A 54964-nucleotide genomic window follows, 5' to 3' on the forward strand; every position below is an offset into this window, starting at 1 on the left:
CGCTCGATGCGGCGCTCGCCGCCGGCCTGCAGCAGCGCGCGCTCGGCGTTGGGCGCGCGGTACTCGCCCCCGGTGTCGACGGCCAGGGCATCCTTGACGTGGATGTGCTGCACGCGGGCGTGGAAGCGGCGGTACCAGGCGGTCACGTCGTGGCCGGCGATGGTCAGCTCGGCGGTGTCCATGCACAGGCCGACCGTGGCCGGGTCCAGTCGCTCCAGCCAGGCGGCGAGCTCGTCGGCATCGCGCAGCGGCGCCAGCGCGTCCAGATGCAGCACGGTCTTGACGCCCAGCGCCGCCGTCATCGCGCCGACCGCATTCCAGCAGTCGGCGGCGGCGGCCTGGCGCTCGGCGTCCAGCCCGCCGTGGCGGCCATGGGGCGGCAGTGCGCGCACCACCAGCACCTCGCCGCCCACCTCGGCCAGGAAGCGCGCGAACACGCCGGCCTGCTGCAGCAGCAGTGCATGCTGGCCGCGGTCGCTGCAGTCCAGGCCGTGGTGCAGCTCCTCGAAGCTCATCTGCAGCGGGTCGAAGAACAGGCTGGCGACGCGCTGGATGCCCCAGTCGCGCAGGCGCAGCTTGAAGTGATCGACGGAGCCGAAGTTCTGCACGATGTTTTCGGGCCGGCCCATCGGGTCCCAGCGGCCGGTGCCGGCGGCGAGCTCGATGGCGTCGAAGCCGCAGGCGGCCGTCACCTTGAGCGCCCGCTCCTGCTGCTCCATGCGGGCGAAACCGGTGAAGCCCGCCTTCCACTGGTTGGTGGCATAGCCCCACTTAGTCATGAATCGGCCTCAACACGTTGCGGATGGTCCACGCGGCAATCGCCGTGCTCTCGGGGTAGTTGCCGCCGCCGACGTCGGCCTTGTCGTGCTCGACGCCGACCCAGCCCTGCCAGCCGACTTCCTTCATCGCGCCGTACAGCGCCGGGAAGTCCACCAGGCCGCCCTCGGTGCCGATCTCGTAGAACCAGCGCGCCGTCGTCGGCGCCATCACCTCGGCGTCGGGCCTGCGGCGGTAGTCGCCATTCGTGTCGACATCGTGCGTGTCCTTCAGGTGGAAGGCGGCGCAGCGGTCGTGCAGCTTCACGAACAGATCCACCGGGTCCACCCCGGCGATGACGTGCTGGGCCGTGTCCAGGCACAGGAAGACATAGCGCGGATCGGTCCAGTCGTAGAACTTCTGCAGCTGCTCGGCAGTGCGGATGCCGCAGAAGAACTCGTGATGGCAGCAGGTCTTGACGCCATAGCCTTCCAGCGTCATCTGGCCGACGCGGTTCCACAGCTCGGCGCAGGCGCGGATCTTGTCGTCGGTGACCGGCTCCACGTCGAAGTACAGGCCCGCCGGCATGACGATGAAGTTCTGCACGCCGAGGCCGGCGCTGGACTTCATGATGTATTCCGCGTAGCGCACGATGTGATCGTGCGTGGCGCGCACATGCGGCGTGCTCTGGCGCGCGTCGTACATGACGGCGTGGAACAGGCTCAGCACGCGGTCGATGCCGCGCGACTGCATGAACTCGCGCGCGGCCGGCAGGCTGCCGAACAGGTCGCGCAGCGCGCCGAGGTGGAAGTCGAAGGTCTCGATGGCTTCATAGCCGACACCCGAGACCTGCTTGAGAAAAGCGTCGAAGCGCTCCACGGAGCTGTACTGCGAGATCTGGCCTTGGGCCGTGTCCACGCGCCAGTGATCCATGTAGGCGTAGCGCAAGTTGCGCCCGCCCAGCGGCGTTCCGACAGTGTTCATGCAGCTTGTCCCGTGTGCTTGGCGAGGATGCGGCGCGCCAGCGCCTGGTGCTTGGCGACCATGTCGAAGGCGTCCACGCCTCGCATGTAGAGGTGGCCCTCCCACTCGCTGGACATGAAGCCCGTGAAGCCGCCGTCGTGGAAGACCGGCAGGATCTTGTCGTAGGCGATGCTGGTCTCGTTGCCGTCGGCGTCGAAGTCGTAGAACTTGCCATGCACATGGATGACCTGGCCCATGATGTCCTTCCACATGTCGGCCTCGCCGGGGCTCAGGATGTTGAACATCACCGACAGCGCGCTGACGTCGGCCGGGTCAGCCTTCAGCGGCTCGACGCGGCGGGCGAATTCCTGGCGCTTCCAGCCGGCGTCCTTCGGCAGATGCCAGACCTCCAGCGCGAGCTGGATCAGGTGCTCGGGCAGCTCCTGGCGGCGCAGGTTGGCGATGTAGGTGGCGGGCAGGTCGAAGGCGCAGCAGCCGAAGTCGGGCACGAAGCCCAGCAGCGGCGAGTTGGCCTTGGCATAGGCCTCGCGATAGGCCATGACCGGCGGCGAGTTGGGGTTCAGCGGCGCATGCACCTCCGGGCCCATCTTGATGCCGTACTTCTCGGCCACCGGCAGCAGCTTGACCAGCACCTCGGCGGGTGCCGCGAACTGGCAGCGCACGACCGGGAAGCCCATCTTGGCGGCGGCCTCGATCTGCGGCACGTGGTAGGCCACGGCCTCGTCCACGCTCATCATGGTGCCGCGCTTCAGGGCCATGTCGGCATTGATGGACAGGCAGCTGGGCGTGAGGCCGTGCTGGGCCATCAGGTCCTTGAAGCGGGCGGCGAAGTCGTCGCTGACCTTGGGAAATCCGCGGATGCTGGAGAAGCCGATGATCTCCAGGCCCGGGCCGAGCTTGCGGCGCGCAACCTCGGCGATCAGGTCCTCGAAGCCGTAGCGGCGCTCATGCCACTCGTTGGTGAAGCTGTACAGCGTGGAGCCAAGCTTGAAGCCCTTGGCGGCGGGCGTCTGGGTTGCGTTCATGTCGTGAAGCTCAGGCGGCCTGCAGGACCGCGTCGCCGCGGGTCACCCAGGTCAGCATCGGGATGTAGGGCGGGAAGAGATGCAGCGTCAGCACGACCCGGTGCGGGCCGGCGGGCAGCGGCTGCGGCGTGGGCACGTGCAGCGTCACGGAGTCCTGGACGAACCACCACGCGTTGATCTGCTCGGGCAGGTCGGCCAGCGTGTAGCGGCGGCCTTCGTGCTCGACGGTGGCACCTGCCAGCGAGACGAGCTGGTCGTCGACCAGCAGCTCACTGGGCATCACCACCGACAGCGGCAGCGATCGGTACCAGGGCAGGCGGATGTCCAGGGCCAGGCCCTCGGGCGTGATGCGTGAGTCCTGCGGCGTGATCAGGACATCGCTGAAGTTGTTCTTGAAGAAGCGGGCCATGGGGGGCTTTCGGGAAGATTCAGGCGGCGATGCTGAGGACCTTGCTGTCCTGCGTGGTCGGGACGAACGGCAGGTAGGAGATGCGCAGTCGCTCGGCCAGGCCGATGCGGTGCTCGCCCGGCGTCAGGCCGCCGGGGCGGGCCACGACGACGCGGGCCTTCTCGCCGAAGTTCCACTTCTCGTCGAAGCAGCGCTCCATCTCGTCCAGGCTCCAGCTGCGGCCGCGCAGTTCCAGGCGAATGGCCTCGCGCGGCACGGGCTCGCCGTCCACGCTGACGGCGATGTCCTCGACCATGGACAGGCCGAGGCCGCGGTAATACGGCAGGCGCGCCAGCAGCGCGAAGCCGGTGACCTGGCCGTTCGCGGCGACGTTCTCGAAGCCGTCGCTGCAGAGCATGTGTTTGTCCATCATGGTGTGGATCTCCTTGTTGGTCGCGTCAGGCCTGCAGCGCGGCCGGGATGGGTTCGTCGAGCAGGCGGCACAGCATGCGGTGCTGGCGCTTGACCTGTTCCACCGATTGCACGGGGTGGGCGTCCTCGACCCAGCGGTTGCCCTCGTACTCCGAGCAGATGTGGCCCTTGAAGCCGCCTTGCTTGAGCACGGCCACGATCTCGTCGTAGGGGATGGAGTACTCGACGTCGTCCTCGGTCATCTCGTAGAACTTGCCGTGGATGTTGTGGATGCGCGGCATGAAGTCCAGCATGCGCTTGGGCTCGAAGGCGGCGTTGTGGCGCAGCGTCTCGGCCATGGCCAGCGCCGGGCCCGTGCCGCCCATCTCGCGCACGTCGTTCAGCACGTACTCGCTGAGCGTGCGGTCCTCGTAGGCTTTCTCGATGTAGTCGGCGATGTTCTGCGGCACGCCGTTGCGGATGAAGCGCTCCTTCCAGATGCGCGGGAAGCGGTGCAGGAACATGCCCATGTCGGGCAGGAAGCCCAGCGCCTGGGAGCCCGACTTCTCGTAGGCCTCGGCGTGGCGCACGATCCAGGGGTGGTCGAAGTGCAGCGGTGCGTGGATCTCGATGAGGATCTTGATGCCCTTGTCTTCGGCGTAGCTGGCGCACGCCACCAGCACCTCCGGCGCGATGGAGACCAGCGCGCGGATGTACGGCGCACCCAGGGCGGCGCCGAAGTCGATGTCGCGCTTGACGCTGGCCACCTGCTCGGCGAAAGGCATCACCTGGCCCTTGGTGCGCTTGTAGTCCAGCATGAAGTCGTGGCAGACCGGGTAGGTGCCGTAGCGCTCCATCAGTTGGTGCCAGTGGGCGATCTCCTGCGTCGGCATGCCGACCTCGGGCCAGCCCGTGAAGGTCTGCTCGCCGACGACCTCGATGCCCTTGGCGCCGATCTCGGCGCAGGTGCGGATGCAGTCCTCCAGCGACATGGTGCGCAGGAAGGTCTCGTTCTGGAAGCTGTAGAGGCTGACGCCTCGCTTGATGTCGTGACTCATGGTCGTTCTCTCTCTTGTGTGGCGTTCACGCCGCCGCAGCCGGCAGCTTGACCCAGCGCCCGCCCTGGCGGGAGGAGCGCTGCACGGCCTCGATGAACTGCACACCGCGCAGCCCATCGGCAATGGTGGGGAAATGGCAGGCCTTGTCGGCCTTGGCCGCCTTGCCGCCGCTGCGGCGAGCGGCGCGCAGGTATTGCGCGATCTCGGCGTAGAGCGATGCGAAGGCCTCCAGATAGCCCTCGGGATGGCCGCCGGGGATGCGGGCCACGCGCGCACCGGCGGCATCGAATCCCGGCCCGGCGCGCTCCAGGATCTGCGTGGGCTGGCCCAGCAGCGTGAAGCGCAGCTGGTTGGGCTGCTCCTGACGCCATTCGATGCCGCCCTTGCTGCCGTAGACGCGCAGGCGCAGGTCGTTCAGATGGCCGGGTGCCACCTGGCTGGCCCAGATCATGCCGCGCGCGCCGTTGGCGTAGCGCAGCATCACCTGGGCGTTGTCGTCGATGGCGCGGCCGGGCACGAAGCTGTTCAGCTCGGCGCAGACCTGGAACAGCGGCTCGCCGGTCACGTAGTCGGCCAGATGCCAGGCATGCGAGCCGATGTCGCCGATGGCACCGCCACCGGCCTGGGCCGGGTCGGTGCGCCAGGCGGCCTGCTTGTTGCCGCCCTGCTCCAGCGGCTCGGCCAGCCAGTCCTGCGGGTACTCGGCCTGCACGACGCGCAGCTCGCCCAGGCAGCCGGACTGCACCATCTTGCGCGCCACGCGCACCATCGGGTAGGCGCTGTAGTTGTGCGTCACCGCGAAGATCAGGTTCTGCTTGCGCGCCAGCGCCAGCAGGGCCTTGGCGTCGGCGCTGCGCGTCGTGACCGGCTTGTCGCAGATGACGTGGATGCCGGCCTTCAGGAAGGCGGTGGCCACCGGCGCGTGCAGGTGGTTGGGCGTGACGATGGCGACGGCCTCGATGCCGTCGGCACGCGCGGCCTCGGCCCGGGCCATGGCCTCGTAGCTGTCGTAGCAGCGCTCGGGCGCCAGGCCCAGGGCCAGGCCGGAGCGCAGCGCCTTGTCGGCCGATGACGACAGCGCGCCGGCCACCAGCTCGTAGTCATCGTCCAGGCGGGCGGCGATGCGGTGCACCGCGCCGATGAAGGCGCCCTCGCCGCCCCCGACCATGCCGAGGCGGATGCGTGCGGGCCTGGCAGTCGTGGCCATCATGCGATCCCCAGCATGCGGCGCAGCTGCGCCGGATCGGTCTCGGCGCCCGCAAAGTCGTCGAAGGCCTTCTCGGTGACCCGGATGATGTGATCGCGGATGAAGGGCGCGCCCTCGGCGGCGCCCTGCTCCGGATGCTTCAGGCAGCATTCCCATTCCAGCACGGCCCAACCCTTGAAGTCGTACTGCGCCATCTTGGAGAACACGGCCTTGAAGTCAACCTGGCCGTCGCCCAGCGAGCGGAAGCGGCCGGCCCGGTTCACCCAGGACTGGAAGCCGCCGTAGACGCCCTGGCGGCCGTCGGGCCGGAACTCGGCGTCCTTGACGTGGAAGACCTTGATGCGCTCGTGGTACAGGTCGATGAACTGCAAGTAGTCGAGCTGCTGCAGCACGAAGTGCGAGGGGTCGTAGGCGATGTTGAGGCGGCGGTGGCCGTCCAGGCGCTCCAGCAGCATGTCGAAGCTGACGCCGTCGTGCAGGTCCTCGCCCGGGTGCAGCTCGAAGGCGATGTCCACGCCGGCCGCGTCGTAGGCGTCCAGGATGGGCTTCCAGCGCTTGGCCAGTTCGTCGAAGGCCGTCTCGACCAGGCCCGCCGGGCGCTGCGGCCAGGGGTAGAGATAGGGCCAGGCCAGCGCGCCGGGGAAGCTGATGCTGGCGTTCAGGCCCAGGTGCTTCGAAGCCTGAGCCGTCTTCAGCACCTGGTCCACCGCCCAGGCCTGGCGCTCGGCCGGCTTGCCGCGCAGCGCCTCGGGGGCGAAGGCGTCGAAGGCCTCGTCGTAGGCCGGGTGCACGGCCACCAGCTGGCCCTGCAGATGGGTGCTCAGCTCGGTGATCGCGATGCCGTTCTCGCGGGCCACGCCGGCGAAGTCGTCGCAGTACTGCTGTGAGGATGCTGCGGCGTCCAGGTCGAACAGGCGCGCGTCCCAGGTGGGCACCTGCACGCCGCGGTAGCCGAGCGAGGCAGCCCATTTCGTGATCGCGGGCCAGGAGTTGAACGGGGCCTGGTCGCCGGCGAACTGGGCCAGGAAGATGGCCGGCCCCTTGATCGTGGTGCTCATGATGGTCTTGGAGGTTCGGGCCGGTGGCGGCGGCAGGCGCCGCCACCAGCGGGCGCAGGATCAGAAGTCGTAGCTGGCGCGGATGCCGAAGGTGCGCGGGTCGCCGACGAAGAAGGAGCCAGGCACGCGGCTCTCGATCGTGACCTTGTCCTCGAGGTTCTTGACGAAGAGCTGCACGAACAGCTTGCCGCTGTCGTTGGACCAGCCCAGGCTGGCGTCGCTCTTGTGGAACATCGGCTGCACGTAGCGGATGCCGACGGACGGATCGCTGATCGTGTAGCTGCTGGACAGGCGCTGGCCGATGGCCGCCGAGATCTCCCCGCCCGAGGCGAGCGGGAAGCGATGGGTGTAGCCCAGGCTCAGCACCGCCTTGGGCGCGCGGTCGAGCTGCTGGCCGGACCAGTCCGCCGTGGTGTTCGGCTTGTAGTGGTCGAACTCCGCCTTGGTATAGGACAGCGCACCGCGCCACTGGCCGAAGTCGCTGACCAGCCAGCGCGCCTCGAGCTCGACGCCGCGCACCGTGGCGCTGGACGCATTGGTCGTCAGCGAGCCGCAGCTGCTGGGGTCGGCGGTCAGGCAGACCACCGCGTTCATCTGCATGTCCTTGTAGTCGTAGTTGAACAGGCTGGCCGTCAGTTGCAGGCGGTCGGCCAGCAGCTTGGACTTGATGCCCCCCTCGATGGAACGCAGATGCTCGGGCCTGTAGCTCCCCGCGCTGGCCTTGTCGTTGAAGCCGCCGGCCTTGTAGCCCGTGGCCATCGACGCGTAGACCATGGTGCCGGGCATCAGGTCATGGTCCAGCCCCAGGCGCCAGCTGGTGTCGTTGAAGCTGACCGACTTGTCGTAGGCCGCCGTGCTGACCGTGGCGGGCGCCACGGCCGGCGTGCCTGCCAGCGTGTCCACGCCGGCCTTCTCGTCGCGGGTCTTGCGCAGGCCCAGCGTCACGCGGGTGTCGGGCAGCAGCGAGTAGGTCGCCTGGCCGAACGCCGCCTTGGACTTGTTGCGCACATCGATGTTGAAGGGGACGTTGACCGTGAAGGAGCCGAAGGGCGCGGTGATGAAGGTCTGGTACAGAGTGTCGCGGTGGATCTTCTCGTCGAAGGAATACAGGCCCGCCACCCAGCGCAGCGCGCCCTGGCCCGCCGAGTTCAGACGCAGCTCGTGCGAGGTCGAGCGGCTCGTGCCCTTGATGCCGCCGCGGAAGGGGAAGCCGAAGTAGACGCCGTTCTGCACGTCGTCGAGGTCGCCGCTGGCATGGGCCAGCTGGTAGGTCAGGTCGGCGAAACCCAGGCTGGTCTTGAACTCGCCGCGCAGCGACTCATTGCTGTTGTCGCGGCGCGCATCGGTGTTGGTGAAGCGCAGGCCGGCCGTGCGCTGGGCCGCCGAGCCGCGGTCGACATAGACGGGGTTCTGGATGTTGTTGCCCGTGTTGGGCGGCGAGAACGGCAGGTTGTCGATGTAGGTGCCGGTGAAGAAGTTGCCCATGGGCACCGGCGTCGCGCCGCCGCCGCCCTGGTGGCTGGCCTCGGCCGTCAGCAGCAGCGAGGTGTCCTTGCTGAAATTGGCCAGCAAGTGCACGCGGCCGGCGTAGTCGTCCTTGCTCTCCAGCGGGATGCCGGCATTGGGGCCAGGCTTGAAGAAGCTGTCGCGCTTGGCCGAGGACACGGCGGCACGCAGCAGCAGCATGTCGTTGATCGGCGCGTTGATCATGCCCTCGACGCGGCGGGCGCCGTAGTTGCCCACCTCGGCCTCCACCCGCGCGCCGAAAACGCGCTTGGGCTTGTTGGTGATCAGGTTGATGGCACCGGCCGTGGCGTTGCGGCCGTACAGCGTGCCCTGCGGGCCGCGCAGCACTTCGATGCGGTCCAGGTCCAGGAAGGCGCCGGTCTGGGCCTCGAAGCGGGCGATGTAGGCACCGTCCACGTTGAAGGCGGCGGAAGGGTCACCCTTCTCCGTCATGTCCAGGCTGACGACGCCGCGGATGGCGATCTGCAGCTTGCCGCTTTCCTGCCCGATGACGACGTTGGGCACCGCCTCGGTCAGCGCGCGCGGGTCGCCGATGCCGGCTTCCTTCAGGTCCTCGCCGCCGAGCACCGACAGCGCCACCGGCGCCTTGGAGGCCGGCTGGGCGACCTTCTGCGCCGTCACCACCACCTCGGGCAGGGTCTTGGGGCCCGCCTTGGCCTCGGCGGCCTCGGGTGCGGCCGTCTCGGGTGCAGCGGCGGGGGCAGCCTGAGCGAACAGCTGGCCGGCCGCCAGGGCCAGGGTCGTGACGGCCAGGGTACGAACGCCGATGCGGAAGGATTGATCCATGCTTTGTCTCCTCTAGGGGTTGTGATGAGCGCTCTTGCGGAGCGCTCTCGGGGCACTGCCGCGCCCACTGATCTGATGGAAGAGAAGGTAAGCGGTTTCCCAAATTTCCCCACTCAGGGTTTACGCGAAACATCGGTGCTTCGCATCAATGCCACCCATCAATCCCGTGAATGCCGGGTTCGTGAAAGAGAACATCAACACACAGAACTCCCACTGTTTATTGATCAAAGTCGATGTTTCTTCCGTCGACGATGGACAAGAAGCATCGGCTTGGGCCACGCTGGCACCCCGGCTGCGACCGGCGTTCCCGCGGAAGCCCGGGCCAGTGACTCGCCGGACACCCTGATTTTCATGTAAAGCGTTTCCCGCTATGCTCGACGCATGCCCAGGAAGCCGTCCCTCCCCTCGCCCGCCGCCAGTTCTTCGCCGCTCCCCGAGCCCTCGGGGAGCAACGCCTCCATCGCCGCGGTGGCGGCGCTGGCAGGCGTGTCGACGGCGACCGTCTCGCGGGTGCTTAACCAGAGCAAGCCGGTGAATGCCCAGACCCGGGAGCGGGTGGAGGCGGCCGTGGCGCAACTGGGCTACCGCGCCAATCCGTTCGCGCGCAGCCTCACCAGCGGCGAGAGCCGGCTCATCCTCATCGTGGTCCCCGGCCTGGCCAATCCCTTTTTCGCCGAGATCATCCAAGGCATCGAGTCCGTGATGCGGCAGCACGGCTACAACATCATGCTGTCCATCACCTCCGGCGATGGCCCGCTCGATCCGATCTACGAGCGCCTGACCGATGGCGTGATCAGCATGGCGCATGCGCGGCGCCCGCACCCCCGGGTCGAAGGCGCAGGTGGCCGCGAGGTGCCCTGGGTCGCCTGCTCCGAGTTCGTGGCCGACACCCCCATCCCTTACGTCAGCATCGACCACCGGCAGGCCGCGATGGACGCCGTGCAATACCTGCTGAACCGCGGGCATCGCCGCATCGCGCTGCTGACCGCGGACGAGGACTACGCCTGGGCGCAGCAGCGCCGCGCCGGCTACATGATGGCCATGGAACGTGCGGGCTTGACCGTCGACCCCAGCTACATCCGCGTGGCGCGCGGCACCGATTACGAAGACGGCCGCGAGGCGGCCATTGGTCTGTTGACACTGGCCGAGCCGCCCACGGCCGTGTTTGCCGGCGCCGACACCTTGGCCATCGGCGCCATCAAGGCCTTCCGGCGCGGCGGGCGACGCGTACCCGAAGACATCGCCGTCGTCGGCTTCGACAACGTGCCGCTGGCCCAGGTCTTCGAGCCGGGCCTGACCACCATCGCCCAGCCGATGCGCGAGCTGGGCGCTGCGGCGGCGGAACTGCTGCTCGAGCTGCTGGCGGGCCGCAATCCGGCACCCCGCATCCTGCCGCACGCGCTGGTCATGCGCGACTCCGCCTGAAAGCCGGCGGGTATGCGCTTCAAGAAGCTGGACCTGAACCTGCTCGTGGCGCTGGACGCGCTGCTGGTGGAGAGCAGCATCAGCCGCGCGGCCGAGCGCGTGCACCTGAGCCAGGGGGCCATGAGCAATGCGCTGGCGCGGCTGCGCGAGCATTTCGACGACGAGCTGCTGGTGGCCGTGGGCCGGCGCATGGAGGCCACCCCGCGGGCCGAGGCTCTGAAGCCTCTGGTGCGCGACCTGCTGGTGCGCATCGACACGACGCTGCAGGTGCAGCCGCGCTTCGACCCGACGACGACGGACCGCAGCTTTCGCATCGTCGTGTCCGACTATTCGCTGTGGGTCTTCGTGCCGCATCTGCTGCGCCATGCCGCCAGCCTGGGCGCCAGCGCGCGCTTCGAGTTCCTGCCCCAGGTCGGCGAGCCGACCCAGGCGCTGGAACGCGGCGAGGCCGACGTGCTCATCATCCCCAAGCGCTTCGTATCGCCGGAGCATCCGGCGGCGCCGCTGTTCCAGGACCAGTTCACCTGCCTGATGGCCGCCGACCACCCGCTGGCCGGCCAGCCGCTGACCCGCGCGGCCTACGAGGCGGCCGGCCATGTGGTCATGCAGCCCGCCTCCGTTTCGGGCACCGCCATCGACGCACTGCACCTGCAGCAGCTCGGCATCCAGCGCCGCGCCGAGGTCACCTCCTACAGCTTCTCGTCCCTGCCGGGCATGCTGCTGGGCACGCAACGCCTGGCCACGGTGCAGCGCCACATCGCCGCCCAGGCCTGCCGCCACCTGCCGCTGGTGATGGCCGACCCCGAGTTCGAGCTGCCCCAGGTGGACCAGCGCCTGCAATGGCATCGCCACCGCAGCGAGGACCCCGGCCTGCTGTGGCTGCGCGAGACGCTGCTCGCCGCCGCCCGGCAGATGGACGGCGCCTCAGCCTGAGTGCGCCTCCCGCGCCAGCGCCTCGCCGGCCTGCCTGAACAGCCCGCGCAGCCAGGCGATGCCCTGGTCCTGCGAGCGGTACTTGTGCCACTGGATGGCCTGCTCCATCGGCGGGATGGCGATGGGACAGGGCAGCACGGCCAGCGGCCACACCGGCAGCATCAGCCGCGCCAGCCGTTCGTGCAGCGTGGCCACCAGCTCGGTGCCCACCACCAGCCCCGGCATGGCCGCGAAGCCGTAGCTGGTGGCGACCACCTTGCGGGCCACGCCCATGCGTCGCACGAACGCGTCCTCGAAGGCCGCCGCGCGCGCCGCCTGCGGCCGCATGATGACGTGGCCGGCCTCGAGGTAGCGCTCCAGCGTCAGCTCGCCCCGGGCCAGCGCGCTGCCCGCCCACACCACGCAGACGAAGGACTCCCGGTACAGCACCTCGTGCGGGTGCTCGGCCGACATCAGCGGCTGCGGCAGCACCAGCAGGTCGGCCTCGCCGCGCTCCAGGTCGCGCTGCGGGTTGTCGACCTGGGGCAGGAAGTCGAACTTCACCGTGCTGCCCTGGGCCGCCGCGGCCGCCATCACGCGCGGGCCGACCACCAGTTGCGTGTAGTCCGACGTGAAGATCTTGAAGCTGCGATCGCTCTGCGTCGGGTCGAAGCTGGGCTGCATGGCGATGGTGCTGTCCACGCGCACGAGCACGTCGCGCACCGCCTGCTGCAGCGCCTCGGCGCGCGGCGTGGGCTCCATGCGCCGGCCGACCTGCACGAGCAGGTCGTCGCCGAAATAGTCCCGCAGCCGGGACAGCGCATCGCTGGTGGCCGACGGGCTGAGGTTCAGCCGCACCGCGGCCCGCGTCACGCTGCGCTCGGTGAGCAGCGCGTCCAGCGCCACGAGGAGATTCAGGTCCAGTCGGTTGAAGCGCATCGCCCCGCCAATGATTCGGTTTCATCGAATTATGGAATGGACGGAATCCGCTTTTCCGAACGATCGGCCATCGATAGCCTGCGGCCCATGTTCAAGTATTTCCCTACCAACTACGTCTGGAACCTCTCGGTCGACCTGGCCCTGGAGATGGGCGCGCGCATCGGCGAGATCGAGGCCATGTGCGCGCCGCTGCAGGAGGCCGCCAAGGCGCCCGACGCGGCCGGCACGCGCGCCTTCCGCGAGACCTGGGTGCGCATGGCCGACCAGCTCTGCGAACTGGCCGCCGAGGACGAGGCCCGTGGCCGCCTGCTGTCGGCCGGTGAGAAGCTGCGCCGCGCCGCCAGCTACCTGATCACCGCCGAACGCCTGCAGGCCCACGACGCCCCGGGCCGCATCCCCCTGTACCAGCGCGAGCTGGCGCTGTTCCAGCAAGGCTCGGCGCTGATGGGCGACCGCGTGCAGCGCGTCGAGATCCCCTACGAAGGCCAGGTCCTGTCGGCGCTGTACCTGCCGGCCGAAGGGCTCAAGCCCGGCGAGCGCGCGCCGCTGCTGCTGCAGCTCAACGGCCTCGATTCGACCAAGGAGCTGAAGTACCTCGTCGGCATGCCCGCCTGGCTGGCCAAGCGCGGCGTGTCGTCGCTGGTGCTGGACCAGCCCGGCACCGGCGAAGCCCTGCGCCTGCACGGCCTCACCGCGCGCTTCGACACCGAGCACTGGGCCAGCCGCGTCGTCGACTGGCTGGCGCAGCACCCCGAGGTCGATGCGAAGCGCATCGGCTGCGAGGGCGTGTCGCTGGGCGGCTACTACTGCCCGCGCGCGGTGGCCTTCGAGCCGCGCTTCGCCTGCGGCGTCGTCTGGGGCGCCAACCACGACTGGCGCGAGGTGCAGAAGCGCCGCCTCGAGAAGGAAGGCGACTTCCCCGTGCCGCATTACTGGGCCCATGTCTGCTGGGTCTGGGGCGCCAAGGACATCCCCGACTTCATGCGCATCGCCGAGGACGTGCACCTGGACGGCGTGCTCGACCGCATCCGCGTGCCCTTCCTCGTGACCCACGGCGCGCGCGACTCGCAGATCCCGCTGAAGTGGGCCGAGCGCACCTACGAGCAGCTCGTCAACAGCCCGGCACGCGAACTCAAGGTCTTCACCGACCGCGAGGGCGGCAGCCAGCACGCCAGCTTCGACAACAGCATCAACGCCGGCCACTACATCGCCGATTGGGTGGCCGAAACCCTGGGGGCGCGCACCGCCCTCCAAGCCTGAAGAAAGTCAGAACGACATGCAGATCATCGGACCCGATGCGCTGGTCTTCGGCGTCGACGACGTCGCCGCCTGCGCGCAATTCCTGACCGACTACGGCCTCACGCCCGTGGGCGTCACCGACGCCGGCGGCCGCTTCGAGGCCGAGGACGGCACGGCCGTCGTCATCGCCCGTGCCGACGACGCCACGCTGCCGCCGCCGCTGGGCACGGCCAGCCTGCTGCGCAAGACCGTCTACGGCGTGAAGGACGTGGCCACACTGGCCGCCATCGCCGAGGAACTGGGCCGCGACCGCGAGATCAAGCGCCTGCCCGACGGCTCCCTCGAAGCACTGGACGACATGGGCTTCATGCTGGGCTTCCAGGTCAGCGTGCGCCGCCCGCTGCAGCAGCGCGGCGAAGCCGCCAACCTGCCGGGCGCACCGGCACGCGCCGTCAACGCGGTGGCCGTCACCGAGGACACGCCGCACCGTCCGCTGACGCTGTCCCACGTCGTCTACTTCGTACCCGACGAGGCCAGGGCCACGGCCTTCTACACCGAGCGCCTGGGCTTCCGCTGCACCGACCGGCTGCTCGGCGCAGGCCCCTTCCTGCGCCCCGCCGGCACGGACGACCACCACACGCTGTTTCTGATCCAGACGCCGCCGTTCATGAAGGGCGTCGAGCACTTCACCTTCCACATGAGCGGGCCCACCGCCGTGCTGCAGTCGGGCTACCGCCTGGTGGCCAAGGGCTACCAGTCCTTCTGGGGCCCGGGCCGCCACAAGATGGGCTCCAACTGGTTCTGGTACTTCAACAGCCCGCTGGCCACGCACATCGAGTACGACGCCGACATGGACCAGCACGACGATGCCTGGACCGCCCGCAGCGTGCCGATGAGCGCCGACGCCTCGCAGGCCTTCCTGTTCCAGTCGCGCGACAAGTGGGCGCCCGGCGGCCCGCCTCCGGGCGGCAAGCCGCCCGCGCACTGAGGCCAGCCCCATGACGCGCCTGTGCCATCAGCACGAGCTGGCCGAAGGCCAGGCGCGCGGCTTCGACCCCGAGCGCCGCGGCCAGGACAGCCTGCTGCTGGTGCGCCATCAGGGCCGGCTGCACGCCTGGCGCAACGCCTGCCCGCATGTGGACGGCGCGCCCCTCGCTTGGCGCCGCGACGCCTACCTCAGCGCCGACCGGCAGCAAATCGTCTGCTACGCGCATGGCGCACGCTTCGACATCGCCACCGGCCGCTGCGTCAGCGGCCCGGCACTGGGGCAGGCGCTGAGCCGCGTGCCCCTGCACATCCAGAACAACGGCGAGGTGCACCTCGCCACGCCCCATCCACAGGAGACAAACCCATGAGCCTCGCAGCCTCCCGCGTCCTCATCATCGGCGGCGGTTTTTCCGGCATGGCCGCCGCCATCGAACTGCGCAAGCACGGTGCCGAGGTCGAGCTGGTCGAGATCGACCCCGACTGGCGCAACTACGGCGCCGGCATCAGCCTGGGCGGGGCCACGCTGCGCGCCTTCAAGCAGCTGGGCGTACTGGACGCTTTCCTGCAGCACGGCGCGGCCAGCGACGGCGTGCAGCTGCGCCTGCCGCACGGCCAGCCCATCGGCGAGCTGCCCACGCCGCGCCTGGCCGGCCCCGACGTGCCCGGCGGCGGCGCCATCATGCGGCCCGTGCTGGCCAAGATCCTGGCCGACGCCACGCGCGCCAGCGGCGCCACGGTGCGGCTGGGCTGCACCTTCACCGCCATCGAGCAGGACGCCGACGGCGTGGACGTGACCTTCACCGACGGGCAGCGCCGGCGCTACGACCTGGTCATCGGCGCCGACGGCCTCTACTCCAAGGTGCGCGAGGCCCTGCTGCCCGATGCACCCCGCCCGCAGTACAGCGGCCAGGCCGTCTGGCGCGCCGTGCTGCCGCGGCCCGACGAGCTCAAGACCATCACGATGTGGATGGGCGGCGCCGTCAAGCCGGGCGTGAACCCGGTGTCGGCCGACCAGCTCTACGTCTTCATCACCGAGCACCGTCCCAGCAACGACTTCGTCGACCCGGCCACCTTTGCCGACACGATGAAGGCCCTGCTGGCGCCCTTCCCCGACCCGCTGCTGCAGGGCCTGCGCGCACAGATCACGCCCGCCTCGCAGATCGTCTTCCGCCCGCTGGAAGGCCTGCTGGTGCGCGGCGACTGGTACCGCGGCCGCGTCGTACTGATTGGCGACACGGTGCACGCGACGACGCCTCACATGGCCTCCGGCGCCTGCATCGGCATCGAGGACGCCCTCGTGCTGGCCGACGAACTCGCCAGCAAGAACACGGTCGATGCGGCCCTGGCGGCCTTCCAGGCGCGACGCTTCGAGCGCTGCCGCCTCGTCGTCGACAACTCGGCACGGCTGGGCCAGATCGAGATGGAAGGCGGCTCCAAGGAGGAGCACGGCCAGATCATGCGCGCGACCCTGATGGCCCTGGGCCAGCCCATCTGATGCCCGCCGCCCTGCGCCCGCCCCGCCGCACCCGCCGCCTGGTGGACCTGTCGATCTACCTCGAGAACGACGTGCTGTCCGACCCGCCGCCGCTGGCGCCCAAGATCACCTACCAGAAGCACCAGGACACGCTGCACGAGTTCATGGCCATGATCCCCGGCACGAAGCCCGAGGACTACCCCGACGGCGAGGCCGCGGCGGCCGAGTGGGTCACGCTGACCACGCACAACGGCACCCACCTCGACGCGCCCTGGCACTTCCACTCCACGCAGGACGCCAAGAACGGCGGAGCCCGCCCCAGCATCACCATCGACGAGGTGCCGCTGGACTGGTGCCTGCAGCCCGGCGTCAAGCTGGACTTCCGCCACCTGCCGGACGGCCATGTCGCCACGGCCGCCGAGGTCGAGGCGGAACTGGCCCGCATCGGCTGGGATCTGCAGCCGCTGGACATCGTGCTCGTCAACACCCGCGCCGGCTCGCGCTACGGCCACCCGGACTACCTCGGCGCCGGCTGCGGCATGGGCTACGAGGCCACCATGTATCTGCTGGAGCGCGGCGTGCGCCTGACCGGCACCGACGCCTGGAGCTGGGACGCACCCTTCTCGTACACCGCCAAGAAGGTGGCCGCCACCGGCGACACCTCGCTGATCTGGGAAGGCCACAAGGCCGGCCGCGACATCGGCTACTGCCACCTGGAGAAGCTGCACAACCTGGAGGCCCTGCCCGCGCACGGCTTCCAGGTCAGCTGCTTCCCGCACAAGATCCGCGGCGCCTCCGCCGGCTGGACGCGTGCGGTCGCCATCTTCGAGGACTGACGCCGTGAGACTCGCCACCCTCAACGACGGCAGCCTGGACGGCCGCCTCATCCTCGTGTCGCGCGACGGACGCCACGCCACCACCGCGCCAGCGCCGACGCTGATCGGCGCGCTGCAGAACTGGGCGAAGGTCGAGCCCGCGCTGCGCGCCTGCGCGGCCGCCCTCGAAGCCGGCCGGGCCGCCACCTTCGACTTCGACCCGCAACGCTGCGGAGCGCCCTTGCCGCGCAGCCCGCAATGGCTGGACGGCTCGGCCTTCTTGAACCATGGCCGGCTGATGGAGACGGCCTTCGGCACGCCGCCCATTCCCGACTTCGACACCGTGCCGGTGATGTACCAGGGCGCCAGCGACGACTTCCTCGGCCCGCACGCCGACGTGCCGCTGCCTGCCGAGGCTGACGGCATCGACTTCGAGGGCGAGTTCGGCGTCATCGTCGACGAGGTGCCCCTGGGCGCCAGCCCCGAACAGGCCTTGGCCGCCGTGCGCATCGTGGTGCAGCTCAACGACTGGAGCCTGCGCGCGCTGGGCCAGCGCGAGGTGCGCACCGGCTTCGGCTTTCTGCAGGCCAAGCCGTCCACCGCCTTCGCGCCGCTGGCGGTCACGCCCGACGAACTCGGCGACGCCTGGGAGGGTGGCCGCCTGCGCCTGCGCCTGCACATCGAATGGAACGGCGAGCGCTTCGGCGAACCCTCGGCCGCGCCCATGAGCTTCCACTTCGGCCAGCTCGTCGCGCATGCCGCGCGCACGCGCCGGCTCAAGGCCGGCACCGTCGTCGGCTCGGGCACGGTCTCCAATGTCGAACGCGCCGCGGGCTCGGCCTGCATCGCCGAGCGCCGCATGATCGAGAAGATCGACCTCGGCGAGATCCGCACCGGCTTCATGCGCTTCGGCGACCGTGTGCGCATGGAGGCCCGTTGCGAGGCCGGCGGCACCGCGCCCTTCGGCGTGCTGGACCAGCGGGTGGTGCGCGCATGACCCGCCTCATCAGCCTGGGCGGCGCGCTGGCCGCCGTTTCGACTGCTCTCGATGGCGGGCCCTGTCTGGTGCTGGACGAGCCCCAACGGCAACGCCCAGTGTCCGGCACCCCCAAGCACGGCCCCGATGTGGCGCCGGCCAACGCGGCCGTCCCCGTGCCACCACCAGCGATGCCGAGGAACTCGTCGTGACGCTGCCGCCCATCCACCGCGTCGTCACCGGCCACGACGCCGACGGCCGCGCCGTCGTCACCAGCGACGGCCCGCTGCCGACGGTCGTCGAGCTGCAGGCCATCCCCGGCACCGTCTTCCACGAGGTCTGGGCCACCAGCGGCACGCCGGTGCGTGTCGACAACGGCCCCGACCCCACCCTGGGCCCGCTGATGCTGCCACCGCCCGCGCAGGGCACGCGGCTGCGCTTCGTCGACATCCCGCCCGACACCGCCGACTTCCTCGCCGACGGCGCCGCGCGCATGCAGGCGGCCTTCGGTCAGATCGGCGATGCCGGCGCGTCCACCGTCACCGCCAACTCGCCCCACCCGCTGATGCACCGCACCGAATCGGTGGACTACGGCGTCGTCATCGATGGCGAGATGACGCTGGTGCTGGACGAAGGCGAGGTGCTGCTGCGGCCCGGCAGCGTCGTCGTGCAGCGCGGCAGCAACCACGCCTGGGCCAACCGCTCGGGCCGCGTCTGCCGCATGTTGTTCGTGCTGGTGGACGGCCGCTACGAGCCCGACCTCGCGGCGGCTCTGGCGCGGCGCGCATGACGGCCGGGCTGTTCGACCTCGGCGGGCGCAGCGCCCTCGTCACCGGCGCCGCCCAGGGCCTGGGCCTGGCGATCGCTGGCGCGCTGGCAGCGCACGGCGCCCGCGTCATCGTCTCGGACCGCGACGCCCGGGCCTGTGAGCGAACCGCCACCGCACTGCGCACCCACGGTCATGAAGTGCAAGGGCTGGCGGCCGACCTCGGCGCACCCGACCAGATCGACGCGCTGTGTCGCGCGGCGGGCGATGTCGATGTGCTGGTCTGCAACGCCGGCATTCAGGGACCGGCAGGCCCGCTGGCCACGGCCAGCGACGACGACTGGCAGCAGGTGCTGGACATCAACCTGCGCGCGTCAGCCCGGCTGTGCTCGGCCCTGCTGCCCGGCATGGCCCGGCGCGGCGGGGGCAGCGCCATCCTGATGTCCAGCATTGCGGGTCTGCGTGGCAATCGCTCCATCGGCCTCTACGGCCTGTCCAAGGCCGCCCTGGCCCAACTGGCGCGCAACCTCGCCGTCGAATGGGGGCCGCAAGGCGTGCGCGTCAACGCCGTGTCGCCCGGCCTGATCCGCACGCCGCTGGCCACCGGCCTGCTACAGGAAGCGGACTTCATGGCGCGCCGCCTTCAGGCGACGCCGCTGCGCCGGATCGGCGAACCCGACGAGGTGGCGGGCGTCGTCGTCATGCTGGCCAGCGCTGCGGGCGCATTCATCACCGGGCAGAACCTGGTGGTGGACGGCGGCACCATGATTTCGGATGGCAGCTGACGCGATGACCGCCGGCATGCGTCTGCTGATCACGGGAGCCAACGGCTTCATCGGTCGTGCGCTGCTGGAGCGCCTGCTTTCCGACGGCCTGGGCGGCCGCCCCGTCAGCAGCATCGTCGCTTCAGATCTGGCATTGGACGGCTTGCCCATTGATGCCCGCATCCGGCCCGTGGCTGGATCGATCGCCGACGCAGGTGTGCTGGAGCGTGCGTTGGCCGCGCCCGTCGATGCCGTCTTCCATCTCGCCAGCGTCCCGGGCGGCGCCGCAGAGCGGGCACCCAACCCGGCCCGCTGCGTCAACCTCGACGCCACCTTGCGGCTCGTCGACCTGCTGCGCGCGCAGGGGGGAGCGCCGCGTCTCGTCTTCGCCAGCACCGTGGCGGTCTATGGCGACCCCTTGCCAGCCTGGGTCGACGACGGCACGCCGGTTCAGCCCGCCCTGAGCTATGGCGCCCACAAGCTGGCCGCCGAAGTGCTGCTGGCCGACGCAGATCGGCGCGGCTGGGTGCAGGCCTGCTCGCTGCGCCTGCCGGGCATCGTCGCGCGCCCCGGCGATGGCGCCGGCCTGATGTCGGCCTTCATGAGCCAGTTGTTCTGGAAGCTGCGGGACGGCGAGCCTTTGGTTCTGCCGGTGAGCGCCGATGGCACCGCCTGGTGGCTGTCGGTGCAGGCCTGCGTCGACGACTTGCTGCTGGCCGCTTGCATCGAAACAGCCCGCATCGGCCCTCGCCGCGTGGTGCAGGTGCCCGCCCTGCACTTGTCGATGCAGCAGGTCATCGACGCACTGACACAGGTATGTGGCCCAGGGCGTGACGCACTGGTCAGCTTTGTTCCGCAGGCAGAGGTGCAGCAGCTCTTCGCCAGCTACCCACCACTGCGGACACCGGCAGCCGATTCGCTGGGGTTCAAGCACGACGGCAATGCCGTTGAACTGGCCAGAAGAGCCTTGGGTACGGGGTAGGTCAGGACGTGGCTCGCGACCGACGGCATTCCAGCCGGCACGGTGCGACATGGGGCAGGGCCAGCATGAAGCGGCGGCGGGGGGAAGCCGCCCTTGCGAACACACCCGCCGCCACAGTGCGTCAGCGAAGCGTGTAGCTCAGGCTGACGAAATAGCTGCGGCCTCGCGGATCGCCGTACGTCGGATCCCAGGTGACCTGGAAGTAGCGCGACTGATTGGTGAAGGGTGGCGCCGTGTCAGCAAGGTTCAGCACGCCCGCTCGCAGCCGCAGTTCAGGCGTGAAGCGATAGCTTCCCGTCAGGTCCCACAGCGCATAGGCCTTCACGTCGCGGTCGTTCCACTCCGGCGCGGCCAGGCCGGGTGTGTTCTGGTCACGGTAGCCGGACAGGTAGGTGTTCGCCACCGTCAATCCGAAGGCGCCGAGGTCCCAGTCCACGTTGAGCTTGTGGCGCCACCGCTGCACGGCCTTGTCGTCGCGAAAGCGTGCCAGGCCGTCGACCATGGGCGAGCGCGGGTCAGTGTTGAACTTGTACTCGGTGATCAACGTGCCCGCCACGCTGGCGCCAAAGCGCCCGTAGGCGGTGTTCTCGCCGCGCCAGATTAGCGCCACGTCGACGCCCGAGGTGTTGAGCTTGCCCCGGTTCTCCTTCCTGACCGTGACCGTGTCGACGAAGCCGTCGGAGAAGCGCTTCACGATGGTCGGGTCGTTGTAGTAAACCGGGTTGGTGAAGATGGTCTCCTCCCCGATTTCCGAAATGATGTCGGTCTTTCGGATGGCCCAGTAGTCGACGCTGCCGTTCCAGTTGCGAGAGGGCTCGAACACCACGCCCAGGTTGAACTGCCTGGACTTCTCCGGCTTGAGGCCGGCGTTGGAGTAGCGGTCCACCGCCATCTGCGCCACCTCACCGGACACCGGGTCCTTCACGAAGCTGGCCGTGATGCCGTTGCGCACCGGGCGGAACAGTTCCGAGACCGTGGGAGCGCGGAATCCGGTGCCGAAGGAGGCGCGCGTCAGCAACGTTCGGTCGGGGCGGAAGCTCAAGCCGATCTTGGGATTGGTGGTGCTTAGCCTGGGCGAGGTGGACTTTGTCGCCTCGTCGTCGATGCCGTCGTAGCGGTCGTGCCGAATGGCGAACTGACCTTCCCACTGCTTGGTGAAGGGCGCACTCAGTTCGGCGAACGCTCCCATCACGTTTCGGTGGTGGTGGGTGTCGGCCAGCAAGGGACCCGAGCTGGAGCGGTCGTTGTTGACGTCGTTGCTCTTCAACGCGTCGGTGGCGCGGAACTTCAGCGTCTCGCGGCGCAGCTCGGCGCCCACGGCCAGCATCAGATCGCCCCCCTCCAGGGCCGCCAGCACGCGGGTCAGCTTGCCATCGAGGCTGGTGCTGCTGCCCTCGGCCACGCGGGCGGCACCGTCGATGCGGACGGAGTTCATGAAGGCGCGGCCCGCGCCCGGATCGGTGGCGCGCTGGAAGGGGTTGTACTGCCCGGCCTTGATGCCGGCTTCCAGCTTGCTGATCGAGACCCAGCCGTCCAGGTTGGTGTCGGTGGCCTTGTTGACGCTGTGGTTCAGGGCGGCGTCGTAGTCCCACTCGCCGAACCGGCCCACGGCACCGGCGACGACGCGTGTAGCTTCGCTCTCGACACGGCTGACGCGCTTGCCGGCGTCCTCCAGCCGGAAGCGGAAGTCGACGGGGCCGGTGACGCCGGTCACGGCCTGCAGCGCGGCCGGCAGCGTGATGCCCGCCGAGGCGCGGAAACGGGCGGTGGCCGGCGAGGCGGAGTAGTCGGTGTCCGTCCTGGCGAACAGGGCTTCGAGGAACACCTGGTGCTCGTCGGCGACCTGGAAGGTGGCGCGGCCGATGACACTGGCCTTGTCCGACTTCGGGTAGATCTCGGAGCCGGCCACATAGTCGTAGGAGCAGCCCTCACGTCCTCCCAGGCCCAGCGGCTGGACCGAATTCGGGTTGAGACCACCGGTGCAGGAGGCCTTCCCGAAGTTCACGCGACGCGAGCCGGAGTTGACCCCGCCCGGGTTCCAGGTGCCGTTGGCATTGGAGCCCTTGAGTGCCGTGTTGGGGTTGGCCAGCACAAAGGCGTTCAAAGCGCTCAGCTGGGCCGAGCTGAGGTCGACGTTGGCCGGAAAGCTGTTGCTCGAGGTCTGCGGCGGCAGTCGCGTGGGCAGGCTGTACTCCTGGATGAAAGCACGCTGGCTGGCGTCAAGAGATTCCAGTTGCTGCACATCCAGCGCCGCGAACACGTTGAAGCGGTCCTTGACCATGTCGCCGAAGCCGCCGGAGGCACTGAACGTGGTCTTGCCGGCACCGCCCTCGTGCGTACGCAACGCGTAAGCGGTCAGATCGGCACCCCGGTAGTCCTTGCGGGTGATGAAGTTGATGACACCGCCCATGGCATCGGTGCCGTAGATGGCCGAGGCACCGTCCTTGAGCACCTCCACGCGCTGGATCGCGCCGGCCGGGATGTTGTTGAGGTCCACGCCCGCGTTGTCACCAGGGCTGGCGAAGTTGGCCAGCCGACGACCGTTCAGCAGGACCAGCGTGCTGGACACGCCCAGGCCGCGCAAGTTGGCCCCGTTGAAGCCGCGCTGGGCGCCGGACTGGTCGGAGATGCTGGCGCCGTCGGTCAGGCCGCCAACGTTGGCCGTGATCTTCTGCAGCAGCTCGGCGGCCGTCGTCACACCGGCCTTGTCGATGTCGCCCCGCTTGATGACGTCCACCGGCAGCACGGCCTCGCCGTCGATGCGCTTGATGCTTGAGCCGGTGATCTCCACCCGCTCAAGCGTCTGTGCCTGGACAGTGGTGGAAACCGCTGTGACGGTGAGCAGCGCGGCGTGGGCCAGCGTGTGCAGGGAGAAGGAGCGGGCTGGGGTCATGGAGGCCTCGGTTGGATGGCGGTGAGTGAATGCCAGTCAGGTTAGGGAGCCAGCTCGCGACTTGCCTATGGGGTTTCAGCGCGCCGGTCGCTTCGGCGCAAATGCGCGTCGCTTCTCGGCAAGCACGTTGCGCGGCTTCACCACGCGCTTGCGTCGAAGCGACATGCAATTGCGTCCGAGGTGCACGGCACACCGATGCGGAGCCCAACCCTGTGGCCGCCGCGCGAGGCCGCTGCCAACATGGCTGCATGAGTTTTGCGAAACCCCTCTTGCTCGCAGCGCTGTGCTGCGCCGTTGCGGCCCACGCGGGTACCGCCATCGTCATTGGTGGCGCGCTGAAGACGGACAACGACACCGTCTGGCAGCGCGTCGTCGACGAGGCCGGAGGCCCGGGCGCACGCATCGCCGTGTTCGCCACGGCAGCAGCCAACCCCGAGCGCAGTGGCGCGCAGATCGTGGCGGCGCTGAACCGGCGCGGCGCCCGCGCCCAGGCGATTCCGATCGCCCCGAAGCTCAAGGAGGTCGACCTCGCGGCCAACTTGGCCGATACGTCGCTCATTGCCCAGGTTGCGGCCTCGCAGGCCGTTTTCTTCTCGGGCGGGGCCCAGGAGCTCATCGTCGACACGCTGCAGCCCGACGGCCAGCCCACGGCGATGCTGAACGCCATTCGCCAAGTATTCGACCGCGGCGGCGTGGTGGCCGGCACCAGCGCCGGCGCGGCCGTCATGAGCCGCCAGATGTTCCGTGACGCGCAGGACAACCATGCCATTCTGAAAGGCCGCTGGCGCGAGCGCCACGAGTACGACCGTGGTCTGGGCTTTGTAGGCCCCGACCTCTTCATCGACCAGCATTTCCTCAAGCGCGGCCGCATCGGTCGCATGCTGCCGGCCATGCGGGCCCTCGGTTACCACCTGGGCCTGGGTGTGGAGGAGGACTCCGCCATCGTCGTGAAGAGCAACAGCGTCGAGGTCATCGGCGCACGCGGCGCGCTGCTGGTGGACTTGCGCGAAGCCAGCAGCGATGCGCGCGTGCCGCATTTCAACCTGCGAGGCGCCAAGCTGAGCTACTTGGACCGTGGCGACCGCCACGACCTGAAGACCGGCGTCACCACACCGGCCACGCACAAGCTGCGCGAGTCACCCATCGACCCCGCTGCCAGCGACTACAAACCCTACCTCCCGGCCGGCGGCTACTTCCTCGACATGCTGGGTGACGGCGCGATCGTCACGGCCATGGCCCAGTTGCTGGACGGCCCTGCGCCCGAGGTGCGTGGGCTGGCGTACCAGATGCAGCCGCAAGCCGGCGATCCCGCCCCTGACGTCGGCTTTGAGTTCCGGCTCTACAAGGGGCTCGGCCTGATCGGCTGGTTCAGCGGCGCCTTGGGCGGCGAGGACTACACCGTGCTGAACGCCCGCCTCGACGTCCAGCCGGTTCGCATCGCCGCACCGCTGCTGACGCCCCTGTCCACCCCCTGACGCCAGACCGCCCCGCCACCATCTCGATGCGAACCCACCTCCACGACCTGCCGGCCGCCAGCGCCGGCACCCGGCGCCAACTGCGCAGCCTGCACTTCGGCCACGGCGAATCCGGCCGCAAGGCCTACCTCCAGGCCTCGCTGCACGCCGATGAAGTGCCGCCCATGCTCGTCGCGCAGGCGCTCATGCAGCGTCTGCAAGCGCTGGAGGCGGCAGGCGCGATTGCCGGCGAGATCGTCCTCGTGCCCATGGCCAATCCGATCGGGCTCTCCCAGGAGCTGCAAGGAGCGGCCTTCGGTCGCTTCGATCTCGCGACCGGCCTCAACTTCAACCGGCAGTTCAGGCACCTGACCGCAGCGTTGCTGCCGGCTGTCGAGTCGCAGCTGAGCGCCGACGCGTTCACCAATACCCGTGTCATCCGTGCCGCCAGCGCCGCGCTGCTGGCCGACTGGCAGCCCGCCAGCGAGGCGCAAGCGCTGAAGCGTCTGCTGCAGACGCTGGCGATGGAGGCCGACCTCGTGCTGGACCTGCATTGCGACAACCAGGCCGTCATTCACGTCTACACGGGCACGCCACAGGCCGCCGCCTGCGCGCCGCTGGCCGGCTACCTGGGTGCACAGGCGCTGCTGTTCGCCGACGTGGCCGGAGACAACCCTTTCGACGAAGCGGTCTCGCGCATCTGGTGGGAGCTCGCCACGCACTTCGAAGGGCGTTTTCCCATCAACCCCTTGGGCTGTCTGGCCGCAACGGTCGAGCTACGCGGGGAGACCGAGGTGTCGCACGCGCTGGCCGCGCAGGACGCAGATGCACTGGTGGCCTTCCTGCAACACGCCGGCCACATCGCAGGCACGCCGCCGCCGGTGCCGCCATGCTGCGACGCCACACCGTTGCAGGGCGTTGAGCCCGTGACGGCGCCGACCCATGGCGTCATCGTCTTTGCCAAGGCGCCCGGCGACTGGGTGGAGGCCGGCGACCTGGTGGCCGAGCTGATCGACCCCATGACCGACGCGTGCACGCCGCTGCACGCCAGTGTCAGGGGCCGCTGCTTCGCCCGTACCGAGCGCCGCCATGCCAGCCGTGGCATGCGGCTGATGAAGATCGCCGGGTCCACACCCATCCGCAGCGGCAAGCTGCTGTCGCCATGAAGCCACGTCTGCCCAACGCCTTCGTGCTGCTGCTGGCTCTGCTGGCCGTGATCGCGCTTGCCACCTGGGTGTTGCCCGGCGGCAGGTTCGAGACCGAGCTGGTCAATGGCAAGCAGTTGGTCATCGCCGGCAGCTTTCACGCGGCGCCGTCGCGGCCGCAAGGCCTCGCGGCCTTCCTGACCGCACCCATCAAGGGCTTTGTCGAGGCATCTCTCATCATTGGCTTCGTGCTCATCGTGGGCGGCGCGTTCTCGGTGCTGCAGAAAACCGAAGCCATCGACGCGATGATCAAAGCCGTGGCCCGTGCGCACGGCCGCTCTGCCCTGGTACGCGCCGGGGTGATCCCTGGGCTTGTCACGCTGTTCTCGCTGGGCGGCGCCAGCTTCGGCATGGCCGAGGAGGCCATTCCCTTCGTGCTCATCTTCATTCCGCTGGCGCTGGCGCTCCGTCTGGATTCGCTGACCGGCGTGGCCATCCCCTTTGTCGGCTCCCAGGTCGGGTTTGCGACGGCCTTCCTGAATCCCTTCAACGTGGGCGTGGCCCAGTCAATCGCGGGCGTACCGATGTTCTCGGGAATCGGGTACCGGATCGTCTGCTGGTGCATCGCCACGGGCCTGACCATCGCCTTCCTGATGTGGTGGGCGGCCCGCATCCGCCGCCAACCCACACTGAGCCCCAGCTACGCGCTGGACCAGGAGCGCCGGCTCAGGCTGGACCTGGCCAGCTTCGACAGCTTTGCCGGCATGACCGGCAGGCAACGGTGCGTGCTCTGGCTGTTCGCCGCGACGCTGGTGGGCATGATTTTCGGCGTCGTGCGCCGGGGTTGGTACATCGAGGAGATTGCCGCGCTGTTCCTCGTCATGGCCGTGGCGGTGGGGCTGGTCGGGCGGCTGTCGGCCGACGACATGGTGGCGGCCTTCCTGCACGGCGCCCGTGACCTTGTCGGCACAGCGCTGGTCATCGCGCTGGCCAAGGCCACCGTCATCCTGATGCGCGAGGGCCAGATCATCGACACGCTGCTGCACGCGCTCGCGCCGCTGGTGGGCTCCGACAACCCCATGTTCGCCGCGCAGAAGATGTTCCTGATCCAGTCGGTCATCAACTTCTTCATCCACTCGGGAACGGGCCAGGCCGCCCTGACCATGCCCCTGATGGCGCCGCTGGCGGACCTGATCGGCATCACGCGACAGACGGCAGTGCTGGCCTTCCAGTTCGGAGAGCTGACGACAGCGGTGATCCCGACGTCGGGGATCACCGTGGGGGTACTGGCACTGTCGCGCGTGCCCTACGGCACCTGGGTGCGCTGGATGCTGCCGCTGCAGGCGGCCTACCTGGTCATGGCCCTGGCCCTGCTCGCCGTGGCCGCCGGGTTGCAGTGGTCGTGACGGCCACAATCCGCCCATGAATGCCGCTCCGTTGCGCCGCGTCGGCCTGGTGCTTCAGCCCGGGTTCTCGGCGCTGACGCTGGCCGGCGTGGTGGACGCGCTCACTGCCGTCAACTTGCTGCAGACGGATGCCGTGTACCGCAGCGACTGCCTCTCCGCAACGGGAGACCTCGTGCCCGCAGCGGGAACCCAACTGCACGTTCTCACCCGCCCCTGGAGCACCACCGCGGCCTGGCACGCCGTCTTCGTCATCAGCGCCGAGGCGGCTCCCGTCGACGAGCTGTTGTCGACGCAGCTCAAGACCTGGTCCATGCAAGGGGCGGTGCTGGCCGGCGTCGACGCCGGTGCCGCTGCGCTGGCCGCGGCCGGCCTGCTCGACGGCCAGCGCGCCTGCGCGGACTGGGCCCGGCTGGATGGCCTGGTCGCCACCCATCCCGCCGTCGCCTGGGCCAATGGTCTGTGGGAGATGTCAGTGGACGGCTTGCGACTCAGCTGCGCCGGCGGCACCGCAAGCCTCGACCTGTGTTGCGCCTGGCTGGCGGCTCAGCACGGTGAACGGGTGGGCCACGAACTCGTACAGGCCCTCGGCCTCAAAGGGCTGCGGCCACGCGATGAACGCCAGCGCGCCGGATACAGCGAGCAGCGTGGCGCCGGCAGCGCCACGCTCGCCGAGGCACTGGCGCTGATGGAAGCCAACCTCGCCGAGCCGTTACCCACCGAGGAGGTGGCACAGCTGGTGGGCGTGTCGCGCCGCCAGCTGGAGAGACTCTTCAAGCGGCACCTCGACACACTACCCTCGCGCCACTACCTGGCCCTGCGCCTGGCCCGCGCCCAGCGGCTGCTGCGGCAGAGCAGCCAGTCCATCCTGCAAATCGGCCTGAGCAGCGGCTTTTCGTCCGGGCCGCATTTCTCCAACACGTACAAAGCCCATTTCGGCCATACGCCGCGCGACGAGCGCAGTCGACGCGCGCTGGCTTGGCGCAGCGGCCCGCCCTCGGGAGACCTGACATGAACCATTTGCTGCTGCGCCCCGTGGCGCCGGGCGATCTGGCTGACCTTCACCGCATGGCTGCGGCCAGCGCCGATGCGATCAGCTCACTGCCGAACGACCCCGCCAAGCTGCGCCGCCGCATCGAGGCATCGCAGCAGGCCTTCGCCAGCCTCGACGATGCCAGCGGCGAGGAAACCTACCTCTTCGTGCTCGAGGACCGCGCGGCCGGCCGGCTGGTCGGTTGCTCCGGCATCGCGGCCAGTGCCGGTTTCTTCGACCGTTTCTACAGCTATCGCAACGAATTCGTCGTGCATGCCAGTGCGGCGCTGGGTGTCTCCCAACGCATGCACACGCTGCACCTGTGCCACGACCTGACGGGTAGTACGCTGATGACCTCGTTCTATCTCGAGCCCGAGTACGAGGACGGGCCCGCAGCGCAGTTGCTCAGCCGCGCGCGGCTGCTCTTCATCCAGGCCAATGCGGAACGTTTCTCCAGCCGGATCGCCGCCGAGAGCCCCGGCGTCGTCGGTCCGGCCGGGCAGAGCCCCTTCTGGGACGCTGTCGGCCGGCGCTTCTTCGGCATGGACTACCCGGAAGCCGAAGCCGTCATCGGCGGCCGCAGCCGGGCCTGCATTGCCGAGCTGATGCCGCCATCGCCGGTCTACGTTGCGCTGTTGCCAGAGACCGCCCAATGGGCCATCGGTCAGCTTCATCCGGTGGGCGAGCTGCCGTTCTCCATCCTTCAGGACGAGGGTTTCGACGCCGACACCTACGTAGACATCTTTGACGGTGGCCCCACGGCGGAAGCCCAGCTGACGTCGTTGCGCAGCGTCCGGCTCGCCCGCGACGTGGCCGTGGCGGAGGCGAGCAGCGGACCACGCCAATGGAAACTGCTGGTCCGGCCGACACGCGCCAGCTTTGGCGCAACGCTGGCGGAGGTCGGCGACGCCGTAGCACCTGCCGAGGTGCAAGTGCTGGGCGCTCGCCTGGGCGAACGCTTGCTGTCAACGCCCTTGAGACCCGAGGAGAGCGCATGAGCCATCTCATCACCACCCGCGAGTCCGAAGGCTGGCGCCTCGCCCTGTCCGACGGGGCGGCTTCGTTGCTGCTGGTGCCGCGGCTGGGCCTGCGCTTGCCGCGCTACCACTTCCACCTGGGCCGCGTGGTGCATGCCGCGCAGGAGCTGGATTTGTTCAGCGTGCAAGGCACGCTGCTGCTGTGCAACGATCACACAGGCCATGCGGAGCTGACAGAACTGAAGGTCGCCTCAGGGCTTTCGGCGGCTGAACAGGCAAGCGCGCTAGTGCAAATCGTCAACGCCGCTCAAGCCCTGATCCGGGAGCGTCCGGCTGACTTTGGCGACTGGCTGGTGGCCGAACTACCAGGCTGGCGAGATGAGCGAGGCGCATCGCCGTTCTGGCAAGCCCTGGGCGCTCGCTTCTACGCCGGCGACCCGCACCAGGAACTCGCGAAATTGGGCGATGCGTGGTGCAGCCACCTGGCAGCCCTGCTCCCACGCCAGACCGTCTATCTGTCCTTCCTGGGCGAGGCGGCACAAGCCCAGGTGGCGCAAGCACACGACAAGGCCATGCCCTTGCTGGCCGCCTTGAAGGCCACCGGCTTTCAGCCGCCAACGCACGTACGCATCGACGACGGTGGGCCGGTGTTGGCATGGCGTGTGCCAGCACATGCTGCTTAGTGCTCGTGCTTCCGAAGCTTGCGACGCCAAAGTTGCGTCAAATTACACGCACTCTTCGCGCAAACCCTAGTGCCACTTCGCGAGACGCGTGAGCCCCTGGCCCGCGCCCGCATGGCGTTATTCCGGTTTTGCATGACCCCACCGATCCCGGTGGTTACGGCGTGATTACATTGGATTCGACAATCCGCCTCCCGGGTTTCGGTGTGCTTGGGCCAGCTCGTGGCAGCTGCCCCAAACACATTCCCATGATCGGAGCTATCACCATGAACCAACCCGTGATGCAGGGCCTGCGCCTGAGCCTGCCCGCCTATGTGAAACACGCCCGGCTGATCGCCTGGGTCGCCGAGATCGCAGCACTGACCGAGGCGGCCGACGTCTACTGGTGCGACGGCAGCGCCGACGAGTATCAGCGCCTGTGCGAGCAGCTGGTCGCCGCCGGTACCTTCAAGAAACTCAACCCCGCGCTGCGCCCCGGCAGCTACCTGGCCAACTCCGACCCCAGCGACGTGGCTCGCGTGGAGGACCGCACCTTCATCTGCTCCGCCAAGAAGGAAGACGCCGGCCCCACCAACAACTGGATGGCCCCGGCCGAGATGCGCGACCTGCTGCAGACCGGCGACAAGGCCCTCTTCAAGGGTTGCATGCGCGGCCGCACGCTTTACGTGGTGCCGTTCAGCATGGGCCCGCTGGGCAGCCCCATCGCCCACATCGGCGTGGAGCTGAGCGACAGCCCTTACGTGGCCGTCAACATGCGCACGATGACGCGCATGGGCCGCGCCGTCATCGAGCTGCTGGGCACCGATGGCGACTTCGTGCCCTGCGTGCACACCGTGGGCGCACCGCTCGCTGAAGGCCAGGCCGACGTCTCCTGGCCCTGCAACCCCACCAAGTACATCGTCCACTACCCCGAGACGCGCGAGATCTGGAGCTACGGCTCGGGCTACGGCGGCAACGCGCTGCTGGGCAAGAAGTGCTTCGCGCTGCGCATCGCCTCCACCATGGGCCGCGACCAGGGCTGGCTGGCCGAGCACATGCTGGTGCTGGGCGTGGAGAACCCGGCCGGCAAGAAATACCACGTCGCCGCCGCCTTCCCGAGCGCCTGCGGCAAGACCAATTTCGCGATGCTGATCCCGCCCAAGGCCTTCGCCGGCTGGAAGATCACCACCATCGGCGACGACATCGCCTGGATCAAGCCGCATGCCGACGGCAAGCTCTACGCCATCAACCCCGAGGCCGGCTATTTCGGCGTGGCGCCGGGCACCAACTCGCACACCAACCCGAACTGCATGGCCAGCCTGGCGCGCGACGTGATCTTCACGAACGTGGCGCTGACGGACGACGGCGACGTGTGGTGGGAAGGCATGACCGACACCCCGCCGGCCCACGCCATCGACTGGCAGGGCAAGGACTGGACGCCTGCCATCGCGAAGGAAACCGGCGCCAAGGCCGCCCACCCCAACGCCCGCTTCACCGTGGCCGCCACCAACAACCCGGCGCTGGACCCGGCCTGGGACGACCCCGCCGGCGTGGCGATCGACGCCTTCATCTTCGGCGGCCGCCGCTCCACCACCGTGCCGCTGGTGACCGAGGCGCGTGACTGGACCGAGGGCGTCTACATGGCCGCCACCATGGGCAGCGAGACCACCGCCGCCGCCGCCGGCCAGCAGGGCGTGGTGCGCCGCGACCCGTTCGCGATGCTGCCCTTCATGGGCTACAACATGAGCGACTACTTCCAGCACTGGCTGGACCTGGGCGCCAGACTGCAGGCCGCGGGCGCGAAGCTGCCCGCCATCTACTGCGTCAACTGGTTCCGCAAGGGCGCCGACGGCAAGTTCGTCTGGCCCGGCTACGGCGAGAACATGCGCGTGCTGAAGTGGATGCTGGACCGCCTGGAAGGCCAGGGCGGCGGCGAGGAACATGTCTTCGGCGTCACGCCCGGCTACGGCGACCTGAACTGGGACGGCCTGGACTTCTCGCAGCAGCAGTTCGACACCGTCACCCGCATCGACGCCGCCGAGTGGCATGCCGAGATGAAGCTGCATGACGAGCTGTTCGCGCAGCTCGCCCACCACCTGCCCGCCGCGCTGCCCGCCGTCAAGGCGCGCATCGAAGAGCGCCTCACGAAAGAGGTCGGCTGACCTTGTTCCCTTGACCTTTCCGGTGACACCTTGAACGGGCGCCCAGGGGCGCCCGCTTTTTTTGTCTAGGGATAGGTCTTCAGCGTCGCCGTGTTGCTGCCACCCTGGCAGCGCGCCGGCTCTCCCGCGTCGTTGATGACGTGCTCGATGCTGCCCTTGTCCACCAGGCAGACGGTGATCATGTGGTGGAAGCGCACGCCCGGCGCCCGGGGCGCCTCGATGGCCCGGTCCAGCACCACGTCGGGCTTCAGAAACACGCTGTAGACGCCCAGGCCCCAGGCCTCGTGGCGGGTCACGGCGGGGTCGACCTGGTAGGCCGCATGGCCACGGCCCGTGGCGCTCGTCCATTCGGCTTGCGTCGGCGGGTCGTAGGGGATCTCGGACTGGTAGAAGTAGACCCGCCCGCCGTTGCCGCGCCAGACGACCTGCGCCTTTTGGAAATGCTCGACGAAGAGGCCGTAGATGGTGACGTCCTCGCCGTTCACCCACAGTCCGTGGGCCGAGGGGTTGCTGGTCCAGCCCACGCCCGTGCCATGGTCGGCGCGCCAGAGCCAGGTGTGGTCCACCAGCGTGTCGTGGGCGTTGATGCGCAGCGCCGTCGTCACCTGCCCCGGCGCCGCGCCGCCGATGCGGAAGAACACGTCGTGCAGCGCGATGGGATCGGCCTTGTGGCGTCTCCTGCTGCCCTCGGGGCCCACCTCCATCAGCACGCCGGAGTCCTGCCGGCCGGCATCCAGGAACAGGCCCGCGATCGTCAGGCCGTCGACGTCCGCCGTCTTCACCAGCGGCTGGCCGTTGTCCGAGCGCAGCGTCGGGAAGCCGATGCCCAGCACCACCGTGCCGGGGCGGCGGATCTGCAGCGTCTCGGTCAGCAGGTACTCGCCCGGCGTCAGCAGCAGATGCCTGCCGGCGGCCAACTGGGCGTTCATCGCCGCCGCCGTGTCGCCCGGCCGGGCGATGAAGAAGCGGCCGATCGGCAGCGTCCTGCCAGGCGCGGCGGTGCCGTTCGCCCAGGACACGCCCACGCTGTCCCGGCGCAGCGCCGGCACGCGCACCGCGTAGTTCCCCTTCGCGTCGATGAAGAGGTAGGGCTTCTCGCGCACCAGCGGCGTCTTCTCGACCTGGGTGTAGCGCCGGCCCGGCGTCGGGAACTCGCCGGCCGGGGGGTTGGGCACCCCGACGAAGACCATGTTCCAGTTCGAACCCGTCCAGCTGCCCCATTCGCTGTTGCGCGACAGCCATTGCTGCTGGGTCGCCGAGTTGACCTGGCCGTCCACCCGCACGTCGGAGAACCAGCCGCCGCTGGCCCAGCCGTTGTTCTGGTTGAGCCGGATGTTGCCGCGCACATGCATGCGCCGGAACGGGATGGCCTGGGACACGGCCCACTGCATCGTGTTGTCGCCGATGCCCAGCGTCGGCGTCACCGCGAAGTTCTCGGCGCCGCGCCAGAAGTTCTGCGTCGCGTTGTCGTTGTCCAGCAGGGCCGTGGAGCGCAGATCACCGATGACGTGGACGTCGTCCGGACGGGCACCCAGCCCCAGCACTTGCGTGAAGAAGCCGACCGGGATGCGCAGGCCCGGGTAGGTGCCCGGCTTGAGCAGGATGGCATCGCGGCGCGGCCCGAAATGGTTGGGCTGCTGGGCCGCGTAGACCTCGTCGATGCGCTGCTGCAGGCCCGGCGTGGCGGGGTCCAGGACATGGACGTTGGGGCCGAAGTCAGGCTGGTCGGCCGCCGCGGCCGGCACGGCCAGGCCCGCAGCCAGCGCGCCGCCGGCCATCGCTCGCAACGCTGCGGCCCCGAAGCGGCCGGATCCTGTCTTGCACTGCATGTCTCGTCCTCGCCAGGCGGCTGGCTGTCGTTGTTTGGAATCGGTTCCAATTTGCGGATTGGATCACGCCATGGACCGCCCGGCTTTCAGGGTTATTCCGGCGCCCGCGGCGCACAATCGCCAGACCAGTGCAGCCTTTGCAAAGGCGAGGAGGCCACAAGATGAACCAAGGCTTCGGACATGAAATGCCGGCCCGGCATGCCCAGCAGGAACACCGCCGGGTGTCCCGCTACCTGATCGTCATCGCATCCAGCGCCGGCCCCGTCGCCAAGCTCTTTCTCGACAGCCGGGAGCAGGCGGGCGAATTCGACGCCGGCACCGAGGAAGTCGCCGTCATGACGCGCAGCGCCTCATCGTCACAGGGCGCCGGCGGCGCTGAATGGGACAAGGCGCTCGCCGGCCACAGCGCCGAGGAGCGCGCCGCTGCGATGGTCTACCTGCTGGACGTCTAGAAGCTCGACCCCGGCTGGGTCAGGAAGACTGCTTCCTGCGGCGTCGACACGCGGCCGAGGACGGCGTTGCGGTGCGGGTAGCGCCCGAAACGGTCGACGATGGCCTTGTGCCTGAGCTCGAACTCGTGCGTGTGCTGCGGCGCGCGCTCGCGCATCAGCGGCTCGGCCGCCGCGTGGATGGCCGCGGACTCGCTGTGCATGAAGGGCATGTAGAGGAAGGCCCGCCGCTCGACGGGCAGCTGCAGATCAGCACCCGCGCCGACGGCCTCCTGCGCAAGCGCGAGCGCCAACGGGTCGGCGGCGAAGGCCAGCGCGGTGCCGCGATGGAGGTTGCGCGCGAACTGGTCCAGCACGATGACCTCGGCCAGCCGGCCCTCGGGCGTGGCGCGCCAGGCAAACAGCTCGCAGCGCCTGGCCTGCTCGTGCAGCGCGGCGAAGCGGCTGCGGACGAGCTCGTCGAAGGCCGGATCGACCTTCCACCACTGCGCGGGCTGCGTCTCCTGGAACCAGAAGCGCAGGACGTCCTCGGCCCTACTCACCCCTTGCGCCCGCCGAACACCAGCAGCAGGCCGCCCACCGCGATGGCGCCCACGCCCAGCCAGACCGGCAGGTTGACCTCCTCCTTCTGCTTGGCCGACAACTCCAGCGGCCCCAGCTTCACGACGGTACTGTCCTTGGTGTAGCTGAAGCCGCCGGTGGCCAGGCTGACGGTGCCGGCGATGAGAAGGAGCACGCCGACGATCTTGGTGAAGTTCATGGCTGGCCGAACGCTGGTGAATGAAGCGCCCAGCTTAGGCCATCACCAGGCGTAGCTCGCCCCCAGCAACCCGTAGTTCACGCTCCCGCCCTGCGGCCCGCGGCTGCGGCCGATGCCGGGGGTGAGGGTCCAGCCCGCGCCGGCATCGACGGCCGCCTTCATCTGCACGCTGCGCAGGTCGCCGCCGCCGTGCAGGCGGTCCTGCCTTACCTCGCCGTTGAGCGCCACCAGGTCGCTGGCGCGCCAGGTCGCACCGAGCTGGTGGCTGCGGTCCAGCGCCGCCTCGTCGCGGTTGACGGCCGAGATGCGGCTGTCCAGCAGCGGCACGCCGGCCAGCAGGCCGCCGCCGGTCGCCGCCTGCGTGGTGGTGGTGTAGCGGCTGTGCATCGTCGCGCCGTAGACGCTCAGGCGCGGGGTCACCGCGGCGGCGGCATGCAGGCCGACGCCATGCCCCCTGGCCCGCTGCTCGACCGGCGCGCCACCGACCGCGCCGCGCGTGCGCGCCGTGCGCCGGGCCACGTCGACACCGACGCTGGCGCCCTCCGCCGGCCGCCAGTCGGCCGCCGCGCCCCAGTCGGTCTGGCGCAGCGCGTCGCCATCGCGGCGCTGGCCGGCGTTCACGCTGGCCTGCCAGGCGCTGCCGGCCACGCCGGCGCCCACCGACAGCTGCCGGGGCCGGTAGGTTGCGCCACCGTTCGCGTCGCGGCTGCGCGACTGGCCGACGCCGGCCTGCACCCAGGCACGCTGTCCCACCGGCAGGCTGAGGGCCGCCGCGGCGCTCTGGTTGCGCTGGCCGTCGCGCTGCACGGCGAGGTTCAACGCACGCCTGTCGGCGTTGGGCGCGGGCCCCTCGGCCTGGGCGAGGCCGGTGAGCAGCAGGGCGGCGAAGACGAGGTTGGCTTTCATGGACGGACGGGTTCCGGGATGAAGGCCGGCCGATCCGGCCCTTTCACCTCGACAACGCCGCCCGGGCCGGATTCCTTCCCGCGCCGGTGTAACCAGTCGCAGCACACCGCATACTCGCGCCACCCACTCACCCGTGAGGCCTGACGTGCTCGACCCCGCCCCGGACAGCATCGACGCCATCGCCCAAGGCCTGCAGGCCCAGGCCTACCTGCCTTCGCGCGAGCTGGCGACGGCCGCCTTCCTCGCGCTGCGCCTGGCCCGGCCGCTGCTGCTGGAGGGCGCACCGGGCACCGGCAAGACGGCCATCGCCGCCGCACTGGCCGCGGCGCTGCGGCGGCCGCTGATCCGGCTGCAATGCTACGAAGGCCTGGACCTCGCCGCCGCGGCCTATGAATGGAACTACGCGCGCCAGATGCTGGAGATCCGCCTCGCGCAGGCCGGTGAACGCGAACGCCAGGCGGACGAACTGTTCGCGCGTCGCTTCCTCATCGAGCGCCCGCTGCTGCAGGCCCTCACCACCATGCCCGCGCCCGTGCTGCTCATCGACGAGCTCGATCGTGCCGACGCGCCCTTCGAGGCTTTCCTGCTGGAGTTCCTGGCCGATTTCCAGATCACCATCCCCGAGCTCGGCACCGTCGCCGCCGCCGCGCCGCCGCTGGTCATCCTGACCAGCAACCGCAGCCGCGAGATCCACGACGCCGTCAAGCGCCGCTGCCTCTACCACTGGCTGGACTTTCCCGACGCCGCGCGCGAGCTGGCCATCGTGCGCGCCCGGCTGCCGCAGATCGACGCGCGCCTGGCCGCCCAGGTCGTCGCCTTCGTGCAGGGCCTGCGCGCGCTGGACCTCTACAAGCTGCCCGGCCTGGCCGAGACGCTGGACTGGTCGCGCGCCCTCGTTGAGCTCAACGCCGTCGGCCTCGACCCCGCTGCCGTGCAGTCCACCCTGGGCGTGCTGCTGAAGTACCAGGACGACATCGCCCGCGTGCAGGGCAGCGAGGCGGGGCGCCTGCTGGCCGAGATGCGCGAAGTCGCCAGGGCCTGAGCCCATGGACAGGCTGGCCGAGAACGTCCTGCACTTCGGCCGCGTGCTGCGCACGGCCGGCCTGGCCGTGGGCACCGACCGCCTGCTGCTCGCCGCCCAGGCGCTGGAAGCCGGCGGCCTGGCCTCGCGCGCCGACTTCAAGGCCACGCTGGCTGCCTGCCTCGTCGACCGGCCCGAGCACCGCCCGCTGTTCGACCAGGCCTTCCACGTCTTCTGGCGCGACCCCGACCTGCTGGGCCGCATCATGGCCCTGCTGCTGCCCCAGGCCCAGGGCCGGGCGGCCACGCCGCTACCGCCGGAGAACCGCCGCCTGGCGGATGCCCTCTTCCCTGCGCCGGCGCCCGAGCCCCGGCCGCGCACCGAGCAGATCGACATCGAAGCCCGGCTGGATGCCGGCAACCGCGAGTTGCTGCAGCGGCGCGACTTCGACACGATGACGGCCGCCGAATGGGCCGCGGCACGCCAGGCCCTGGCCGCGCTGCAGCCGCGCCTCGCGCAGCAGCTCACGCGCCGGCACGCCGCCGCGCCGCAGGGCCGCATCGCCTGGCGCGCCACGCTGCGCGCCGAGGCCCGCCGCGACTTCGCCCCGCCCGCCCGCGAACGCCCCCGCCGCCGCCCCACGCCGCTGGTGCTGCTGGCCGACATCTCGGGCTCCATGGGCCGCTACTCGCGCGTGCTGCTGCACCTCGCCCAGGGCCTGCTCAATCCCGGCAGCAGCCTGCGCGAGCCCCCCGTCGTCGAAGCCTTCGTCTTCGGCACGCGGCTGACCCGCATCACCCGCCAGCTCAAGCGCCGCGACCCCGACGCCGCGCTGGCCGCCGTGTCCGCCGCCGTGCCCGACTGGGCCGGCGGCACCCGCATCAGCCAGAGCCTGCACGCCTTCAACCGCGACTGGGCGCGCCGCGTGCTGGGCGGCGGCGCGGCCACGGTGCTGCTCGTCACCGACGGGCTGGAGCGCGACGCCGATGACGGCGCCCGCCTCGCCTTCGAGGCCGAACGGCTGCGCCTGCACTGCCGCGAGCTGATCTGGCTGAACCCCTTGCTGCGCTTCGGCGGCTTCGAGCCGCGCGCCGCGGGCGTGAGGGCCTTGCTGCCCGCCGTGAGCCGCCACCTGCCGGTCCACAATCTGCACGCCATCGACTCCCTCCTCGAGGCCTTGCGGCAATGAAGCTCAACGGTGAACAGATCCTGCCCGTCACCCAGGCCCAGGCCTGGGCTGCCCTCAACGACACCGCCATCCTGAAGGCCGCCGTGCCGGGCTGCGAGGCCATCACGCCGGCCGGCGACAACGCCTTCGACGTGCTGATGGCCGTGTCCGTCGGCCCGGTCAAGGCGAAGTTCAAGGGCCGGCTGCAGCTGTCGGACCTGCTGCCACCGCAGAGCTACCGCCTGAGCTTCGAAGGCTCCGGCGGCGCGGCCGGCCACGGCAAGGGCCAGGCCCTGGTCACGCTGGCAGCGCTGGCGCCCACCGAGACGCGGCTCGCCTACGAGGTGACCGCCAGCGTCGGCGGCAAGCTGGCACAGGTCGGCTCGCGCTTGGTCGACCTGGCGGCGCAGAAGCTGGCCGAGGACTTCTTCGCACGCTTGCAGGCCGCGCTGCTGGAGCGCCACCCGCCGGCCGCCGCGGCCGCGCCGCAGCCGGCCCCCGCGCCGCCGCCCGGCCTGCTGCAGCGCCTGCGCGCCTGGCTGCGCCGCCTGTTCGGCTGACGCGGCCTTGCAATAGGCTGGCGCGGCTTGGTGACCACCTGAAACGGATGGGGTTTTCCAGGGGAGCCGCCGGTACAATTGCGCTCGTCCGAGACAACGGGCCTGCCACAGAGCAGGCCCGTTCTTTTTTCGCCCATGTCGAACGCCTCCCGCCGCCTGCCGCACATCGACGCCCTGAAGGCCCTGGCCGCCCAGGTCATCGTGCTGCATCACCTCGTCAGCTACGGTCCCATCGCGCGCGCTGCGCACGAGGTCCTGCCGTGGCTGGCCGGCGCCATGCACCAGTACGGCCGCATGGCGGTGCAGGTGTTCCTCGTCGTCGGCGGCTTCCTGAGCGCACGCGGCCTGTCGCCGCGCGGCCAGGCGCTGCAGGCCGGCGTGCCGGAGCTGCTGTGGCGGCGCTACCTGCGCCTGGTGCTGCCCTTCCTCGCCGCGCTGGCGCTGACGCTGGGGGCCTGCAGCTTCATCGCATCGTCCTGGCCCGAGCTGGTGCCGACCGACGTCACGCCGGGCCAGTTACTGGCCCACGCCCTGCTGCTGCACGATGTGCTCGGGTACGAAGCACTGACGGTGGGCGCCTGGTACGTGGCCATCGACCTGCAGCTGTTCGCGCTACTCGTGGGCCTGCTGTGGCTGGCGCGGCGCGGCTGGCGCCACCCGAGCCGGCTCGTCGTCGGCCCCGTGCTCGTCGCGGCCGTGGCGCTGGCCTCGGCCTTCACCTTCAACCGCCAGCGCGAGCTGGACGCCTTCGCGCCGTACTTCTTCGCCGCGTACGGCCTCGGCGCCCTGGTGCACTGGCTGGGCGTGTGGCGCCACCGCCGCGCCGGCCTGCTGCTGCTGGCCGTGGCCATGGCCGCCGCGCTGGCGCTGGACTGGCGCGACCGCCTGGCCCTCGCGCTCGCGACGGCGCTGTGGCTGGCCTGGGCGCAGCAGCGCCATGCCGCCGGCCGGCCGCTGGTGGTCGAGCGCTGGGCGGCCCTGCTGGCCCGCGGCTCGACGCCGTCCTACGCCCTGTTCCTGCTGCACTTCCCGGTGCTGCTGCTGACCAACGCGCTGCTGAACCACCTGCCCGGCGCCACGCCCGCCGCGGGCCTGCTGCTGCTGCTGGCAACCTGGCTGCTGGCCAACTGCCTGGCCGTGCCCTTCCACCGCTTTGTGGAGGCGCCGGCGGCGCGCCTGGATCCGCTGGCCTGGCTGCCGCGCCTGCGCTGGGCCTGAAAAACCACAAGGGGCCGCGCTGCGGCTGCGTGCTAATGTCCTGCGCAGCCAGTCAGCCAGCTTCAGGACGCGCTTCCATGACGACTCCCTCCCCCCCGCCGAGTCGCGAGCAACTGCTGCACTGCCTCTACGAGGCCGCCGAGCTGGAGCACAACCTGATGTGCACCTACCTCTACGCGGCCTTCAGCCTGAAGCAGGGCGAGGCCGAGGGGCTGCGCCAGCATGAGGCCGCGGCCGTGGAGCGCTGGCGGCGCGAGATCACCGCCGTCGCCGTCGAGGAGATGGGCCACCTCGTCGCGGTCTGGAACATCACGGCGGCGCTGGGCGGCGCGCCGCGCATCGGTCGCGGCAATTTCCCGCTGGACCCCGGCTATCTGCCGGCCAGCGTGGTCGTCAAGCTGGCGCCCTTCGGCGAAGCCACGCTGCAGCACTTCATCTTCCTGGAGCGCCCCGAGGGCAGCAGCGAGCCCGACGGCGAGGGCTTCGCGGCCGAACGCCTGTTCACGCGCGGCTCCGACGTGCCGCGCGTGACACCCATGGCCTGCGACTACGACACCGTGGGCCATTTCTACCAGCAGCTCAGCACCGACCTGCGCGGCTTCGTCGAGGCGCATGGCGAGGCGGCCGCCTTCAGTGGCGACCGCTGGCTGCAGCTGGGGCCGGACGAGCTCAACCTCTGCGGCGCCCGCCACGTGCTGTGCAGCAAGACGGCGCTGGCCGCCTTCGACGCCATCGTGCGCCAGGGCGAGGGCGCGCCCACCGACAGCGAGCGTTCCCACTACCACCGCTTCACCGCCATCCGCACCGAGCTGGCCGCGCTGCGCCGCGCCAACCCGGCCTTCGCGCCCGCCTGGCCGGCCGCCACCAACCCGGTGCTGCGCCGCCCGCCGCGTCCGGAAGGCCGCGTCTGGCTGGAGAACGCCGACGCCAGCGCGACGGTGGACGTGGCCAACGCCAGCTACGGGCTGATGCTGCGCCTGCTGGCCCAGAGCTATCTGATGCCCGGCCCCTCGGCCGAGAAGGCCCTGGTCGTCGACCTCGGCATCGGTCTGATGCGCGCCTTCACGCCGCTGGCCGAGCATGCCGCCCGCCTGCCCGCCGGGCCCAGCCACCCGGGCTGCCATGCCGGCGCCAGCTTCACGGCCCTGCGCGACGCAGCCGGCATGCCGCCCGGCCCCGCGGCGCGGCGCTACGTCATCGAACGCCTGGCCCAGCTCGCCGAGGCCGCCGCCGGCCTGCACGACCGGCTGGGCGCCGAGCGCACCGGCCGCGCCGCGCGCCAGCTGCAGGCGCTGCGCGAACGCGCCGAGCGGGGGCTGGACCCGACCGCACCCCCACCGGCACCCGCCGCCCGGCCCGCCGCCCCAACACCGCCGCCGCCGGCCCCGCCCACCGAAGTCGTCGACGGCATCGAGGTCGTGCAGGGCGAGGCGCTGGAGCTGCGCTTCGAGGCCCGGCGCTGCATCCACGCGCGCTTGTGTGTGACGGGTGCCCCCAAGGTCTTCCTCGCCAACGTGCAGGGCCCGTGGATCCACCCCGACGCGATGCCGGTGGAACGCCTCGTCGACATCGCCCACGCCTGCCCGTCAGGCGCCATCCAGTACCGCCGCAAGGACGGCGCGGCCGACGAGGCGGCGCCGCCGGTCAACCTGCTGTCGGTGCGCGAGGCCGGCCCCTACGCGATCCGCGGCGCGCTGACGCTGCGCGGCGAGCCCCTCGGCACGCGCGCCACGCTGTGCCGCTGCGGCGCCAGCAGGAACAAGCCCTTCTGCGACGGCAGCCACCACGACATCCACTTCGCCGCCAGCGGCGAGCCCGAGACCGGCCTGCTGGGCCTGCCCACCGACATGCCGGCGGTGCGCGATGGCGCGGTCGAGATCGAACCCGAACCCAACGGCCCGCTGCAGATCCGCGGCAACCTCGAAGTGCTCAGCGGCACCGGCCGCATGGTCTGCCGCGTCGCGCAGGCACGGCTGTGCCGCTGCGGCGGCAGCCAGACCAAACCCTTCTGTGACGGCACTCACGCACGCAATGGCTTCAGCGCGGACTGACCCCCTCGGCAGCCGCGACTCGCTGCAGGACAAGGCCGCGCGCACGCTGGTCTGGATCCTCGCCTGCGTGGGGGCGATCACGTTCGTGGTCGGCCTGGCGATGGCCGGCGTGGCAGGCCGCGCGCCGTGGGACAGCCAGCGCGTCATCGTCGGCGCGATGCTGCTGGGCCTGAGCGGCCTGGCCGCGCTGCTGCGCCGCGCCGGCCAGCAGCGCGCCGCGATGACGGCGGTGCTCGGCGGCACGCTGCTGGTGCTGATCGGCAACGCCGTGCAGAGCGGTCTGGGAGTGCACACCTTCGCGCTCGCCGCCGGCCCGGTGCTGGTCGCCGTGGCCGGCGGCGTGGCCGGCAACGCGGCAGCCTGCGCGCTGGCGCTGCTGCACATCGCCGCGATCCTGGTGCTGGCCATGCTGGAAGCGCGCGGCGTGCTGCCCGGCCGCCTGACGGCCATGCCGCCCACGCTGGAGGGCCGCGCCAGCGCCCACCTGCTGCTCACCGTCGGCGGCCTGGCCTCGGCGCTGCTGCTCAACCGCATCCTCGGCGCGGCGCTGCGCCGTGCCATCGACGAGGAGGCCCGCCTGGCGCGCCTCGTTCAAGCCGCGCACAACTGGGCCTGGGAGGCCGACGCCAAGTTCCGCGTCACCTTCCTGTCCGACGAATTCGAGGCGCTGTCCGGTCATCGGCGCGAGGACTTCCTGCGCATGGGCGAGCCCGGCGGCGCCATGCTCGTGCGCGACGCCGACTTCCAGGCCCTGCTGGAGGACATCCGCGCCAAGCGCGCCTACCGTGACCGCGTCAACGGCTTCCGCGCGCCCGATGGCCGGCTGCTGTGGACCCTGGGCTCGGGCGAACCCGTCTTCGACGCCGCCGGCCAGCACATCGGCTGGCGCGGCGTCAGCCACAACATCACCGGCGAGCGCCTGGCGCTGCAGCAGCATCAGCGCACCGCCAGCATGCTGGACCGGGTGCTGCGCGCCAGCCCCGATGCGATCTGCGTGGCCCTGATCGAGGACGGCCGCATCCGCTTCGCGAACTCTGGCTTCTGCACGCTGGTGGGCGTGCCGCGCGACGAGCTGATGGGCCGCTCGGGCCGCGAGCTGGGGCTTTGGCCCGACAGCAGCGAGCCGCGCCGCCTGGCCGCCCAGCTGGCCGAAACAGGCCTGGTGCGCGACTTCCGCTCGGCCATCCTCGTCGGCGGCCACTGGCGCGACCTGCTGGTGTCGGCCGCATCGCTGGACTGGGATGGCGAGCCCGCCATGATGCTGATCGCGCGCGACATCACCGAGGGCGAGCGCGCCCGCATCGAGGCCGAGGCCATCCTCGACCACGCCAGCGTCGGCATCGCGCTGACGCGCGGCGAGCGCTTCGAGCGCGTCAACCACCACTGGCAGGAGATCTTCGGCGGCACCGAGCCGCGGCTGGCCGACGCCCATGCCCGCCTGCCCACGGCCCAGCAGATCGCCGGCGCGGCGCTGGCCTTCGAGCGCGACTTCATCCGCCCCGACGGCCGGCGCATCACCGTGCAGTTCAACGCGCGCGGCCTGTCGGCCGCGCTGCCGGGCCGCAATACCCTGGATGACGACCGCGCGACGCTGTGGGTGGCCGAAGACGTCACCGAGCGCCGCCGCCAGGAGGCCGAGCTGCAGGCCGCCAAGCAGCAGGCCGAAGGCGCCAGCCATGCCAAGAGCGCCTTCCTCGCGACGATGAGCCACGAGATCCGCACGCCGCTGAACGGCGTGCTGGGCCTGGCGCGGCTGCTGCAGCATGGCGGCCCGGCCGACGCGCATCGCGACAAATACCTGGCCCACCTCGTCGGCGCCGCCGAGTCGCTCAACGAGATCGTCTCCAACGTGCTGGACCTGTCCAAGATCGAGGCGGGGCACCTGGAGCTGGAGAAGATCGAGTTCGACCTGCACGCGCTGGCCCAGGCCAGCTTCGAGGGCTGCGCGGCGCTGGGCCGCGAGCGCGGGCTGGACATGCAGATCGAGCTCAGCGCCGGCCTGCCGCGGCTGGTCATCGGCGACCCGCTGCGAGTGCGCCAGATCATGGCCAACTTCCTCGTCAACGCGCTCAAGTTCACCGAGAGCGGCTACATCCGGCTGAAGCTCGCGCCGGCCGGGGAGGGCCGCGTGCGCATCGTCGTGCAGGACAGTGGCATCGGTGTGCCGCCCGAAGTGCAGGACCGCCTCTTCCGCCCCTTCGCCCAGGCCGACGACTCGACGACGCGGCGCTTCGGCGGCACGGGCCTGGGCCTGTCGATCTGCCGCGAGCTGGCCGCGCGCATGCAGGGCCGCGTCGGCGTGCAGAGCGACGGCGCCAACGGCTCCAGCTTCTGGGCCGAGCTGGCCCTGCCCACGGCGCTGACCATCGACGACACCGCCGCGCGCAAGCGCATCCCGCTGCCGCCACGCTACCCACTGGCCGGCCAGCGTCTGCTCGTCGCCGAGGACAACCCGGTCAACCGCCTCATCATCACAGCGCTGCTGCAGCGCCTGGGGGCGGAGGTCGTCGAGGCCGAGGACGGCGAGCAGGCCGTGCGCATGGCACGCGAGCAGGCCGGGCGCCTGGACGGCGTGCTGATGGACCTGCACATGCCCAAGGTCGACGGCCTCAGGGCCACCGAGCTGCTGCGCGCCGACCCTGCGACGGCCGCCCTGCCCATCCACGCCTTCACGGCCGCCGTGCTGGACCAGGAGCGCCAGGCCGCGCTGGCGGCAGGCATGAACGGCTTCATCACCAAGCCCGTGGCCGAGGATGAGGTCATCCGTGTCCTTGGCCACCGCTGAAGAAGGGGACTAAACCATGCCCATCCGCATCGTCAGACTCGGCAGCCCGCGTGCCGAGGACGAAGGCACGCGCATCGGCACCGTGCGCCGCCCACCGCGCGGCGTGCCCAAGGCCGAGTTCGCGTCGCGCGACTTCTACGACGTGTGGTTCCCGACCCTCGCGCCCAGCGCCGAGACGATGAAGCTGGGCCAGGCCGCCGAGACGCCGGCCGACTGGGCGACCTTCACGAGGAAATACCGCGCCGAGATGGCCGCGCCCGAGGCCCAGCATGCGCTGAGCCTGCTGGCCACGCTGTCGGTGCAGACGAATTTCTCGGTGGGCTGCTACTGCGAGGACGAGGCGCGCTGCCATCGCTCGCTGCTGCGCGGGCTGCTGGACGAGAAAGGCGCCCGCTGGGCGGGCCAGGATCGCTGATGCCGCACCCGACGCTGATAGACACCACCGGGGGCCTCGTGCCCACGCTCGACCGGCCGCGGCCGGACCGCCTGGTGGCCGGCAACCCGCTGCGCCAGACCTGGCTGCTGCACGAGGCCGGCCCGGTCAGCACCGGCGTGTGGGAATGCGAGGTGGGCCGATGGCGCATCGTCTTCCCGGCCACGCGGCAGGAGTACTTCCACGTTCTCGCGGGCCGCGTGCGCCTGCACGGGCCTGGCGGCGCCACCGACGTCGGCCCCGGTCAGGGCGCCGTCATCCCGCCCGGCTTCGAGGGTGAGTTCGAGGTGCTGGAGCCGGTGCGCAAGCAGTTCGTGCTGATCGATACCGCCGCCTAGCCGGCGTCGTTCTCCTGCACCTCGCGCTGGCGGTTCATGTCGGCCAGCGTCTTGCCCGGCTCGTCGCGGAAGGCTTCGTCCAGCACCTCCAACGTCTCGACGCGGTCGACGCGGAAGCTGCGGAAGTCGTTGCGCAGTTCGCACCAGGCCGCCAGCGTCCAGACCGGCCCCCAGAACAGGCAGGCCAGCGGGCGCACAATGCGCTCGCTCTTCACGCCGCCCAGGTCCAGATAGCCCATCTTCAGCTTGCGCCGCGCCTCGGTGGCCTCGCGCATGGCCGTCAGGTGGGCGCTGGTGGCGGGGTCCAGGGCTGGCAGCGGCGCGTACAGGGCCAGGCTCTCGGCCGCGGCGCGGGCGTCCAGCGGCAGCACGGCGAGGATCTTGCTCAGCGCGTTCTCGGCCTGGCGGGCCAGCGCCGCATCCAGGCGTGACTCCGACATCCGCACCGTGGCGACCAGGGCCTGGGCTTCCTGCTTGCTGAACATCAGCGGCGGCAGATCGAAGCCGGCGCGCATGCGGTAGCCCACGCCGGCCTCGCCCTCGATGGGCACACCCTGCTGGCCCAGCGCCGCGATGTCGCGGTAGACGGTGCGCATCGACACCTCCAGCCGCTGGGCGAGGTAGTCGGCCGTCGTGAGGCGGCGTCCGCGGATGAGCTGGACAATTTGGAAGAGGCGGTCGGCGCGGCGCATAACGGGCCATTGTGTGACACCGGGCACGCCCCTTGCGAAAGGCAGGGGTCACCGACAACGACGTCGAACACCATCATGGCCATCTACGCCTCCTTCCAGGCCCGCGGCACCCCGCAGGCCGAACTGGCCACGCTGGGCGCCATCAGCGCCCCGCTGCCTTCCCTGGCCCAGGACCAGCTTTTCGTCGCCCGCGCTTCGACGGGGCGAAGCCGCCCCGCGAAGGGGCGGGATCAGCCCATGGCCGTGCAGAGTTCGACCAGCGTGCCGTCCGGGCAGCGCACATAGGCCACGGTCTGGCCCCAGGGCTTGGTGACCGGCGCGGCCAGGGCCCGCGCGCCAGCGGCGATGGCACGGTCGTAGGCCGCCTGCACGTCGCTCACCGTGAAGCCGATCTCCATGCCCAGCGGCTGCGGGCTGGCGTCGGCGGCAACGTAGTCGTGCTGCACGCTGTCGCGGGCGGTCGCGTGGTCGACGAAGGCCAGCGTCGTGCTGCCCGCGCCGGTGTCGACCTCGCCGTAGGCGCCGCTCTCGTGCAGGAAACGCGTCTTCAGGCCGAAGGCACTGCCGAAGAAGGCCAGCGACGCGGCCACGTCTGGCACGTAGACAAGGGTGTAGGCGAAGTTCATGCGGCACTCCTGAAGCTTGAAAGTCCGCATGCTGCACCCGTTTGCCTGTCAGGCCATGTCAGCAGCGCCCGGCACGGCGCCGGCGAGAGCCTGGGTTTTTGAGGGGATGCGCCGCCGGTCCCGGCGGCCTAGCATCGCGCCGATTCGACATGCCGGGGTAAGCCCATGAACTTCCAGGAATCCATCCGCGTCTGCTTCATGAAGTACGCCGACTTCAGCGGCCGCGCCGGCCGGCCGGAGTTCTGGTGGTTCTTCCTGTTCTGCTTCCTGGTCAGCATCGCCGCCGGCCTGCTCGGCTACGTCATCAGCGGCCTGGTCTTCATCGGACTGCTGCTGCCCCAGGTGGCCGCGGCGACGCGCCGGCTGCACGACACCGGCCGCAGCGGCTGGTGGCAGCTGATCGGGCTGGTACCGGTGATCGGATGGATCGTGATGCTCGTGCTGCTGGCGCAGGAGAGCAGCGGCAGCTCACAGCAGTGAGCGCACCGCGTCGGTGAGATTGATCAGGCACCGAAGGTGGGTGTCTCACCGTTGCATTTGCAGCCGGGCACCGACTCCATCGACACGGCGCGGGAGGTCGTGCGCTGCGCGACGCCCGACCTACGACCATTGTGGCAACGCGACCGACCACGTGACCAGAAGGGCGTTGTGGGTCGCGTGAGCGGTGAAGGCGGCCAGGCAGGCTGGAAGCCAACCAAAAGGGCGGCACAAGGCATACCCATAGGCGAAGACCAGGCCTGCGACGAACGTCGAAGCGCCATGCGCCATGCCGCCGTTCAGGTAATGGGCGCAGCCGAATACGAGACCGCTGAGAAGAACACAGACCTGAGGGCTCGCGCCAAGCCGACGTGACAGTTCCATGGGAAGCACCTGCCCCTCGAACAGCTCAAGGAATGGGCCCAGCAAGACGGCCACAACGTAGAGAGTGAGCGTGGAGGCCGACGCCATCGAGGCAGCCGCGGAGGGCCCGAACGATGCACGGGGAAGAACAAGCGACAACAGGCCAATGACTGACAAAGCTCCGGCCAGACTGACAACGCCAAGGATCAGTCCAAGGAAGACGGCTCCCGAATGCGGCCTTGCTTCAACCGAGCAGCGCAACTTCAGCGATCGACCGAGGGCAACTGAGTTCGTCATGGTTTTCTGCAGCGGCGAAGTTCGAGATCAATCCGCCAGCACCTGCCTCACCGCCCTGTCCCACTGCGTCAACCGTGCCCCCGCCTCGTCGCGCGACATGCGCGGCTCGAAGGCACGGTCCAGTTGCCAGATGCCGCCGACCTCCTGCGGCGACCCATACATGCCGGTTCCCAGGCCGGCCAGCAGCGCCGCCCCAAGGGCCGTCGTCTCGATGACCCGGGGCCGCAGCACGGGGATGCCGAGCAGGTCCGCCTGGAACTGCATCAGCAGATCGTTGGCACTCGCCCCGCCGTCCACGCGCAGCTCGGTCAGGCGCGCGGCGGCACCGACGTCGGCGTTCATCGCCGCCAGCACCGCCGCGCTCTGGAAGGCGATGCTCTCCAGCGCGGCGCGGGCGATGTGGGCCTGCGTCGTGCCGCGCGTGAGCCCCAGCAGCGCGCCGCGCGCTTCGGGCCGCCAGTAAGGTGCACCGAGGCCCGCGAAGGCGGGCACGAACATGACGCCGCCGGCATCGGGCACGCTGCTCGCGAGCGCCTGCACCTCGCCGCTGCCGCCGATGGCCTTGAGCCCGTCGCGCAGCCATTGCACGACGGCGCCGCCGACGAACACGCTGCCCTCCAGCGCGTACTGCGCGGTGGCGTCGACCTGAGCGGCCCGCGTCGTCACCAGGCCCTGTGTGGATGTGAGCGCCTGGGTGCCGGTGTGCATCAGCAGGAAGCAGCCGGTGCCGTAGGTGTTCTTGGCCTGGCCGGGCTGCAGCGCTGCCTGGCCGAAGAGGGCAGCCTGCTGGTCGCCCGCGATGCCGGCGATGGGGATGCCGAACTCCACCGCCTGGCCGAACGCGCCGGCCGAGGGGCGCACCTCGGGCAGCAGGCTCCTCGGGATGTCGAAGGCCGCCAGCAGCTCGTCGCTCCAGTCGCCGCGGTGGATGTCGTAGATCAGCGTGCGCGAGGCATTGCTGGCATCCGTCGCATGCACCTTGCCGTCAGTCAGCTTCCACAGCAGCCAGCTGTCGATGGTGCCGAAGGCCAGCTCGCCGCGGGCGGCGCGCTCGCGGGCGCCGGGTACGTTGTCGAGCAGCCAGCGCAGTTTGGTGGCCGAGAAATACGGGTCCAGCACCAGGCCGGTCAGCGCGCGCACGCGCGGCTCCAGGCCTTGCTGCTTCAGGCTCTCGCAGAAGGCCGCCGTGCGGCGGTCCTGCCAGACCAGGGCCTTGTACAGCGGCCGGCCGGTCCGGCGGTCCCACAGCACGACGGTCTCGCGCTGGTTGGTGATGCCGAGGGCGGCGACCTTGACGCCCGCCTTGGCCACGGCCTCGCGGGCGCATTCGATCTGGTGGGCCCAGATCTCTTCGGCGTCATGCTCCACCCAGCCCGGCTGCGGGAAATGCTGGGGCAGCTCGCGCTGGGCTACCGCAAGCAGCCGGCCCGAGCGGTCGAAAACTAGAGCGCGCGAACTAGAGGTTCCCTGGTCCAACGCGAGCAATGCGTCCATGGCTTTCACTTAGAGTGGTTGCATGGACGATTTTGACGTCGTGGTGGTGGGGGGTGGCATCAACGGCGCGGGCCTGGCCCGCGACCTGGCCGGCCGAGGCTGGCGCGTGCTGCTGGCTGAAGCGCACGACCTGGCCTCGCACACCTCATCGGCCTCCACCAAGCTCGTGCATGGCGGCCTGCGCTATCTGGAGACCTACGAGTTCTCGCTGGTGCGCAAGGCGCTGCAAGAACGCGAGGTGCTGCTGAGAAGCGCGCCGCACCTGATCCAGCCGCTGCGCTTCGTGCTGCCGCATGCGCCGCATCTGCGCCCGGCCTGGATGATCCGCGTCGGCCTCTTCCTCTACGACCACCTGGCCCGCCGCGAGCTGCTGCCGGGCTCGCACGGGCTGCGGTTGGCCGGCAGCGTCTACGGCACGCCCCTCAGGCCCGAGTTCACGCGCGGCTTCGTCTACTCCGACGGCTGGGTGGACGATGCCCGCCTCGTCGTGGCGAATGCCCAGGACGCGCAGGCCCGCGGCGCCGAGGTGCTGACGCGCTGCGCCGTCACGCAGGCCGTGCGCGGCAAGGACGGCTGGCAGGTGACGCTGCAGAGCGGCCACCAGCAGCGCGCCCGCGCCCTCGTCAACGCGGCCGGGCCCTGGGCCGAACGCTTCCTGCGCGACCACACGCAAGGCTGCGACGGCCGGCCGCTGCCGGCGCGCGGACTGCGCCTCGTCAAGGGCAGCCACATCGTCGTGGCCCAGCGCTTCACGCACGACCACGCCTACATCTTCCAGAATGCCGACGGCCGCATCATCTTCGCCATCCCCTACCAGGAGCGCTTCACGCTGATCGGCACGACCGACGTCGAGCTGCCCGAGCACGAAGACCCGCCGTCGCGCGCCACCATCGGCGATGACGAGGTGGCCTATCTCTGCGAGCAGGCCAGCCGCTACCTGGCCCGGCCGGTGACGCCGGCCGACGTGCTGTGGAGCTATGCCGGCGTGCGGCCGCTGCTGGACGAAGGCGGCTCGGCGTCCAGCGTCACGCGCGACTACCTGCTGGAAGCCGACGCGGCCGGCGGCGCGCCGCTGCTGAACGTCTGGGGCGGCAAGCTGACGACCTACCGCAAGCTGGCCGAGGACGGCGCGACTCAGCTCGGCGAATTGCTCGGCGACGCGCGCCGGCCCTGGACGGCCGGCACCCGGCTGCCCGGCGGCGACCTCGGCGCGCAAGGCGTGGACATCGAGGCGTTTGCCGCCGAGCTGCAGGCGGCCCACCCGGGCCGGGCAGGCGTTCGCCGCATCGCCCGCGCCTATGGCAGCCGGGCGTGGGAGCTGCTGGCCGCGCCGGCGGGCGCCGAGATCGCGCCGGGCCTGTTCGAGTCGGAGCTGCGCCATCTGGTGGCGCACGAATGGGCCACCGGCGCCGAAGACGTGCTGTGGCGGCGCAGCAAGCTCGGCCTGCACTACACGGCCGGGCAGCGCGAGGCCGTGGCGGACTGGTTCAAAACGCGATCTTGAAACCCACCGTGCTCAGGCGCGCGCGTGCGCCGCTGACCTGACGGCCATAGGACGCGTCGACGAAGACGCGCTCGGGCAGCAGCGCCACGCGCAGCGCCGCGTTGACCCAGGGCCGGCCGCGGTCGTCGCCGAAGACCTCGGCCATGGGCTGCCAGCGCCCGTCCTCGCCACAGCCGCCGTGCTCGACGGCCAGGGCCCAGGTCGTGCTGCGTCGGTGCAGCATCTCGTCGCGCTGGTGGCCCAGGTTGGCATGCAGGGTCAGGTCACGCGTCAGCGGCACGCTGCCGACCAGGATCAGCCCCGCGCTGCTGCGCCGCCAGGCCGTTTCAACATGGCGGTGCGACAGGCTCCAGGCCAGCGTGAGCTGGGCGTCGCCGTCGGCCCAGGCCGCGCTGGCCAGCAGGGTCTTGCCGTTCAGCGCCAGCTCGCGCGGCCGGACGACGTTCAACGCCACCTCGGTGCCCCAGCCGATGCCGCAGCCGAGCTGAAGGCTGGTCTGGCGCTGGCCGGCGCCGTCCAGGCGCCAGTCGCCATGGGCACCTTCGAGCTCGCAGGCCTGCGGGTCCATGACGGCGGCGTCCTCGGCCTGCAGTGGCCGGCCGGCCTGGGCCGTGCAGGCGGTGAGGGCGAGGCTGAGGGCAAAGGCTGGACGCATGTGAGCAGGAGCCTAGCGTGCCGATGTGACGAAGGCATGGGTGATGATGCCGGCCATGCTGTCTGGCCTGTTGTTCGCCCTCGCCGCCGGGCTGATGTGGGGGCTGGTGTTTGTCGCGCCCGTGATGTTGCCGGGCTATGCCCCCGCCTTGCTGACAGTGGGCCGTTACCTGGCCTTCGGCCTGGTCGCGCTGCCGCTGGCCCTGGCCCTGGACCGGCGGGCACTGCGCGAGCTGCAGCCCGGCGATTGGCGGGAAGCGGCCAGGCTCAGCGCCATCGGCAACTTTCTGTACTACCTCTGCCTGTCGGCCGCCATCCAGCGCGCCGGCGCGCCGCTGCCGACGATGATCATCGGCACGCTGCCGGTCGTCATCTCCGTCTGCGCCAACCACCGCAACCGCGTGCGCGACGGCCATCTGCCCTGGCTCAAGCTCGCGCCGTCGCTGGCGTTGATCGCCGCCGGGCTGGCCTGCGTGAACCGGGACGAACTGGCCGTGCTGCAGGCCCAGGCCGGCGACCCGCGCCGCTATGCCGAGGGCGCTCTGCTGGCCATCGCGGCGGTGGCCTGCTGGACCTGGTACCCCATCCGCAATGCCGACTGGCTGCGCGCGCACGCCGACCGCAGCCCGCGGGCGTGGGCTACGGCACAGGGCCTCGTGACGCTGCCGATGGCGCTGGCCGGCGCCGTGCTGCTGGGTGCGCTGCACCTGGCGGCGCCCGGCACGCTGATCCCGGCCGGCTACACGCCGCCGCTGGGCGAGAAGCCATGGGCCTTCATCGGGCTGATGGCCGCCATCGGCCTGTGCTCGTCCTGGCTGGGCACGCTGTGCTGGAACGAGGCCAGCCAGCGGCTGCCGACCTCGCTGTCGGGACAGTTGATCGTCTTCGAGACGCTGGCCGCGCTGGCCTATGCCTTCGCTTGGACGGGCCGCCAGCCGCCGCCGGGCACGCTGGCAGGCGTCGCGCTGCTGGTGGCCGGCGTCGTCTGGGCGCTGCGCATCAGGCCGGTGAAAACACCTCAATGACGCGCCGGCCGTCGAAGCCGTCGGCCTCGCCGCGCCGGCTGTGGCCGCGGGCATTGCTGACGACGCGGGTGGCGCCGATCCGGTAATCGTGGCGGCAGTGCAGATGGCCGTGGACCCACAGGCTGGCGCCGGGCAGCAGGGCTTCGTCGTCGTTGCAGAAGCTGGCCGTGCCGGGCTGGCGGCCGTAACGCGGGTCGGCGCTCTTCAGGCTGGGCGCGAAGTGGGTGATTGCGACGGTGGTGTCCCAGTCGCTCGTCGTGTTGCCTCGCGCGAGCTCGCCGGCAAGCCAGGCGCGCTGTTCCAGCGCCAGCGCGCGCACGGCGTCCACGTCGAAGGGATCGCCGTGGCGCGTGGACTGCATGACCTTTTGGAAATAGCCGCCGGCCCGCATCGCGCGCTCGCGGCCCGCGGGGCCGAAGGCGTCGAAATCGCACCAGCGCGTGCAGCCGACGAAGCGCACGCGCCGGCCCTGGGCATCGGTCATGACGACGGACTCGTCATCGAGCATGCGCAGGCCGACGGCCTTGACGTGAGCGCGGAGCGTCTCGCGGGCCTCATCGACGTCGCGCAGGTCGTACTCGTGGTTGCCCGGCACGAAGAGCACCGGCACCGGCCAGCCGCGGAAGAGCTCGAAGCTGTGCCAGGTCGCGTCGATGTCACCGGCGAGGATGAGCAACTCGGCCCCGGGCGCCGGCGTCGGCTGGTAGGACTCCGTTTCGAGGTGCAGGTCCGACAGGAGCTGCAGGCGCATCAGTTGGAACCGTGGCAGACCTTGTACTTGCGGCCCGAACCACAGGGGCAGGGGTCGTTGCGGCCGACCTTGGGCGTGTCACGCTTGATGGTCTCGACGCGGTAGCGCTCGGCCTCGGTCAGGTCGGCCAGGTCGGCCACCGTGACGACGAGTTCCTCGATGGCTTCGTCCAGATCCTTCAGCGGGTGCTCGCGGTTCAGCGTCGCGACGACTTCCTTTTCCTCCGGCGTCTCGGCCGGCAGGTGGCGGTAAAGCCGCGCTATCGCGGCGGCGACGTCGTCATTGGACATCTCCGCCAGCTCGGGGAAGCACAGGGCGGCGTGCTGGAAGCCGGCCACCCAGGGCATCAGCGCACGCGAAATGGGGCCCAGCGCGTCGTAGCTGGCGCGGGCCGAGCGCTCTTCGTCGCTGGCGTCCTCGGGCAGGGGTTCGGGTTCCTGTTCCTCGTCGACATCGAGGATGACAGGGTCGAACCAGCCGTCCTCGACGAGGCTGCGGTTCAGCGCGGCGTGGCGGCGCTCGACGAGCTGGGTCAGCTTGTCCAGCCAGGCGGCGTCCACGGTCTCGGGCAGCAGGCCGCCGTCGTAGTCAAAGATGTTGGGCAGCCATTCGTCGCTCTCGATGAGGCGGGGCTGCACGATGACGCCACAGAGATAGCCGTCGAGCATGGAGGCGTCCAGCGGCTGCAGGGGCTCGGGCGTGGCGGCGAGGAGTTCGTCGAGTTCGGCGAACTCGGCGTCGGTGAGGTCATGGGTGCTCATGGGCCCGGATTGTCGGGGTTTGCTCCGGCCGGCGCGGCGTTTTGCGACCGCCCGATGCCCGGCGGCGGCTCATGTCGGCCTGCAATCGATGCCATCGATGTCATTCCACTGCCACATTGGTGTTTACCCAAATGACATCGATAACATTTGCCATCAAAGTCAAGTCCATCGAAAGTCGGCGACGGCCGCGACGGCTTTCGGGACGCACAACAACCATCGGAGACAAACATGCCCCATGCCACGCCGCGCGCCGGCACCCAGCGCTTGCGCCCCCAACTGATCGCCCTGGCCGCCGCCGCCCTGTGCGGCACCGCCTTCGCCCAGGAGGCCAGCCCGAGCGCCAAGCCCGCCGACAAGTCCCCCGAAGTCAAGGAACTCGAAGCCGTCGTCGTCACCGGCACGGCCCGCCGCGAAGGCGTGCGCAAGCTGGAAGCCGGCTTCTCGATCACGACCGCCACCGAAGAACAGATCAAGCAGGCCGCGCCCACCAGCACAGCCGACATCCTGAAGACCGTGCCCGGCGTCTTCGTCGAAACCTCGGGCGGCCAGGCTGGCGCCAACATCCGCGTGCGCGGCTTCCCGACGCCGGGCGACGGC

The 54964-nt window shown here is 70.3% G+C and carries 54 protein-coding genes (2 of these 54 cut by a window edge); 32 read left to right on the forward strand and 22 right to left on the reverse strand.

Going from position 1 to position 54964, the window contains the following annotated elements:
- The 9 genes in view from AC07VX_RS05025 to AC07VX_RS05065 are tightly spaced (at most 60 nt apart) and all read right to left on the reverse strand, a layout consistent with a single transcriptional unit that may run on beyond the window.
- Nucleotides 1-779, reverse strand: partial view of a sugar phosphate isomerase/epimerase family protein gene (locus AC07VX_RS05025; RefSeq protein ID WP_493162773.1) — the 5' portion only. The gene continues 178 nt to the left of window position 1, outside the view; 779 of the gene's 957 nt are visible here — the first part of the coding sequence; it begins with the start codon at nt 777-779; its stop codon lies off the left edge, out of view.
- Entirely contained in the window at nt 772-1740 is a 969-nt protein-coding gene (locus AC07VX_RS05030; protein ID WP_493162772.1) for a sugar phosphate isomerase/epimerase family protein, read from the reverse strand. The genes AC07VX_RS05025 and AC07VX_RS05030 overlap by 8 nt, the downstream gene beginning before the upstream one ends.
- Entirely contained in the window at nt 1737-2765 is a 1029-nt protein-coding gene (locus AC07VX_RS05035; protein ID WP_493162771.1) for a sugar phosphate isomerase/epimerase family protein, read from the reverse strand. The genes AC07VX_RS05030 and AC07VX_RS05035 overlap by 4 nt, the downstream gene beginning before the upstream one ends.
- Nucleotides 2766-2775: 10 nt before the next feature.
- The gene (locus tag AC07VX_RS05040; RefSeq protein WP_493162770.1) at nt 2776-3174 is read right to left on the reverse strand and encodes a C-glycoside deglycosidase beta subunit domain-containing protein; all 399 of its coding nucleotides are present in this window, start codon (nt 3172-3174) and stop codon (nt 2776-2778) included.
- 19 nt (nt 3175-3193) lie between these two features.
- Nucleotides 3194-3586 carry a C-glycoside deglycosidase beta subunit domain-containing protein gene (locus AC07VX_RS05045; protein ID WP_493162769.1) on the reverse strand — a complete coding sequence of 131 codons (393 nt, stop codon included), beginning with the start codon at nt 3584-3586 and terminating at the stop codon, nt 3194-3196.
- 25 nt (nt 3587-3611) lie between these two features.
- On the reverse strand, nt 3612-4622 hold the full coding sequence (locus tag AC07VX_RS05050; protein WP_493162768.1) for a sugar phosphate isomerase/epimerase family protein: 1011 nt from the start codon (nt 4620-4622) through the stop codon (nt 3612-3614).
- Nucleotides 4623-4647: 25 nt separating this feature from the next.
- Nucleotides 4648-5829, reverse strand: coding sequence for a Gfo/Idh/MocA family protein (locus AC07VX_RS05055; RefSeq protein WP_493163825.1), 1182 nt, complete (start codon nt 5827-5829; stop codon nt 4648-4650).
- Complete coding sequence (locus AC07VX_RS05060) at nt 5829-6887, reverse strand: sugar phosphate isomerase/epimerase family protein (RefSeq protein WP_493162767.1); 1059 nt, start codon at nt 6885-6887, stop codon at nt 5829-5831. The genes AC07VX_RS05055 and AC07VX_RS05060 overlap by 1 nt, the downstream gene beginning before the upstream one ends.
- Nucleotides 6888-6947: 60 nt before the next feature.
- Complete coding sequence (locus AC07VX_RS05065; protein ID WP_493162766.1) at nt 6948-9200, reverse strand: TonB-dependent receptor; 2253 nt, start codon at nt 9198-9200, stop codon at nt 6948-6950.
- A 381-nt stretch (nt 9201-9581) separates the two neighbouring features.
- Here AC07VX_RS05065 and AC07VX_RS05070 point away from each other — a divergent pair, with 381 nt between their 5' ends.
- Nucleotides 9582-10625 (forward strand): LacI family DNA-binding transcriptional regulator, encoded by a 1044-nt coding sequence (locus AC07VX_RS05070; RefSeq protein ID WP_493162765.1) that lies wholly within the window; start codon nt 9582-9584, stop codon nt 10623-10625.
- Between the two features lie 12 nt (nt 10626-10637).
- Entirely contained in the window at nt 10638-11558 is a 921-nt protein-coding gene (locus tag AC07VX_RS05075) for a LysR family transcriptional regulator (RefSeq protein WP_493162764.1), read from the forward strand.
- Here AC07VX_RS05075 and AC07VX_RS05080 read toward each other — a convergent pair.
- Complete coding sequence (locus AC07VX_RS05080; RefSeq protein ID WP_493162763.1) at nt 11550-12476, reverse strand: LysR family transcriptional regulator; 927 nt, start codon at nt 12474-12476, stop codon at nt 11550-11552. The two genes, AC07VX_RS05075 and AC07VX_RS05080, sit on opposite strands and share 9 nt — an antisense overlap.
- An 87-nt stretch (nt 12477-12563) precedes the next feature.
- Here AC07VX_RS05080 and AC07VX_RS05085 point away from each other — a divergent pair, with 87 nt between their 5' ends.
- From AC07VX_RS05085 to AC07VX_RS05130, 10 genes are read left to right on the forward strand one after another with little or no spacing between them, the layout of a single operon-like run.
- Nucleotides 12564-13736, forward strand: a complete 1173-nt coding sequence (locus tag AC07VX_RS05085) for an alpha/beta hydrolase family protein (protein WP_493162762.1) — start codon at nt 12564-12566, stop codon at nt 13734-13736.
- A 16-nt stretch (nt 13737-13752) separates the two neighbouring features.
- Nucleotides 13753-14703: a VOC family protein gene (locus tag AC07VX_RS05090; RefSeq protein WP_493162760.1), complete on the forward strand. Its 951-nt coding sequence runs from the start codon at nt 13753-13755 to the stop codon at nt 14701-14703.
- A 10-nt stretch (nt 14704-14713) separates the two neighbouring features.
- Complete coding sequence (locus AC07VX_RS05095; protein ID WP_493162759.1) at nt 14714-15070, forward strand: Rieske (2Fe-2S) protein; 357 nt, start codon at nt 14714-14716, stop codon at nt 15068-15070.
- Complete coding sequence (locus AC07VX_RS05100; RefSeq protein ID WP_493162758.1) at nt 15067-16197, forward strand: FAD-dependent oxidoreductase; 1131 nt, start codon at nt 15067-15069, stop codon at nt 16195-16197. Before AC07VX_RS05095 ends, AC07VX_RS05100 begins: the two co-directional genes overlap by 4 nt.
- Nucleotides 16197-17012: a cyclase family protein gene (locus AC07VX_RS05105; protein WP_493162757.1), complete on the forward strand. Its 816-nt coding sequence runs from the start codon at nt 16197-16199 to the stop codon at nt 17010-17012. Before AC07VX_RS05100 ends, AC07VX_RS05105 begins: the two co-directional genes overlap by 1 nt.
- Nucleotides 17013-17016: 4 nt before the next feature.
- A complete protein-coding gene (locus tag AC07VX_RS05110) occupies nt 17017-17988 on the forward strand; it encodes a fumarylacetoacetate hydrolase family protein (protein WP_493162756.1) in 972 nt (323 codons plus the stop codon).
- On the forward strand, nt 17985-18179 hold the full coding sequence (locus AC07VX_RS05115; RefSeq protein WP_493183866.1) for a hypothetical protein: 195 nt from the start codon (nt 17985-17987) through the stop codon (nt 18177-18179). Before AC07VX_RS05110 ends, AC07VX_RS05115 begins: the two co-directional genes overlap by 4 nt.
- Nucleotides 18176-18757, forward strand: coding sequence for a cupin domain-containing protein (locus AC07VX_RS05120; protein WP_493162755.1), 582 nt, complete (start codon nt 18176-18178; stop codon nt 18755-18757). The genes AC07VX_RS05115 and AC07VX_RS05120 overlap by 4 nt, the downstream gene beginning before the upstream one ends.
- Nucleotides 18754-19518 (forward strand): SDR family NAD(P)-dependent oxidoreductase, encoded by a 765-nt coding sequence (locus AC07VX_RS05125; protein ID WP_493162754.1) that lies wholly within the window; start codon nt 18754-18756, stop codon nt 19516-19518. Before AC07VX_RS05120 ends, AC07VX_RS05125 begins: the two co-directional genes overlap by 4 nt.
- 16 nt (nt 19519-19534) lie before the next feature.
- Entirely contained in the window at nt 19535-20479 is a 945-nt protein-coding gene (locus AC07VX_RS05130) for an NAD-dependent epimerase/dehydratase family protein (RefSeq protein WP_493183867.1), read from the forward strand.
- Nucleotides 20480-20600: 121 nt separating this feature from the next.
- Here the strand turns inward: AC07VX_RS05130 and AC07VX_RS05135 are convergent, their stop codons facing one another.
- Nucleotides 20601-23372 carry a TonB-dependent receptor gene (locus tag AC07VX_RS05135; protein WP_493162752.1) on the reverse strand — a complete coding sequence of 924 codons (2772 nt, stop codon included), beginning with the start codon at nt 23370-23372 and terminating at the stop codon, nt 20601-20603.
- Nucleotides 23373-23620: 248 nt separating this feature from the next.
- Between AC07VX_RS05135 and AC07VX_RS05140 the strand changes: the two genes are divergently transcribed.
- The 7 genes from AC07VX_RS05140 (at nt 23621) to AC07VX_RS05170 (ending at nt 32205) form a co-directional block, all read left to right on the forward strand.
- A complete protein-coding gene (locus AC07VX_RS05140; RefSeq protein ID WP_493162751.1) occupies nt 23621-24847 on the forward strand; it encodes a cyanophycinase in 1227 nt (408 codons plus the stop codon).
- Between the two features lie 26 nt (nt 24848-24873).
- Nucleotides 24874-25992 carry a succinylglutamate desuccinylase/aspartoacylase family protein gene (locus AC07VX_RS05145; RefSeq protein ID WP_493162750.1) on the forward strand — a complete coding sequence of 373 codons (1119 nt, stop codon included), beginning with the start codon at nt 24874-24876 and terminating at the stop codon, nt 25990-25992.
- Entirely contained in the window at nt 25989-27377 is a 1389-nt protein-coding gene (locus AC07VX_RS05150) for a YfcC family protein (RefSeq protein WP_493162749.1), read from the forward strand. The genes AC07VX_RS05145 and AC07VX_RS05150 overlap by 4 nt, the downstream gene beginning before the upstream one ends.
- A 16-nt stretch (nt 27378-27393) precedes the next feature.
- The gene (locus AC07VX_RS05155; RefSeq protein WP_493162748.1) at nt 27394-28389 is read left to right on the forward strand and encodes a GlxA family transcriptional regulator; all 996 of its coding nucleotides are present in this window, start codon (nt 27394-27396) and stop codon (nt 28387-28389) included.
- Nucleotides 28386-29405 carry an arginine N-succinyltransferase gene (locus AC07VX_RS05160; protein WP_493162747.1) on the forward strand — a complete coding sequence of 340 codons (1020 nt, stop codon included), beginning with the start codon at nt 28386-28388 and terminating at the stop codon, nt 29403-29405. The genes AC07VX_RS05155 and AC07VX_RS05160 overlap by 4 nt, the downstream gene beginning before the upstream one ends.
- Nucleotides 29402-30067, forward strand: coding sequence for an arginine N-succinyltransferase (locus AC07VX_RS05165; RefSeq protein WP_493162746.1), 666 nt, complete (start codon nt 29402-29404; stop codon nt 30065-30067). The genes AC07VX_RS05160 and AC07VX_RS05165 overlap by 4 nt, the downstream gene beginning before the upstream one ends.
- A 263-nt stretch (nt 30068-30330) precedes the next feature.
- Nucleotides 30331-32205 (forward strand): phosphoenolpyruvate carboxykinase (GTP), encoded by a 1875-nt coding sequence (locus AC07VX_RS05170; RefSeq protein ID WP_493162745.1) that lies wholly within the window; start codon nt 30331-30333, stop codon nt 32203-32205.
- A gap of 65 nt (nt 32206-32270) precedes the next feature.
- On the opposite strand, the gene AC07VX_RS05175 is transcribed toward AC07VX_RS05170, so the two are convergent.
- Nucleotides 32271-34034 carry a pectate lyase-like domain-containing protein gene (locus tag AC07VX_RS05175; protein WP_493162744.1) on the reverse strand — a complete coding sequence of 588 codons (1764 nt, stop codon included), beginning with the start codon at nt 34032-34034 and terminating at the stop codon, nt 32271-32273.
- 161 nt (nt 34035-34195) lie between these two features.
- On the opposite strand from AC07VX_RS05175, the gene AC07VX_RS05180 reads away from it, so the two are divergent.
- On the forward strand, nt 34196-34486 hold the full coding sequence (locus AC07VX_RS05180; protein WP_493162743.1) for a hypothetical protein: 291 nt from the start codon (nt 34196-34198) through the stop codon (nt 34484-34486).
- On the opposite strand, the gene AC07VX_RS05185 is transcribed toward AC07VX_RS05180, so the two are convergent.
- From AC07VX_RS05185 to AC07VX_RS05195, 3 genes are read right to left on the reverse strand one after another with little or no spacing between them, the layout of a single operon-like run.
- Nucleotides 34483-35025, reverse strand: coding sequence for a DUF924 family protein (locus AC07VX_RS05185; protein WP_493162742.1), 543 nt, complete (start codon nt 35023-35025; stop codon nt 34483-34485). The two genes, AC07VX_RS05180 and AC07VX_RS05185, sit on opposite strands and share 4 nt — an antisense overlap.
- Complete coding sequence (locus AC07VX_RS05190; protein ID WP_493162741.1) at nt 35022-35243, reverse strand: hypothetical protein; 222 nt, start codon at nt 35241-35243, stop codon at nt 35022-35024. The genes AC07VX_RS05185 and AC07VX_RS05190 overlap by 4 nt, the downstream gene beginning before the upstream one ends.
- A 42-nt stretch (nt 35244-35285) precedes the next feature.
- On the reverse strand, nt 35286-36149 hold the full coding sequence (locus AC07VX_RS05195; RefSeq protein ID WP_493162740.1) for a hypothetical protein: 864 nt from the start codon (nt 36147-36149) through the stop codon (nt 35286-35288).
- A 145-nt stretch (nt 36150-36294) separates the two neighbouring features.
- Here AC07VX_RS05195 and AC07VX_RS05200 point away from each other — a divergent pair, with 145 nt between their 5' ends.
- The 8 genes from AC07VX_RS05200 to AC07VX_RS05235 all read left to right on the forward strand — a co-directional run bounded on the left by AC07VX_RS05200 (nt 36295) and on the right by AC07VX_RS05235 (nt 45723).
- Nucleotides 36295-37191 (forward strand): AAA family ATPase, encoded by an 897-nt coding sequence (locus tag AC07VX_RS05200; RefSeq protein ID WP_493162739.1) that lies wholly within the window; start codon nt 36295-36297, stop codon nt 37189-37191.
- 4 nt (nt 37192-37195) lie between these two features.
- Nucleotides 37196-38359, forward strand: coding sequence for a vWA domain-containing protein (locus tag AC07VX_RS05205; RefSeq protein WP_493162737.1), 1164 nt, complete (start codon nt 37196-37198; stop codon nt 38357-38359).
- Nucleotides 38356-38898, forward strand: a complete 543-nt coding sequence (locus AC07VX_RS05210; protein ID WP_493162735.1) for an SRPBCC family protein — start codon at nt 38356-38358, stop codon at nt 38896-38898. Before AC07VX_RS05205 ends, AC07VX_RS05210 begins: the two co-directional genes overlap by 4 nt.
- Nucleotides 38899-39033: 135 nt before the next feature.
- A complete protein-coding gene (locus AC07VX_RS05215; protein ID WP_493162734.1) occupies nt 39034-40116 on the forward strand; it encodes an acyltransferase family protein in 1083 nt (360 codons plus the stop codon).
- A gap of 77 nt (nt 40117-40193) precedes the next feature.
- Nucleotides 40194-42167, forward strand: coding sequence for a ferritin-like domain-containing protein (locus AC07VX_RS05220; RefSeq protein ID WP_493162733.1), 1974 nt, complete (start codon nt 40194-40196; stop codon nt 42165-42167).
- Nucleotides 42148-44952 carry an ATP-binding protein gene (locus tag AC07VX_RS05225; RefSeq protein WP_493162732.1) on the forward strand — a complete coding sequence of 935 codons (2805 nt, stop codon included), beginning with the start codon at nt 42148-42150 and terminating at the stop codon, nt 44950-44952. The genes AC07VX_RS05220 and AC07VX_RS05225 overlap by 20 nt, the downstream gene beginning before the upstream one ends.
- Nucleotides 44953-44968: 16 nt before the next feature.
- Complete coding sequence (locus AC07VX_RS05230; protein ID WP_493162731.1) at nt 44969-45367, forward strand: DUF488 domain-containing protein; 399 nt, start codon at nt 44969-44971, stop codon at nt 45365-45367.
- Nucleotides 45367-45723: a cupin domain-containing protein gene (locus AC07VX_RS05235; RefSeq protein WP_493162730.1), complete on the forward strand. Its 357-nt coding sequence runs from the start codon at nt 45367-45369 to the stop codon at nt 45721-45723. Before AC07VX_RS05230 ends, AC07VX_RS05235 begins: the two co-directional genes overlap by 1 nt.
- On the opposite strand, the gene AC07VX_RS05240 is transcribed toward AC07VX_RS05235, so the two are convergent.
- Together AC07VX_RS05240 and AC07VX_RS05245 are read right to left on the reverse strand one after the other, a co-directional pair.
- Nucleotides 45720-46415, reverse strand: coding sequence for a helix-turn-helix transcriptional regulator (locus AC07VX_RS05240; protein ID WP_493162729.1), 696 nt, complete (start codon nt 46413-46415; stop codon nt 45720-45722). The two genes, AC07VX_RS05235 and AC07VX_RS05240, sit on opposite strands and share 4 nt — an antisense overlap.
- Before the next feature lie 230 nt (nt 46416-46645).
- Nucleotides 46646-47041: a VOC family protein gene (locus AC07VX_RS05245; RefSeq protein WP_493162728.1), complete on the reverse strand. Its 396-nt coding sequence runs from the start codon at nt 47039-47041 to the stop codon at nt 46646-46648.
- Nucleotides 47042-47206: 165 nt separating this feature from the next.
- On the opposite strand from AC07VX_RS05245, the gene AC07VX_RS05250 reads away from it, so the two are divergent.
- A complete protein-coding gene (locus AC07VX_RS05250; RefSeq protein WP_493162727.1) occupies nt 47207-47521 on the forward strand; it encodes a DUF805 domain-containing protein in 315 nt (104 codons plus the stop codon).
- 120 nt (nt 47522-47641) lie between these two features.
- Here the strand turns inward: AC07VX_RS05250 and AC07VX_RS05255 are convergent, their stop codons facing one another.
- Together AC07VX_RS05255 and glpK are read right to left on the reverse strand one after the other, a co-directional pair.
- Nucleotides 47642-48178: a CPBP family glutamic-type intramembrane protease gene (locus tag AC07VX_RS05255; protein ID WP_493162726.1), complete on the reverse strand. Its 537-nt coding sequence runs from the start codon at nt 48176-48178 to the stop codon at nt 47642-47644.
- A 27-nt stretch (nt 48179-48205) separates the two neighbouring features.
- The gene (glpK, locus tag AC07VX_RS05260) at nt 48206-49672 is read right to left on the reverse strand and encodes a glycerol kinase GlpK (RefSeq protein ID WP_493162725.1); all 1467 of its coding nucleotides are present in this window, start codon (nt 49670-49672) and stop codon (nt 48206-48208) included.
- Between the two features lie 22 nt (nt 49673-49694).
- Here glpK and glpD point away from each other — a divergent pair, with 22 nt between their 5' ends.
- The gene (glpD, locus tag AC07VX_RS05265; protein ID WP_493162724.1) at nt 49695-51176 is read left to right on the forward strand and encodes a glycerol-3-phosphate dehydrogenase; all 1482 of its coding nucleotides are present in this window, start codon (nt 49695-49697) and stop codon (nt 51174-51176) included.
- On the opposite strand, the gene AC07VX_RS05270 is transcribed toward glpD, so the two are convergent.
- The gene (locus AC07VX_RS05270; RefSeq protein ID WP_493162723.1) at nt 51160-51831 is read right to left on the reverse strand and encodes a hypothetical protein; all 672 of its coding nucleotides are present in this window, start codon (nt 51829-51831) and stop codon (nt 51160-51162) included. The genes glpD and AC07VX_RS05270 overlap by 17 nt on opposite strands.
- Nucleotides 51832-51886: 55 nt before the next feature.
- Between AC07VX_RS05270 and AC07VX_RS05275 the strand changes: the two genes are divergently transcribed.
- Nucleotides 51887-52855, forward strand: a complete 969-nt coding sequence (locus AC07VX_RS05275; RefSeq protein ID WP_493163824.1) for a DMT family transporter — start codon at nt 51887-51889, stop codon at nt 52853-52855.
- Here the strand turns inward: AC07VX_RS05275 and AC07VX_RS05280 are convergent.
- Both AC07VX_RS05280 and AC07VX_RS05285 read right to left on the reverse strand, forming a co-directional pair.
- A complete protein-coding gene (locus AC07VX_RS05280) occupies nt 52830-53606 on the reverse strand; it encodes a metallophosphoesterase (protein ID WP_493162722.1) in 777 nt (258 codons plus the stop codon). The genes AC07VX_RS05275 and AC07VX_RS05280 overlap by 26 nt on opposite strands.
- Nucleotides 53606-54367 carry a UPF0149 family protein gene (locus AC07VX_RS05285; RefSeq protein ID WP_493162721.1) on the reverse strand — a complete coding sequence of 254 codons (762 nt, stop codon included), beginning with the start codon at nt 54365-54367 and terminating at the stop codon, nt 53606-53608. Before AC07VX_RS05285 ends, AC07VX_RS05280 begins: the two co-directional genes overlap by 1 nt.
- Before the next feature lie 228 nt (nt 54368-54595).
- Here AC07VX_RS05285 and AC07VX_RS05290 point away from each other — a divergent pair, with 228 nt between their 5' ends.
- Nucleotides 54596-54964, forward strand: the 5' portion of a protein-coding gene (locus tag AC07VX_RS05290) for a TonB-dependent receptor (protein WP_493162720.1). It continues 2151 nt past the right edge of the window; 369 of the gene's 2520 nt are visible here — the first part of the coding sequence; the start codon lies at nt 54596-54598; its stop codon lies off the right edge, out of view.

The organism is Roseateles sp. GW821-FHT03B02, assembly GCF_059421025.1.

Coding starts and splice junctions, on each gene's coding strand:
- AC07VX_RS05255 (WP_493162726.1), bottom strand. CDS start 48,178: ATGACGAACTCAGTTGCCCTCGGTCGATCGCTGAAGTTGCGCTGCTCG.
- AC07VX_RS05060 (WP_493162767.1), bottom strand. CDS start 6,887: ATGAGCACCACGATCAAGGGGCCGGCCATCTTCCTGGCCCAGTTCGCC.
- AC07VX_RS05205 (WP_493162737.1), top strand. CDS start 37,196: ATGGACAGGCTGGCCGAGAACGTCCTGCACTTCGGCCGCGTGCTGCGC.
- AC07VX_RS05075 (WP_493162764.1), top strand. CDS start 10,638: ATGCGCTTCAAGAAGCTGGACCTGAACCTGCTCGTGGCGCTGGACGCG.
- AC07VX_RS05170 (WP_493162745.1), top strand. CDS start 30,331: ATGAACCAACCCGTGATGCAGGGCCTGCGCCTGAGCCTGCCCGCCTAT.
- AC07VX_RS05220 (WP_493162733.1), top strand. CDS start 40,194: ATGACGACTCCCTCCCCCCCGCCGAGTCGCGAGCAACTGCTGCACTGC.
- AC07VX_RS05055 (WP_493163825.1), bottom strand. CDS start 5,829: ATGGCCACGACTGCCAGGCCCGCACGCATCCGCCTCGGCATGGTCGGG.
- AC07VX_RS05250 (WP_493162727.1), top strand. CDS start 47,207: ATGAACTTCCAGGAATCCATCCGCGTCTGCTTCATGAAGTACGCCGAC.
- AC07VX_RS05045 (WP_493162769.1), bottom strand. CDS start 3,586: ATGATGGACAAACACATGCTCTGCAGCGACGGCTTCGAGAACGTCGCC.
- AC07VX_RS05155 (WP_493162748.1), top strand. CDS start 27,394: ATGAATGCCGCTCCGTTGCGCCGCGTCGGCCTGGTGCTTCAGCCCGGG.
- AC07VX_RS05105 (WP_493162757.1), top strand. CDS start 16,197: ATGCCCGCCGCCCTGCGCCCGCCCCGCCGCACCCGCCGCCTGGTGGAC.
- AC07VX_RS05180 (WP_493162743.1), top strand. CDS start 34,196: ATGAACCAAGGCTTCGGACATGAAATGCCGGCCCGGCATGCCCAGCAG.
- glpD (WP_493162724.1), top strand. CDS start 49,695: ATGGACGATTTTGACGTCGTGGTGGTGGGGGGTGGCATCAACGGCGCG.
- AC07VX_RS05285 (WP_493162721.1), bottom strand. CDS start 54,367: ATGAGCACCCATGACCTCACCGACGCCGAGTTCGCCGAACTCGACGAA.
- AC07VX_RS05085 (WP_493162762.1), top strand. CDS start 12,564: ATGTTCAAGTATTTCCCTACCAACTACGTCTGGAACCTCTCGGTCGAC.
- AC07VX_RS05175 (WP_493162744.1), bottom strand. CDS start 34,034: ATGCAGTGCAAGACAGGATCCGGCCGCTTCGGGGCCGCAGCGTTGCGA.
- AC07VX_RS05190 (WP_493162741.1), bottom strand. CDS start 35,243: ATGAACTTCACCAAGATCGTCGGCGTGCTCCTTCTCATCGCCGGCACC.
- AC07VX_RS05080 (WP_493162763.1), bottom strand. CDS start 12,476: ATGCGCTTCAACCGACTGGACCTGAATCTCCTCGTGGCGCTGGACGCG.
- AC07VX_RS05135 (WP_493162752.1), bottom strand. CDS start 23,372: ATGACCCCAGCCCGCTCCTTCTCCCTGCACACGCTGGCCCACGCCGCG.
- AC07VX_RS05165 (WP_493162746.1), top strand. CDS start 29,402: ATGAGCCATCTCATCACCACCCGCGAGTCCGAAGGCTGGCGCCTCGCC.
- glpK (WP_493162725.1), bottom strand. CDS start 49,672: ATGGACGCATTGCTCGCGTTGGACCAGGGAACCTCTAGTTCGCGCGCT.
- AC07VX_RS05070 (WP_493162765.1), top strand. CDS start 9,582: ATGCCCAGGAAGCCGTCCCTCCCCTCGCCCGCCGCCAGTTCTTCGCCG.
- AC07VX_RS05240 (WP_493162729.1), bottom strand. CDS start 46,415: ATGCGCCGCGCCGACCGCCTCTTCCAAATTGTCCAGCTCATCCGCGGA.
- AC07VX_RS05275 (WP_493163824.1), top strand. CDS start 51,887: ATGCTGTCTGGCCTGTTGTTCGCCCTCGCCGCCGGGCTGATGTGGGGG.
- AC07VX_RS05035 (WP_493162771.1), bottom strand. CDS start 2,765: ATGAACGCAACCCAGACGCCCGCCGCCAAGGGCTTCAAGCTTGGCTCC.
- AC07VX_RS05040 (WP_493162770.1), bottom strand. CDS start 3,174: ATGGCCCGCTTCTTCAAGAACAACTTCAGCGATGTCCTGATCACGCCG.
- AC07VX_RS05030 (WP_493162772.1), bottom strand. CDS start 1,740: ATGAACACTGTCGGAACGCCGCTGGGCGGGCGCAACTTGCGCTACGCC.
- AC07VX_RS05210 (WP_493162735.1), top strand. CDS start 38,356: ATGAAGCTCAACGGTGAACAGATCCTGCCCGTCACCCAGGCCCAGGCC.
- AC07VX_RS05230 (WP_493162731.1), top strand. CDS start 44,969: ATGCCCATCCGCATCGTCAGACTCGGCAGCCCGCGTGCCGAGGACGAA.
- AC07VX_RS05090 (WP_493162760.1), top strand. CDS start 13,753: ATGCAGATCATCGGACCCGATGCGCTGGTCTTCGGCGTCGACGACGTC.
- AC07VX_RS05130 (WP_493183867.1), top strand. CDS start 19,535: ATGCGTCTGCTGATCACGGGAGCCAACGGCTTCATCGGTCGTGCGCTG.
- AC07VX_RS05225 (WP_493162732.1), top strand. CDS start 42,148: ATGGCTTCAGCGCGGACTGACCCCCTCGGCAGCCGCGACTCGCTGCAG.
- AC07VX_RS05140 (WP_493162751.1), top strand. CDS start 23,621: ATGAGTTTTGCGAAACCCCTCTTGCTCGCAGCGCTGTGCTGCGCCGTT.
- AC07VX_RS05115 (WP_493183866.1), top strand. CDS start 17,985: ATGACCCGCCTCATCAGCCTGGGCGGCGCGCTGGCCGCCGTTTCGACT.
- AC07VX_RS05100 (WP_493162758.1), top strand. CDS start 15,067: ATGAGCCTCGCAGCCTCCCGCGTCCTCATCATCGGCGGCGGTTTTTCC.
- AC07VX_RS05065 (WP_493162766.1), bottom strand. CDS start 9,200: ATGGATCAATCCTTCCGCATCGGCGTTCGTACCCTGGCCGTCACGACC.
- AC07VX_RS05160 (WP_493162747.1), top strand. CDS start 28,386: ATGAACCATTTGCTGCTGCGCCCCGTGGCGCCGGGCGATCTGGCTGAC.
- AC07VX_RS05270 (WP_493162723.1), bottom strand. CDS start 51,831: ATGCGTCCAGCCTTTGCCCTCAGCCTCGCCCTCACCGCCTGCACGGCC.
- AC07VX_RS05145 (WP_493162750.1), top strand. CDS start 24,874: ATGCGAACCCACCTCCACGACCTGCCGGCCGCCAGCGCCGGCACCCGG.
- AC07VX_RS05095 (WP_493162759.1), top strand. CDS start 14,714: ATGACGCGCCTGTGCCATCAGCACGAGCTGGCCGAAGGCCAGGCGCGC.
- AC07VX_RS05215 (WP_493162734.1), top strand. CDS start 39,034: ATGTCGAACGCCTCCCGCCGCCTGCCGCACATCGACGCCCTGAAGGCC.
- AC07VX_RS05050 (WP_493162768.1), bottom strand. CDS start 4,622: ATGAGTCACGACATCAAGCGAGGCGTCAGCCTCTACAGCTTCCAGAAC.
- AC07VX_RS05150 (WP_493162749.1), top strand. CDS start 25,989: ATGAAGCCACGTCTGCCCAACGCCTTCGTGCTGCTGCTGGCTCTGCTG.
- AC07VX_RS05125 (WP_493162754.1), top strand. CDS start 18,754: ATGACGGCCGGGCTGTTCGACCTCGGCGGGCGCAGCGCCCTCGTCACC.
- AC07VX_RS05235 (WP_493162730.1), top strand. CDS start 45,367: ATGCCGCACCCGACGCTGATAGACACCACCGGGGGCCTCGTGCCCACG.
- AC07VX_RS05245 (WP_493162728.1), bottom strand. CDS start 47,041: ATGAACTTCGCCTACACCCTTGTCTACGTGCCAGACGTGGCCGCGTCG.
- AC07VX_RS05280 (WP_493162722.1), bottom strand. CDS start 53,606: ATGCGCCTGCAGCTCCTGTCGGACCTGCACCTCGAAACGGAGTCCTAC.
- AC07VX_RS05195 (WP_493162740.1), bottom strand. CDS start 36,149: ATGAAAGCCAACCTCGTCTTCGCCGCCCTGCTGCTCACCGGCCTCGCC.